Genomic DNA, 53,605 nt, shown 5'->3' with positions numbered 1-53,605 from the left:
GTTCCGCCGCCAGGTCAACCTGATCACCCCGGACGACCGGCACGTGATGGTCGCGTTCGAGCCCGGCATCCGCGTCATCGAACCCGACGAGTACGCGGAGCAGAAGATCGAGCGGGTCATGCTGATGACCGGCCGCTACTCCGGGAAGGAGCATCCCTTCGGCGCGCTCGACCCGGTCACCGCGTCCGAGATGCTCGCCGACCTGATCCGCCTCACCGCCTGACCCGTCTCGCAGCCCGGGCTCGTCGGCCGCACGCCGCCGCCGTCCACCGATCGGTGGACGGCATGTTCCACCGGTCGAGGCTCATGCGCGCAGGGGTGCCGCGGCCAGCATCGTCGGTATGACTGATCTTCTCGTACGCATGGCCCGGTGGAGCGCCGGGCACCCCTGGCGCGGCATCGCCGCCTGGCTGCTGTTCGTGGTGCTGTGCCTCGGCATCGGCGTCGCGGCCGGCGGGCACGCGGCCACGACCGAGGACTTCCGGATCGGCGAGGCCGGACGGGGGGAGGCGATCGCCGCCGAGGGCGGGCTCCAGCAGAGGCCCGTCGAGCGCGTGCTGGTCACCGGCAGGGGCGCGGCGGCCGACGCGGCGGCCCAGGACGCCGCCGCGCGCATGCGGCGGCTGCCCGAGGTCGCGTCGGTGTCCGCGCCCGTGCGGTCGAAGGACGGCTCGGCCGTGCGCGTCGACGTGACGTTGAAGGGCCCCGAACTCCAGGGCAAGAAGCACGTCGAGCCGTTGCTGGCCCAGACCGCGGCCGTGCGGGCCGCGCACCCGGACGTGCGGGTGGAGGAGACGGGCGGCCCGTCCATCAGCAAGGGCGTCGAGAAGCTGCGCGACGACGACCTCGCCCGCACCGAGGTGATCGCGTTGCCGATCACGCTGATCACGCTGCTGGTGGTGTTCGGGTCGTTCGCGGTGGCGGTCGTGCCGGTGGTGCTCGCGCTGACCTCGATCGCGGCGGCGATCGGCCTGTCGATGCTCGCCTCGCACGTCTTCCCGGACGCCGGGGTCGGCGCCAGCGTCATCCTGCTGATCGGCATGGCGGTCGGCGTCGACTACACCCTCTTCTACCTCAAGCGGGAGCGGGAGGAGCGGGCCCGCGCGGAGGGCCGGCTGACCGCGCGGGCGGCCGTGGAGGTCGCCGCGGCGACGTCCGGGCGCTCGGTGGTGGTGTCCGGGCTGGCGGTCGCCGCGTCCAGCGCGACCCTCTACCTGGCCGACGACGTGATCTTCTCCTCGATCGCGACGGCGGCGATCGTGGTCACGCTGATCGCCGTCGTCAGCTCGCTGACCGTCCTCCCGGCGGTGCTGGCGAAGCTCGGCGGGTGGGCGGAGCGGCGGGCCGTCCGGCGCGGCCGGACGCCGAAGCCGCCGCGGACCGGCGGCGGCCGGATCACCCGGGCGATGCTGCGCCCCACCGGAAGGCACCCGGCCGCGACGCTGGCCGTGGCCCTGACCGCCATGCTGGCGCTGACGGCGCCGCTGCTGAGCATCGACCTCACCGACATGGGCCGCGACAGCCACCCGCGCGAGATCCCGGCGATGCGGACCTACGACCGGCTGAACGCGGCGTTCCCCGAGCTGAAGGCCATGCACCAGGTCGTCGTCAAGGCCGACGCCGCACGCGCCGACGAGGTGACCGCCGCCCTGCGCGCCCTGGCGGAAAGGGCCGAGGGCGATCCCCTGCTCGCCGGGACGTCCGAGCTGCGCACCTCGCCGGACGGGCGGATCCACCTGCTCGAACTCGCGGTGCCGCACCACGTGAGCACCGACGAGGCGCGGCGCTCCCTGGAGCGGATGCGCGGCGAGTACGTCCCGGAGACCGTCGGACGGCTCGGCGTGGAGACCGCCGTGACCGGGGACGTGGCCCGCTACGCCGACTATCCCGAGCACCAGGAGAGCAAACTGCCGTTCGTCATCGGGGCGCTGCTGCTGGTCACGTTCGCGATGACGGTGTGGGCGTTCCGCTCGGTGGTCCTCGGCCTGATCGGCGTGGTGCTGAACCTGCTGTCGGCCGGCGCCTCCCTCGGCCTGCTCACCCTGGTGTTCCAGGGGACGTGGGCGGAAGGCCTGCTGGGCTTCACCTCCACCGGCTCGGTCGGCTCCCGCGTCCCGCTCTTCCTGCTGGTGATCCTGTTCGGCCTGTCGATGGACTACCAGGTGTTCGTGATCAGCCGGATCCGGGAGGCGGCGCTGCGCGGCGTCCCGACCCGGCAGGCGGTGCTGGACGGCGTCGGCGGCTCGGCGAGCGTGGTGACCAGCGCGGCGTTCGTCATGGTGACGGTGTTCGCCGGCTTCGCCACCGTCCACATCATGGAGCTGAAGCAGATGGGCTTCGCCCTGGCGGTGGCGGTGCTGCTCGACGCCGCCGTCATCCGCGTCACGGTCCTGCCCGCGGTGATGCTGCTGCTCGGCGACCGGTGCTGGTGGCCGTCGCGCCGCCCGCGGCGGGCCCCGGACCGCGCGGCCACGCCGGTGCCGCAGAACATAGGCTGATCGTCATGGTGCAGCCCGGCGAACGTCCCCAGGTGCGGGCGCTCCGCAGGTGGTACGCGGCCGCCTGGATCGTGTTCGGACTGGTTCCCCCCGCCCTGGCGGTGGCGGACCAGCCGGACTCCACCAGGGCCCCGACGCTGGCGCTGCTGTCGGTGCTCGGGCTGTGCTACCCGATCACGGAGACGTTCCCCGGGAATCCGGTGGTCCGCCGGAACACGTTCCTGGGCGTGCTGATCGCGGGGATCGGCGGCGTCTCCTTCCTGATGGGCGGCGCCGCGTCCCTGCTCATCGCGTCCCTCCCGCACTTCTGGATCTTCGCGGGAAGCCCGCGGCGCGCGGTGCTGCTCAGCGGCGCCGCCGCCGCGGCGGCGGTCGCCGGGGACGCCGTCCGGCACGCCCCGGACGTGGAGCCGCCCACCGGCAACTCGGTCGCCGCGCTCATCGGGTACGCGGCGGGCGTCCTGCTCGGGCTGTGGATGCACCGGGTGGTCGGGCAGCAGGACGAGCGCGCCCGGCTCCTCGAAGCCGACCTGGCCGACGCCGAGCGCCGCCTCGCCGAGGCGCAGCGGCGGCAGGGCGCCACCGCCGAGCGCGAACGGATCGCCCGCGAGATCCACGACACGCTGGCGCAGGGGTTCGCGTCCATCGTCGTCCTGGCGGAGGCGGCCCGCACCGGCCTGCGCTCCGACCCGGACCTGACCGGCCGGCAACTCCTGTCGATCGAGCAGACGGCGCGGGAGAACCTCGCCGAGGCGCGCGTCCTCGTCAGTTCGGGAGCGCAGTTCGGGCCGGAGGCGCACGGATCAGATACGCGGGACGTCGCCTCCGCGTCGATCGCCCGGACGCTGCGCCGCGCCCTCGACCGGTTCGCCGAGGACACCGGGCTCACCGTCCACGCCGAGCTGCCCGACGTCGAGTGCGACCAGACGACCCGGATCGCGCTGCTGCGCTGTACGCAGGAGTCGCTCGCCAACGTCCGCAAGCACGCCGGCGCGTCCACGGTCGGCGTCGTGCTCGAACGGCACCCGCACGGCGTCGAGCTGGAGGTCACCGACGACGGCCGCGGCTTCACGGTCGCCGGGTCGCACGGCTTCGGACTCGACGGCATGCGCCGCCGCCTCGCCGAACTCGGCGGCGAGCTCACCGTGACCAGCTCCCCCGGCGAGGGCACCCGGATCCTCGCCATGATCCCCGCGAGGGCGTGAGATGACCGCGAATCCCGCACCGGCCCCCCGGAGACTCCGGATCATCCTGGTGGACGACCACACGGTCATGCGCGCGGGCCTCGTCGCGCTGCTGGCCGCCGAGCCCGGCATCGAGATCGTCGGCGAGGCCGGTGACGGCCGCGCGGGGATCGCCCTGGCCGAACGGCTCCGGCCCGACGTCGCGCTGCTCGACCTGCGGATGCCCGTGCTGGACGGCGTCGCCGCCACCGCCGAGATCGGCCGGTTCGGGACCCGCGTCCTCGTCCTCACCACCTACGACACCGACACCGAGATCGAGCGCGCGATCGAGGCCGGCGCCGTCGGCTACCTGCTCAAGGACACCACCCGCGACCAGCTGGTCGAGGCGATCGGCGCGGCGGCGCGCGGCGAGACCGTCCTCGCGCCCCGGGTGGCGGAGAAGCTCGTCGCCCGGATGCGCCGCCCCGAGCCGGCCGCGCTGACCGCCCGGGAGGTCGAGGTGCTCCGGGCGGTCGCCGACGGCCTGTCCAACGCCGAGATCGGGCGGCGGCTCGTCATCGCGGAGGCCACCGTCAAGACGCACCTGCTCCGCGTCTTCGCCAAGCTGGACGTCGGCGACCGCACGCACGCCGTCGTCGTCGCCATGGACCGCGGCCTCCTCCCCCGCTAGTCGGCGCTGGCGACCGGGAGGGAGCGGAGCCGGAAGGTGGCGAGGAACGTCGCGACGAGCGTCACCGCGACCAGCAGCCCGATCGCCACGGGCAGGTCGACGGTGGACCTGACCGGGGACGCCTCGGTGAGCGCGTCCGTCACCGACAGGCACCACTGCTGGATGGACGCCGACTTGGCGCCCGGCGCGAAGTTGCCGAGCAGCGACTCCCACACCAGCGCGTACAGCAGGCCGATCGTGACGGCGTTGCGGCTGGCGACGGCCAGCGCGACGAACACCGAGCTGTAGACGACGCCGCCGACCAGCACCCCGATCGCGAACGCCGGGGTCAGCTGCGCGGTCGTCCCCGTGAGGATGACCCCCGCCAGCAGCGTCGGCACCGTGGCGAACACCGTCACCAGGACGATCGCCACGACCAGCTTCGTCAGCACGATCACCTCGCGCGGGATCGGCTTGGTCAGCACGTACATGATCTGGCCGTCGTCGATCTCCGGGCCGATCACGCCGGTGCCGGCGATCAGCGCGAGCAGCGGCAGCAGCGTCGCCAGGCCGAACTTCTGCAGCACGCCCGCGGAGACGTCCAGGTCGTCGTTGCCGGTCACGCTCAGGGCCACCGCCAGCACCAGCAGGAGCAGCGGCAGCCCCAGCAGGAGCAGCGCGCGCTTGCGTCCGAGCATCGCCCGGAACGTGATCATCGCGATCGTGCCATTCATCGGGCCACCAGGTAGGAGAAGACGCTTTCGAGGGACTCGTCGGCCGGGGAGACCTCCCAGAGGCGCACGTCGGCGTCCCGGGAGACCTGCGGGAGCAGCCAGGTGAAGCGCTGGAAGTCGACCGCCTCCACCTGCAGGCCCTTCTCGGTGAGCTGGACGCTGCGGGCCGAGCCGTCGGCGATGACGGCGGCGGCGAGCCGCCGGTCGTCGGACGAGCGGACGAGGAAGATGTGCGGCCGGTCGGTCATCAGCCGCCGGATCTTGCGGAAGTCGCCGGACGCCGCGTGCCGGCCCGCCACGATCACCTCGATGTGGCTGGCGAGCCGCTCCACCTCCTCCAGGATGTGCGAGGAGAACAGGATCGTGCGGCCCTCGGCGGCCATCCGCTGGATGAGGTCCATCAGCTGGAGCCGCTGCCGCGGGTCCATGCCGTTGAACGGCTCGTCCAGCAGCAGCACGGGCGGGTCGTGCACCAGCGCCGACGCCATCTTGATGCGCTGCTTCATCCCCTTGGAATAGTTGCCGATCGGGCGCCCGGCCGCGTAGTCCATCTCCACCAGGCCGATGGCGCGGCGGGCGGCGGCGCGGGGGTCGGGCAGCTTGTGCAGTTTGGCCATCGCGAGGATGAACTGCTCGCCGGTGAGGAAGTCGTAGGCCGACTCCCGTTCCGGCACGAGGCCGAGGCTGCGGTAGGCGCCGGGGTTGCGCCAGATCGGCGTCCCGTCCAGCGTGACGGATCCGGACGACGGCGCGAGGAACCCGCCCATCATGTGGATGAGCGTCGACTTGCCGGCCCCGTTCGGCCCGAGGAGCCCGGTGACGCCGGGCCCGACCTTCATCGACACGCCGTTGACGGCCACGACGTTCCCGTACCACCGGGAGACGTTCTCCAGGATGAGCTCGCTCATGCTGTACTCCTTCGAGGGGGGACGACCCCCCACACCCCCCGGGTCGCTCCGCTCATTAGGAGAGGCCCGCCTTACGGAACCGGCGGTACAGGACCGCGATCGAGCCGACGATGATCAGGACGCACAGCGCGAGCGCGACCACGCCGCCGGCGATGCCGGACGGCACCCCGGCCGACGACGTCTGCGCGCCGAGCAGCCGGACCTGGACGATGTCCACCAGGTTGAACGGGGTGAACAGCCCCGCCCAGCCCTGGAGGGTGAAGTTCGTCTGCGCCTCGGCGATCCCCTGGACGGCGCCGACGAACGCCGCGCTGATCATGTAGACGGCGATGACCGCGGCGACCCCGAACCCGCGCCGCGGGGTGAACGCCGCGACGACCATCCCGATGGCCGCCAGGACGAGTGCGAACAGCACGCAGCCGACGAGGGCGCCGAGGTACTTCAGCACCTGCTCGCCGGGGTCCGGCATCTTGGAGATCAGTCCGCCGACGTACAGGACGGTGACGGGCACCGCCATCAGCGCGAACAGCGCGGTCGCCATCGCGGCGCCCTTCGCCAGCACGAAGTCGAGATGGCCGACCGGGCGCGAGAAGTACAGCGGGATGACGTGGAAGCGCACCTCCCGCGAGGCCAGCACCGGCGCCTGCGTGGCCAGGAAGATCGCCACGATGACCTGCATGATGTTGGCGTAGGAGGCGTAGCGGAACAGCGCGTCCTCCTGCTTGGTGAACGCGAACGCCGCGACCGACCCGGCGGCCGGCAGCAGCATGATCGCCGCCAGCAGGAACGGCATCACCTTCGCCCGCGCGGGGCGGCCGAGGCCGTACGCGGCGCGCAGGTTGTGCACGTACAGCGACCGCAGGACATAGGCGCGGCCGTTGCGGCGCCCGTCGTAGTGCCGGTAGCCGATGTCGTGGATCGTGCTGGTGCTCATCGCGGCGCTCCCTGCTGCACGTCTCCCGGCCGCACGCCCGGGGGCTGCGCGTCTCCGGGCGGGTCCTGCGGCGCGGGCGGCGTCTGGAAGACCTCTTCGATGTGGTGGCGGCGCTGCTCCATCCGGACCAGCCGCAGCCCGAGCTCGGCGACGCCGTCGCGGACCAGGTCGTAGGTCTGCTCGCCGGCGATGTCGACGACGAGGAACCGGCCCTCCGGGCGGACCGCCACGCCCTGGTCGTAGAGGTGCTGTCCGAGCGCGTCGCGCCCCTCGTCGACCTCGACGGTGAGGACGCCGCTCTCGGTCGTGTACGCCTCGACGGCCTGGGAGCGCAGCAGCTTCCCGCCGTCGATGATGACGACGTGGTCGCAGACGCGCTCCAGCTCGCCGAGCAGGTGCGAGGTGACGAGGACGCTGATCCCGAAGTCGGCGCCGATCCGGCGGATCAGTTCGAGCATCTCGTCGCGCCCGGCCGGGTCGAGGCCGTTGGTGGGCTCGTCCAGGAAGACGAGCTTCGGGTCGTGGACGAGGGCCTGCGCGAGCTTCACCCGCTGGCGCATCCCCGTCGAGTAGCCGCCGATGGGACGGTACCGCTCCTCGTACAGCCCGACGTGCCGGAGCGTGTCGGCGGCGCGTTCGCGGGCCGCGGTCGGCGGCAGCCCGCACATCCGGGCCATGTGCACGACGAACTCGGTCGCGGACACGTCCGGCGGCAGGCAGTCGTACTCGGGCATGAACCCGACGCTCTCCCGGATCCGCAGGCCCTCGCGGGCGATGTCGAGGCCGAGGACGGTCGCGGTCCCCGAGGTGGGCGGCAGCAGTCCGAGGAGGATCTTGATGAGCGTCGACTTGCCGGCGCCGTTGGCACCGACGAGGCCGACGACGCCGGGCTCTACGGCCACGGAGAGGTCGTCCAAGGCGGTCACCCGAGGGAACCTCATCGTCAGGCCCTGGGTGGCGATGATGGGCATACCGTCGAACCTAGTGGCTGGCTCGCCGCGGCACGTCACCCTAAAGGGCGATCAGGGGCAGCCTTTGGTCCGACGCGGCGCCGACCTAAGTTCCCCGCGCGGCGGTCCTCCGGCCGCGGTGGCGCAGCACGACGGCCCACAGGCTCCGCTGGACGAGCAGCGTCACCGTCCCCGCGATGATCATTCCGACGATGTTGACGCCCAGCTGGAGCAGCGAGCCGGTGATCTCGCTGCCGTGCTTGAGCGCCATCGCGACCGCGAGGTTCCCCGCCGCGGGCACGGTGGTGACCGAGATGAAGACCCCGACCAGCGCGGACGACTTGCCGGCGGTGAGCGACAGCACGCCCGCCGCGCCCGCGAGCAGCGCGACGATGAACGACCAGCGGTCCGGGCTGTAGATGAACGCGGTGAGCGGGCGCTTGTCGGGCAGCCTGTCCAGCTCGATCACGCCGGTCCACCGGGCGGCCAGCGCGCACACGTAGGTGACCGCGACCGCCACGGTGAACCCGACGGCCAGCGCCCGCACCGCGTGCACGATGCGTCCGGGCTGGAGCCGGACGAGCCCGAAGCAGATCGCCGCGATCGCGGCGAACTCCGGCCCGAGGACCATGGCGCCGACCACCAGCACCGGCGAGTCGATCAGCGCCGCGATCGCGGCGAGCTGCGTGGCCAGCACGAGGAAGGCCACGAAGGACCAGGTCAGCGCCGTTCCCTCGCTGACCTGCCGGTCGAGTTCCTCCCAGACGACCGCGTCGTCGCCGTGCCCCGGCGCGAGGTCCTTGGCCACTTCGGCGTGGTCGGACAGCGTCAGGTCGACCTTGTCGAGGGCGATCGACCCGTCCCGGTCGACGTCGAGGGCGCGCAGCGCGTCCAGCACCTCGTTGGCCGCCTCGCGGGCGATGTCGGCGGTCACGAGGTCGCCCTGCGGGGAGCGGGCGGCGCCTGCGATCACGACGACGTTGGTGGCCCCGGCGCAGGCCGCCAGCTCCTTGCAGACCGCGTCGGTGCGCTCGGCCGGCACGATCGCTCTCAGATGCAGCACGGGGCAATCGTGCCGTAAACGACGCGTCGATGTGGCAGAACGCCTGGTCGTGAGGTTTGATCGGTTATTTGCCTTCAAGGTGGCAAAAACCCGCAGAAACCCCCCAGGACGGTGAAGGCATGACACAGGCGCCGGTGCTGACGAAGGCCTCGTGGACGAGGGCCATGCTGGCGAAAGCCAGGCTGACGAAGGCCAGGCCGACGGAGGCCGAGCTGACGAAAGCCGAGCCGACGGAAGCGGCGCGCACGAGCGCCGAGCGCATGAGCGCCGGGCGCACGAGAACCGAGCGCACGAGAACCGGGCACACGAGGACCGGGCGCGCCAGGACCGGGCGCACGAGGACTGCGCGGGCCGCCGTGGCGGGCCTCGCGCTCGCCGTCCCGCTGGCGGCGGCGGGCTGCGAGGGCGACGTGGGGCTCTCGGAGACAGGGTCGCCCTCGTCCGGCACGACCAAGCCCGCGTCCGGCGACGCGGCCAAGGCCCGCAAGAACCTGTCCGGACTGCGGATCGCGTCCACCGGGGACAGCGGAGGCTACCGGCGCGACAAGTTCGGGACGCGCTGGAAGGACACCGACCACAACGGCTGCGACCAGCGCAACGACGTCCTCGCCCGCGACCTGGAGAAGGTCGAGAAGAAGGGCAGGTGCATCGTGCTCTCCGGACGGCTGGACGACCCCTACAGCGGCAAGCAGATCACCTTCGAGAAGAAGGACGCCGCCGAGGTGCAGATCGACCACGTCTACCCGCTCGCCCTCGCCTGGCGGATGGGCGCCTCCCGCTGGAGCGAGGACAAGCGCGAGCAGTTCGCCAACGACCACGACAACCTGCTCGCCGTCTGGGGCGTGCCCAACCGGCAGAAGAGCGACTCCGGCCCGGGCGAGTGGAAGCCGCAGAAGGGGTTCCAGTGCGTCTACGCCATCAAGTACATCGCGGTCGCGAAGGAGTACGAGCTGCCGGTGACGCGCTCCGACCACGACGCGCTCCAGGACTTCCTCGGCCGCTGCTGAGCCGGCCGTAAGCTCGTCCCATGAGCGAATCGCGCGACAGTGACGCCGCCAGGGACGTTGAGCAGGGGGCGGACGCCGAGGGTACGGCGCAGGAGCGGCCGCGGGTGCGGACGGAGCGGGGCGTGGGCGCGCGGGCGACCGGGGCCGAGGTGACCGGCGCGTCCGCGACCGGGCTCACGCTGCGGGCCGGGAACGGGTTCGGCTCCCTGGCGCTCGGGGCGATGGCCGTCGGCGCGGTCGCGGTCGGCGCGGTCGCGATCGGCAAGCTCGCCGTGAAGCGGGCCGTCATCGGCCATCTCCAGGCCGGGACCGTCGAGATCAAGCACCTGAAGGTCGGCCGGCTGGAGATCGACGAGCGCTAGCCGCTCCCGGCCGCGAGACCGGGAACGGCGCGGGCGGGCGGCAGGGTCAGCCGAGGGCCGTGCGCACCACGCCGGCGAGGTGCTCGGCCACCGACTGGGCCTGCGTCTCGGACGCCGCCTCCACCATCACGCGGACCATCGGCTCGGTGCCGCTCGGGCGGATCAGGACGCGGCCGGTGTCGCCGAGGTCGGCCTCGGCGGCGGCGACGGCCGCGGCCAGCTCGGGGGAGGTCTTCGCGCGGTTCTTGTCGACGCCCTTGACGTTGATGAGGACCTGCGGCAGCCGCGTCATGACCTTGGCCAGCTCGTCCAGCGGGCGCCCGCGGCGGACCATCGCGGCGAGCAGGTGCAGGCCGGTGAGGACGCCGTCCCCGGTCGTGGCGTGGTCCAGCATGATGACGTGGCCGGACTGCTCGCCGCCGAAGCCGAAGCCGCCCTCCTTCATCGCCTCCAGGACGTACCGGTCGCCGACCGCCGTCTCCACGACGGTGATCCCCGCCTCCTGCATGGCCAGCTTGAAGCCGAGGTTCGACATCACGGTCGCGACCACGGTGTCCTGGGCGAGGGCGCCGGCCTCCCGCAGGTCGAGGGCCAGGACCGCCATGATCTGGTCGCCGTCCACGACCTCGCCGGACGCCGTCACCGCAAGGCAGCGGTCGGCGTCGCCGTCGTTGGCGATGCCCGCGTCCGCGCCGTGCTCGCGGACGGCCTTCTGCAGCGCCTCCAGGTGCGTGGAGCCGCAGCCGGAGTTGATGTTCAACCCGTCGGGGGCCGTGCCGATCGTGATGACCTCGGCGCCCGCGCGGCGCAGCGCCTCCGGGGCGACGTCGCTGGACGCGCCGTTCGCGCAGTCGACGACGACGCGCAGGCCGTCCAGCGACACCGGGACCGTGGTCAGCAGGTGCGCGACGTACTGCTCGACCGCGCCGTGCGCCTCCCGGACGCGGCCGACGCCCGCCCCGGTCGGCAGGTCCCACGCCTCGCCGAGCCGGGCCTCGACGCGGTCCTCCAGCTCGTCGGGGAGCTTGTAGCCGCTGCGGTCGAAGAACTTGATCCCGTTGTCGGGGGCGGGGTTGTGCGACGCCGACAGCATCACGCCGAGGTCGGCGTCCAATGCATGGGTCAGATGCGCCACCGCGGGCGTCGGCAGGACGCCGAGCCGCAGCACGTCGACCCCGGCGCTCGCGAGGCCCGCCACGACGGCGGCCTCCAGGAACTCTCCCGAGGCGCGCGGGTCGCGGCCGACCACCGCCACCGGCCGGTGCCCCTTGAACGCGCCCTGCTCGCCCAGGACCCTCGCCGCCGCGACGGACAGGTCCATGGCGAGCGGGGCGGTCAGATCGCGGTTGGCGAGCCCGCGCACGCCGTCGGTCCCGAACAGACGAGCCACAGTTCAACTCCCGATCAGAGAGAAGGAGAGATCACCCGGAAAAGCGGACGAGCCGCCGCACCCGGTGCGCCGGCCATGCGGGCCGGACACGAAAAAGCCACGGGGTGCGACGGCTCGTGCCGTCGATCAACGCTTGCTGTACTGCGGAGCCTTGCGGGCCTTCTTGAGACCGGCCTTCTTGCGCTCCGGCACCCGCGCGTCGCGGGTGAGGAAGCCGGCCTTCTTCAGCGCCGGGCGGTGCTCGATGTTCGCGAACTGCAGCGCGCGGGAGATGCCGAGGCGCAGCGCACCGGCCTGGCCGGTGGTGCCGCCGCCGTTCACGCGCGCGAGCACGTCGAACTGGCCCTCCAGGCTCAGCAGCACGAACGGCTCGTTCACGATCTGCTGGTGGACCTTGTTCGGGAAGTACTGGTCCAGGGTGCGGCCGTTGATCTTCCACTGGCCGGTGCCGGGGACGATGCGGACCCGCGCGATGGCCTGCTTGCGGCGGCCGGTGCCGGCCGCGGGGCCGGTCGCGACCGGCTGGCCGAGGAAGCCCTCGCCGGCGGCCTCGGGGGTCTCGGTGCTGTACTCGGACGGCGCGTCCTCGTACGAGTCGAGTTCGGCGGCCTGCTCGGCGCCGGTGGTCTCGTCCACGGTTCTCCTTGGGGTGTTCTAGCCAGGGCGGCTGGCCCGTACGACGGGTGCCCCGGCGGCCTCTGCTTGGCTGCGCACGATCGGCTCGTGCGCGGGAGTCACTTCTTGATCTGGCTGATCTGGGTGATCTCGAACGGGACCGGCTTCTGCGCCTGGTGCGGGTGCTCCGGCCCGGCGTAGACCTTCACCTTGCCGAACATCTTCCGGCCGAGGGAGTTCTTGGGCAGCATGCCCTTGATCGCCTTCTCGACGGCCCGCTCGGGGTGCTTGGCCAGCAGGTCGGCGTAGCTCACCGAACGCAGACCGCCCGGGTAGCCCGAGTGCCGGTAGGCGCGCTTCTGGTCCAGCTTGTTGCCGGACAGCGCCACCTTGTCGGCGTTCACGATGACGACGAAGTCACCGGTGTCGAGGTGCGGGGCGTAGATCGGCTTGTGCTTACCCCGAAGCAGCTGTGCGACCTGACTGGCGAGACGGCCCAGCACGACATCGGTCGCGTCGATGACGTACCACTGACGCTGGACGTCAGCGGGCTTAGGGGTGTACGTGCGCACGGTCGTAAGCCTTCGTTTCTCGTCGACTCTCAGCGGTTTCGATCCTCCACCCGTCCGGAGGACGGGTGCCACCTGGCAGCGGAATCCTGCTCGCGCCGATCAGAGGATCATCCGACCTGGCGCTCCGGGATGCCGGGGCCCGCACGCGGCCACAGGGACGCACATGATGGGGACGCACCGACACGTCGTCGCGTCGCCTCCCACCTGCAATGAGCAGGCGTCGACGCACACAACAAATACGCAGGATACTCGGCCGCGCGCACACGGGTCAAAACGAGCCGCCATGGCGCCACCGGCCGCGCGCCCAGTACACCACCAGTATGCCGTATGACCGGTATGTACGTATCAATGGCGGCCATGGACAACGGGCCGGCATGCGCGGCCTCCACAACAAGCCAGCGCGACCCCGTCAGTCCACAACCGGCTACGCAACTGCCACGCACGCCAGGCTTGCCCGGACCGCTATACACGGCGAGTCCTGCGGGCCGACAGACATGACGGACCTGCAGACGATACGCGCGACACGCCGCGAAACCGGCATACACGACAGTCCCGCAGGACCGGCGTGCGGCCGAGCGAGAGCATGCACATCACCAGCAAGGGCACGCACCGCCGAGGCAGCCGGAACTGGCGCCGGTGGCAGCGACGACGGCGGCACTGGGCGCGTTCGCCGGTGAACGCGAAGACAACCGAAGGCCTCGCACAGCCGGCACACGCGACGGGCCCACGGCGCGACAGGCGGCCCGAGTACCCAGCATGCGCAGCCGCCTTGCGCACCCTCAGACGCGCCGCCCCTGCATAGCCGGCATGCGTGGCGGAACTGCGTAGCCGACATGCGCGACAGGCCTGTGGGGCCGGCAGGCGTGACGGCCCCTGCGCGGCCGGATCGCACAGCCGGTGGCGCGACTGGCCTGCGGGCTGGCAAGCGTGGCGGACCTGCGTGGCCGGCAGGTGGGGCTGTGCAGCCGGTGTGTTGCGGGCTTGTGGGGGCGGCTTGCGCTACGGGTATTCGCGGGCGGGTATGTCGGGCCCGGCATGCGCTGCCCGGTATGGACCGTGGCGTGCGCGGCGGCAGTGCCGAATGGGAAACGTTCAGCACTCTACTGATCACCCTTTGTAGCGGTTTCGGTCTTTCTGGAATCATTTCCGTAACAGAGGGTCGATCTCGGGATATGGTGCCGGGCGACCGGTCCACGCCGGCTCACGCCGGCCCGCACCCGGGAGCCCCCGCTGACTACTCCCCGCAGAGATTCCGCCGGACGCCGCCGGTCCGGCCGTGCCGGGCAGCCCGGCCCCGCACCGCGTGACGCCTCCGCGCCGCGTGACGCCTCCGGCTCGCGTGACGTCCCGCCGCGTCCCGGGGTCCCCCCTTATCGTGACGAGCTCGTCGCCAGTGGCCCGCGGCGCCGCTCGGGGCCTCCGCCCGGGGAGCGGCGGCCGAGTGACGGTGACGCGTTCTGGAACGGCCGTTCGCCGCGCGGAAGGCGTCCCAAGAAAAAGGGCGCGCGGGGAATCGTCGTGGCGGCCACCGCGTCCGCCCTCGCCATCGGCGTCGGCGTCGCGATCGACCGGCTCGTCCTGCCTCAGCTGCGGTCTGAGAACACGTCCGCGTCCGCGCCCGAGCGCAACCCGTCCGTCGAGGTACCGACCGGTCCGCAGAGCGACCCGCTCGCCGCTACCGGCAACGGCTCCGGGTCCGGGACGGGTTCGGGCCGCGGTGGCCGGGCCGGCGCGTCGCCGGCGCCGACCGCCGAGGAGCAGACGCCGCCGCTGAAGGTGATCCACCCGCCGAAGAGCGCGTCGGCCTCGCCGTCCAAGTCCAAGAAGCCCGCCGACTCGGACGCCCCGTCGACCCCGGGCGGCGGCACGAACCCGGGCGGCGGTTCCGGCGGGTCCGGTGGTTCCGGCGGCTCGTCCGGGGCCGAGACGAGCGTGGTGTCGCTCACCAACGCCGAACGCGCCAAGCACGGCTGCAAGGCGCTGCGCATCGACTCGCGGCTCGTCACGGCTGCCCGCAAGCACTCGGCGGACATGGCGGCCAACAACTACTTCGACCACACGTCCCGCAACGGCGACAGCCCGTGGAAGCGGATGGAGGACGCCGGGTACAGCAGCCCCGGGGCGGAGAACATCGCCAAGGGCTACCCGACCGCCTCGGCCGTCGTGAAGGGCTGGATGGACAGCCCCGGCCATCGGGCCAACATCCTGAACTGCGGGCTGCGCGCCATCGGCGTGGGCATGGCCTCCGGACCCGGCGGGCCGCTGTGGACGCAGGACTTCGGCTGGAAGTGACCGCCCCGGCTCGGCAGGGATGTGACCTTCGGCAAATCACCGGCGTCCGGTTCGCCCCCATGTCATGGTGGGTGTCGCGAAGGTCCAGAGCCCTGAACGAGGAACGGTAAGGTCCAACCCATGGGTTATCCGGGCGATCAAGGCAAACCCGGCGACTGGCCCCCTCGGCAGTCGCCGCACGCGCCGTACGGACCCGGAGCCGAAGCGCCGCCGTACGGCCACGACAACGACGAAGCCCCTTTCGCGCCACGCGACAGCGGGCCCGGCACGACGCCGGGCGGCGGTGACGTGTTCGGCGGCTCCTCATCCGGCGGCGACGCGTTCGGCAGTGAAGCTTTCGGCGGGTCCACGTCGGGCAACGACGCGTTCGGCGGCGCCCCCTACGGCGGTGGCGGCTTCGGCGGCGGCGCGTCCGGCGGCGAGGCGCCCGGCGAGCAGACCGCCGCCTGGTCCGACCAGCCGCCCGCGTGGGGCGACGAGCCGGTCGCCGGCGGCGCCTACGGCGAGAACGCGCCGGGCGACGGCGGCTTCGGCTCCTACGAGGGCATGCCGCCCGGGCCGTCCGGCCCGTCCGGGCGCCCCGAGCGCCGCCGCAACCTGCCGCTGATCATCGGCGGCGCGGCGGTCGCCGGCATCCTCCTCATCGGCGGCGGCGTCGGGCTGTCGTCGATGCTGAAGGGCGACGACAAGCCGAAGGCGACGCCGACGCAGGCCGCGTCCAAGCAGCCGCAGCCGACGCCGAGCCCGACGCAGCCCGTCCTGGCCCCGGTGAAGCTGCAGAGCCGCACCACCGACCCCGCGCCGCTGACCCTCAAGGAGGTCTTCGGCAAGGCGACGTTCAAGGCGGGCGGCCGCAAGTACGTGCGGACGGCCGTCAACGGCAAGAAGACCTGCACCGTCGTCGGCGGCACGACCCTGGCGAAGGCCCTCAAGAAGGGGCGCTGCACGCAGGCGCTCCGGGCCACCTACGCGCTCAGCAACGGCTCCCTCATCGGCACGGTCGGCGTCTTCAACCTGCAGACCGAGGCCGCGGCCAAGAAGGCCGTCAAGGCCGCCGCCGCCAAGGACGCGTTCCTGGTGGCGCTCCCCGGCAAGGGAATCACCAAGAACAACGGCAAGGGCGAGGCGCTCGGCACCTCGCAGGCGCGCGGCCACTACGTCATCATGACCTGGGTGCAGCGGCCGGACGGCAAGAAGATCCCCACCAAGTACCATGCCGCCGTCCAGGTCTTCGGCACGCAGATGGTCAAGGGCAGCAACCTGGCGCTGGCCTTGCACTACCGGGAGACCGAAGGCAAACCCCTCCAGAAGTGACCCCCATGAATACCCTCACTGCTTATGTCTGGACCTAGAGACGCACGGGAGCACGGCGAGCAGGGCGGCGAGACCGCCCCCCTCAAGCTCCCCGCCTTCGGACTGGAGGCCCCCTGGTGGGCCGCCGAGTCCGCGGACACCGCACCGCCGGCCGAGCAGGCGCCGGCGGCGCCGCAGCCGCTCTCGGCCCCGGTGGTCGAGGACGAGGCGGACGTCTTCGCTCCCGAGGTCTCCCCCGCCCCCGCCCCCGCCCCCACCGCTCCCGAGGCCGCCTCGGCGCCGCCCGGGACGCTCGTCGCCGGGACGGGGGTACCGCGCGTCGACTCCCGCGGCGCCGTCCCCGCCGAGCCGATCGTCAAGCCGCCGATCTCCCCCGACGACACCGACCCCGAGGGCTTCCAGCCCGTCCCGCCCGCGTTCGGCGCGTCCCAGGGCGAAGCTCCCAAGGACGCCGCCGCTCCCAAGGACGCCGCTCCCAAGGACGAGGCGTCGCAGGAAGACGCCCGGCCGGAGGAGGCCCCACGGGCCGAAGCCGCGGCGGTCGGCACACCAGAGACAGAGGCCGCCGTGGACAACACCACCGTGACCGACAACGCCGTGACCGACAGCGCGGTTGCCGACACTGCGACGGACATCCCCGCGCAGCGGTCGGCGTTCGAAAAGGCCAAGGAGGCGGAGGACGCCGCGTCGCCGGCGCCCGTGCTCGTCCCGGACGCCATCCTGCCGCCGGGCGTCGTCCCGCCCACCGGAAGCGGCCCGTTCCCGCACGCCGAACCCGTCGGGGACGGCGCGGCGGGCGCCGGCCGGCCCCAGGTGAGCGGGCCGGTCTACCACACCGAGGCCGGGACTCCGGCCGACGTCCCGCCCCCCGGGAATCCTCCGCACGGCACGCCCGCCACCGGCCGGAGCGGCAGCACCAAGGGCCGCCCGGTGCTGATCGGCGGCGTCGCGGCGGTCATCCTCGCCGCGGTCGGCGGCCTGTTCCTCATCGGCGGGTCGGGATCGGACGGCAAGGACGACAAGGGCGGCAAGCCCGCCGAGGCCCCGGCGGCGGTGCGGACCACCCCCGCGCCCTCGCCCCCGGCCGCATCGCCGAGCAAGCCGCCCGCCGGCCCCGTCGACATCACCAACGAGAAGACCGACACCGCCGACCTGGCGTTCCACGACGTCTTCCCGAACGAGCAGATCAAGTTCGGCGACCGGACCTACCTCCGGGACCGCTGGTCCCTCAACCGGGACGTCACCTACGCCGCCCGCGGCTCCATGCTCGCCGCCCTCCGCAAGGAGCAGTGCCGCAAGATCGTCCGCGCCACCTACATCGACCCGGAGACCAAGCTCGCCGTCACCTCCGGCATCGCGGTGATGCCGACGAAGGCCGCCGCGATCGCCGTGAGCAAGGCGGGCGACCCGGCCCGGTACGAGTGGTTCCGCGGCATGGCGGGCAAGCGGTCCCCGGACATCGACCAGGCCGGCGGGTACGCGGCGGCGACGGTCCGCGGCCGGTACGTCGCCTACGCCTACGTCCAGTGGGCGAACGGCAAGAAGGCCAAGCCCGGCGACCCGGTGATCAAGAAGGCGGCGCAACTCTTCCTGGACCACGACCTGCGCCCGATCATGGCCCGATCCCGAGGCTGACCCCGGCCGGGCGGCCCTGCCGCCCTGCCTAATCGGCCGCCCTACCCGGTCAGCCGCCTGCCGGTCGCCGTCCAGCCCGGTCGCTGTCCTGCCTGATCGGGGCAGCCCTGCCCGGTCGGTCGCTCTGCCCGACCGGCAGTGCCAGGTCAGCCGCCCTGGTTGGTCAGCCGTCCTGGCGGGGGGCGGCGGCGCCGGTGGTGGCGGGTTGGTCGGCGGACGCGGCGGCGGTCGCGTTCAGCGTTCGGACGCGGCGGGTCTCCTGCGCGCGCCGGGCCAGGCTCTCGTCGCCGGGGTAGCGGATCTCCTCCAGGGACAGGCCGTGCGCGGGCGCCACATTCACGCCGGAGTCGCGGACGCGGGCCGCGAGCACCTGCGCCGGCCAGTCGACCTCGCGCCGCCCGTCCCCGACCATCAGCAGCGCGCCGACGAGCGCCCGGACCATCGAGTGGCAGAACGCGTCGGCCTCCACGGTGGCGAGCGCGAGGTGCGGGTCGCGGTCGTCGCGCGTCCACTCGTAGCGCAGCAGCTCGCGGATCGTCGTCGCGCCCTCCCGCCTGCGGCAGTACGCGGCGAAGTCGTTCTCGCCCACCAGCCTGCGGGCCGCCTCGTTCATCCGGTCGAGGTTCAGCGGGCGGGGATGCCACAGCACGTCGTGGCGGCGCAGCGGCTCCACCCCGAAGGGGTTGTCGCACACCCGGTACACGTAGCGGCGGGACAGCGCCGAGAACCGCGCGTCGAACCCCTCCGGCGCGATCGACACGCGCCACACACGCACGTCCGGGGGCAGCAGCCCGGCGAGACGGCGCGGCATCGTCCCGTTGATCGCCGAGTAGGCGGCGACGGGGACGACGAGGTGGGCGACCTGCCCGCGGGCGTGGACGCCGGCGTCGGTGCGGCCGGCGACGGTGAGCATGGGCGGCGGGTCCAGACGCAGCATCCGCGCCAGCGCGTCCTCGATGACGCCCTGGACGGTCCGCTGGTTCGGCTGCCTCGCCCAGCCCGCGAAGTCCGACCCGTCGTAGGAGATGTCGAGCCGGAGTCGTACAAGTGCGGTCATGTCAGCCGAGTCGTCCTTCTGCAACGTCCGTTCATCCCTCCCGAGGCGCCGCGTTCATCGGGCACTCCCCTGACACGCTCCCCGGTGAATCGTCGCCCCCCTGACATGACCATGCGATCAAGTCTGGCAAAGTTCGGGCCCGCCGTCCCGATGGAAACGGCGGGCCCTCGCGAATGTCGAGCAAACGCTCCCCAAGGTCGGGCGGCGGATTTACTCCTTGTCGCCCTCGTCCTTGGTGTCGGCGGCCTCGTCGGCCGCCTCGTCCTTGGCGGTGGCGGCCGTGGTGTCGTCCGCCTCCGTCTTGGACTCGGTCTCCTCGGCCTTCGGCGCCGCCGCGGGAGCGGCCCCGCCGGTGGACGCCGCCAGCTGCTCCTGCACCAGCTCGATCACGGCCATCGGGGCGTTGTCGCCCTTGCGCGGCCCGATCTTGGTGATGCGGGTGTAGCCGCCGGGACGGTTCTCGAAGCGCGGCGCGATCTCGGTGAAGAGCTCGTGCAGGACGCTCTTGTCGCGGATCGTCCTGGCGACCAGGCGACGGTTGTGCAGGTCGCCCTTCTTCGCCTTGGTGATCAGCTTCTCCGCCAGCGGACGCACCCGCCGGGCCTTGGCCTCGGTGGTGGTGATGCGGCCGTGCTCGAACAGCGCCGTGGCCAGGTTCGCCAGGATCAGGCGCTGGTGCGCGGCACCGCCGCCGAGGCGGGCGCCCTTGGTGGGCTGGGGCATGTCGTTTCCTTCCTGCACCGGCCGTATCAGGTACCGGTGTCAGCTGGTTCCGGGCCGGCCGGGGAGCGTGGCCCCCCGGCCGCCGGAATCGGGTTCTAGTACTGCTCGGTCTCGGCGTAGCTCTGGTCGTCGTCGCCGTAGTTGTCGGCCGCCGCGCTCGGGTCGAACCCGGGCGGGGAGTCCTTCAGCGACAGGCCCATGTCGTTGAGCTTCTGCTTGACCTCTTCGATCGACTTGGCGCCGAAGTTGCGGATGTCGAGCAGGTCCTGCTCGCTGCGGGCGACGAGCTCGCCCACCGAGTGGATGCCCTCGCGCTTCAGGCAGTTGTAGGAGCGGACGGTGAGGTTCAGCTCCTCGATCGGCAGGGCCAGGTCCGCGGCGAGCGCGGCGTCCGTCGGGGACGGGCCCATGTCGATGCCCTCGGCCTCGACGTTGAGCTCCCGGGCCAGCCCGAACAGCTCGACGAGGGTCTTGCCGGCGGAGGCGACCGCGTCGCGCGGCAGCATCGCCTGCTTGGTCTCCACGTCCAGGATGAGGCGGTCGAAGTCGGTGCGCTGCTCGACTCGGGTGGCCTCGACCTTGTAGGTGACCTTGAGCACGGGCGAGTAGATGGAGTCGATCGGGATCCGGCCGATCTCCTGGCCCGGCTGCTTGTTCTGCGCGGCGGAGACGTAGCCGCGGCCGCGCTCGACCGTCAGCTCCATCTCCAGCTTGGCCTTGTTGTTCAGCGTGGCGATGTGGAGGTCGGGGTTGTGGACCTCGACGCCCGCCGGCGGCGCGATGTCGGCCGCGGTCACCTCGCCCGGGCCCTGCTTGCGCAGGTACATGACGACCGGCTCGTCGTGCTCGGAGGAGACGACGAGCTCCTTGAGGTTCAGGATGATGTCGGTGACGTCCTCCTTCACCCCGGGCACGGTGGAGAACTCGTGCAGGACGCCTTCGATCCGGATGCTGGTGACGGCCGCACCGGGAATCGAGGAGAGCAGGGTACGACGCAGCGAGTTGCCGATCGTGTAGCCGAAGCCCGGCTCCAGCGGCTCGATGGTGAACCGCGACCGGTACTCGTCGACCTGCTCTTCGGTGAGAGTCGGACGCTGAGCGATGAGCATGGTGGTGCCTTCTTTCCGCGGTGCCCGCTATTTGACTACCGCGTTCTGGATTCTTCCCCGATCCGCCGGGATCCCACAGGGACTGGCCCCACGGGACCCCGGCGGCGCTGAGCCCCTACTTGGAGTAGAGCTCGACGATCAGCTGCTCCTGGACGGGAGCGTCGATCTGCTGGCGGACGGGCAGCGAGTGCACGAGGATCCGCATCTTCTCGCCGTCGACCCCGAGCCACGCCGGGACCTGGCGCTCGCCGACCTCGGCCTTGGCGACCTGGAACGGCGTCATCTCCATCGACTTCGGCTTGACGTCGATGATGTCGGCCTCGCTGACGAGGGCCGACGGGATGTTGACCTTCTTGCCGTTGACCCGGATGTGGCCGTGCCGGATGAGCTGGCGGGCCATGTCGCGGGACTTGGCGAAGCCGGCCCGGTAGACGACGTTGTCGAGCCGGCGCTCCAGCAGCGTGAGCAGGTTGTCACCCGTCTTGCCCTGCTGGCGGTTCGCCTCGACGTAGTAGTTGTGGAACTGCCGCTCCAGCACGCCGTAGATGCGCCGCGCCTTCTGCTTCTCACGAAGCTGCAGCAGGTACTCGGTCTCCTTGGGCCGACCGCGACCGTGCTCACCCGGCGGGTAGGGACGGATCTCGATCGGGCACTTCGGGCCCTCGCACTTGCTGCCCTTGAGGAACAGCTTCATCTTCTCGCGGCGGCAGAGCTTGCAGTCCGCACCGGTGTAACGAGCCATTGTTCTAGATCTCCCCTGCTCAGACCCGGCGGCGCTTCGGCGGGCGGCAGCCGTTGTGCGGAACGGGCGTGACGTCCTGGATCGAGCCCACCTCCAGGCCGGTCGCCTGCAGCGACCGGATGGCGGTCTCGCGGCCCGAGCCCGGGCCCTTCACGAAGACGTCGACCTTGCGCATGCCGTGCTCCATCGCGCGCCGGGCGGCGGCCTCGGCGGCCTGCTGCGCGGCGAACGGGGTGGACTTGCGCGAGCCCTTGAACCCGACGTGGCCCGAGGAGGCCCAGGAGATCACGTTGCCGTTGGGGTCGGTGATCGAAACGATCGTGTTGTTGAACGTGCTCTTGATGTGGGCGTGCCCGTGAGCGACGTTCTTCTTTTCCTTGCGGCGCACCTTCTTGGCGCCGACACGGCTCTTAGGAGGCATGTGCTCTCTCTACTCTTGAGGTCATCGATCCGGAGGACCGACTCCGGACTACTTCTTGCCGGCCTTCTTCTTGCCGGCCACGGTCTTCTTCTTGCCCTTGCGGGTGCGCGCGTTGGTCTGCGTGCGCTGACCGTGCACCGGAAGCCCGCGGCGGTGCCGGATGCCCTGGTAGCACCCGATCTCGATCTTGCGGCGGATGTCCGCCTGGACCTCGCGGCGAAGATCACCCTCGATCTTGTAGTTCGCCTCGATCCAGTCGCGGAGCTTGACCAGCTCGTCGTCGCCGAGCTGGTGCACCCGCAGGTCGCCGCTGATGCCGGTACCCGAGAGGGTCTCCAGCGCCCGCGTCCGGCCGATGCCGAAGATGTAGGTGAGAGCGACCTCGAGGCGCTTTTCGCGCGGGAGGTCGACGCCGAGGAGGCGTGCCATCGTGGGCAGTTCCCTTCATTCGTCCGGAGGTATGGACACACCGCGTCCGCACACACCCTGCCCGGGTGGCGGCCCCGGCCTCCGGAGGTCCGGGGGTGCTCCTCCACACGACGGTGCCGTACGGCCGGATCCCGGTCTTCCGGGGCCCGGCGCGTACGGCCGTGTGAAGGCTGCGATGCGCTTGCTGGTTGTTGAGCGTCAGCCCTGACGCTGCTTGTGGCGCGGGTCGGAGCAGATGACCATGACCCGGCCGTGCCGGCGGATGACGCGGCACTTGTTGCAGATCTTCTTGACGCTCGGCTTGACCTTCACTGGGTCTCCTAGAGATAAGGGTCACCCCCGCGCCGCCACGCACGGGGAAGGCAACCCCAGTGGGATTTACTTGTAGCGGTAGACGATCCGACCGCGCGTGAGGTCGTAGGGGCTCAGCTCCACAACGACGCGGTCGTCCGGCAGGATCCGGATGTAGTGCATCCGCATCTTGCCGCTGATGTGGGCGAGCACCTTGTGCCCGTTGTCGAGCTCCACCCTGAACATGGCGTTGGGCAGCGACTCGATGACGGTGCCCTCGATCTCGATGGCCCCTTCTTTCTTGGGCATGTCCTCCGCGCTTCGCTGATCGGCTCATTGGACGCGGCCCGGCTCTCCAGGGGAGAATCGGCCGCAACCCGCACCGCGGCGCGGAAGCGCCAAAGGGGAGATGGGCGGCCGTCGACGGACCGACAAGGGAGTCTACGTCAACCGGCCGTCCAATGCGAAATCGACGCATGATACGTGTCCGGAGACTGCTCCCAAGTCAAGCATACATCGCGTCCGCGTTGTACCTTTCCAGGAGAGAGACGTACGAGGAGGGTCAGCATGCCGAGCTACGACTTCGCGCTGATCCTCAGCCGTCCCCTCTACGAGGACGAGCTCGACCCGCTGTTCGACCGCACCCACGGCGCGGTCACGGTCTCCATCATCAGCGAGCCGCACCACGCAGACCGTCCTCCAGCCCCCACCCGCCACCATCCAACCGACGAGCTCCGCTCGGCCGACCGTCTGGGGAACGCCTCCTGCAACTGGACGGGCCCCACCCTCGCCGCCGCGATCATGGAGGTGGTCGGGCACGTCGAGGAGAGCGCGCCCGGCGTTCACGTCCTGCGGGTGGAGGCCGACCCGCTGCTGACCATCCGCGACATCGCCGAGCGGGTCGGTCGCTCCCTCGACTCCGTCCGGCACGCGATCACCGGGGCGCGCGGCGCCACCGGCTTCCCGTCCTCGGAGATGTCCACCGCGGGCCACCGGCTGTGGCGGTGGTCCAAGGTCGCCGCCTGGTACGGGCTCGACGACCCGCAGCTCATCGAGGCCAAGCCGACCGTGCAGGCCATCAACGGCTGGCTGGCCCTCCGCGACGTCGTCCCGGACGTCGCACCCGCTCCCGAAGAGGTCACATCGGCTCTTTCCCTGGTCATCCCGCACGTCGCCTGACGCGGGGGTGTGGGGGGTCGCCCCCCACAGGCAACTCGCTTGACGCGAGGGTGTGAGGGGCGTCTCCCCCGCCAGGAAGCCGCCTGAGGCGTAACGGTTCCTCAGGGGGCACCTGGTCCGCCAGGGAGGCGAGTCGACAGTACGGGCGCCAGGACGCGAAGATCGTCCCGGCGCCCCGCTCGCCCCGGGCCGCCCGGAGCGTGCGGTTCCGTGATGTGCTTGGGCAACGGGGAGGGGATTGATGGCGATCATCGCGCAGCTCAGCGACATTCACCTGGCGGCCGGACGCGACGGCGGGGTGGACGACGACTCCGGGCCGGTCCGCGCGCTGCGGGCCGCCGTGTCGAGCCTGCTGTCGCTGCCCGCGCGGCCCGACGCCGTCGTCCTCACCGGCGACCTCGCCGACGGCGGCCGGCCCGCCGAGTACGCCCGGCTGCACGCGCTGCTGTCGCCGCTGCCGATGGCCGTGTACCCGATGTGCGGCAACCACGACGACCGCGACGAACTGCGGCGGGCCTTCGCCGACCATCCGGCGGTCGCGGCCACCGGGACCGGCCCGCGGGCGCCCCTCCAGTACGCCGTCGACGTGGCCGGGGTGCGGCTCGTGTGCTGCGACACCACCGTCGACGGCCATTCCCACGGGCACATGAGCGAGGAGCGGCTCGCCTGGCTGGACGAGGCACTGAGCGCCGCGCCCGACACGCCGACCGTGGTCGCCACCCACCACCCGCCGTACCCCATCGGGATGCGGTTCATCGACGACCTGCGGTTCGTCGACCCCGCCGGGTTCGCCGCCGTGATCGCGCGCTATCCGCAGGTCGTGCGGGTGATCTCCGGGCACGTCCACCGGGCGTCGGTCGGATCGCTGGCGGGACGGGTCAGCACCACCTGCCCGAGCACCTACCGGCAGCTGTTCCTCGACCTCACCAAACAGGGCCGCGCGGCCGTCACCGGCGAGCCCGCCGGGTTCGCCCTCCACCTCATAGGCGAGGACGGCACCGCCACCACCCATTTCGCCCCGACCGGCAACTACCGCCCCCTGATGGACGTGGAGTGACCCGGCCGCCCACGCACTGAGCGTCGGCGGTGGACTGGGCGAGGGGCGGGGTCTAGCAGCCGCCCTGGCGACCGCCGAAGATCGTCCGCATCAGCAGGACGGCGCCCCAGGGGCCCACCACCCAGATCCACCACGGGTAGACCGCGCCCGTGGTCACCAGGATGATCAGCCAGACGGTGAGGTTGATCGCGCTGACCGCGGCCCAGGCGCCCCACATCGCCCGCATGCGCCGCGTTTCGAGGTCGCCGGAGGGCGGCCGCGCCGGCGACGCGGTGCCCTTGCTCCGCGCCGGGACCGGGAGCTGGTAGAGGTCCTCCTCCGGCAGGTCGGAGGTGACCTCCTGGAGCTGCCCGAGCGTCTTCGCCGCGTAGACCGCGTCCAGCCGCTCCTGCAGTTCGTCCATCGTGATCCGGCCCTCGGCGCAGTGCTCGCGCAGGCTCGCGGCCACCCGGTCGCGGTCGGCGTCCGACGCCCGGATCTCAGGGTTCGGCGCCATCGTTCCTCCGCTCCTCAGGACCTGCCCCGTCGGAGGGGCCTGCCCTCTCCATCCATACCGCGTCCTACGGCCATACTGCGCCTTCCGACCAGACCGCGTCTCTCGATCAGGCCGCGCCTTCCGACCAGACCGCGCCCCTGCTCAAGCCGCGCTCAGACCGTGCCCTTGCTCAGGCCGCGGCTGTCGACCGGACCGCGGCCTCGGGCCCTGTTGGGCCCTTTATCCATTCTGCGGCGCGGATCCGAGCTTCGCGAACCACTCGCGGCCCTCGTCGAGCGCGGTCAGGACGCGGGGACCGTCCGGCGTGACCGCGAACGTGTGCTCGAAGTGCGCCGAGGTGCGGCCGTCGGTCGTCACGACCGTCCAGCCGTCGTCGAGCTCGGCGGTCTCCTTGGTGCCGAGGTTCACCATCGGCTCCACCGCGAAGCACATCCCGGGCTCCAGGACGGGCCCGTGGCCGGGCGCCCCGTGGTTGGGGATGAGCGGGTCCATGTGCATCTCGGTGCCGATGCCGTGCCCGCCGTAGCCCTCGACGATGCCGTAGGCGCCCTGAGAGCGGATATGAGCCTCGATCGCGTGGGAGATGTCCGTCAGGTGGGCCCCCGCGCGTCCGGCCGCGAGACCGCGCCACAGGGACTCCTCGGTGACCTCCAGCAGCCGCCGCTGCTCGTCGGTGATCTCCCCGAGCGGGACCGTGACGGCCGCGTCGCCGTGCCAGCCCTCCACGATCGCGCCGCAGTCGATGGACAGCACGTCGCCCTCGCGAAGGATCTTGTCGGCCCGCGGGATGCCGTGCACGATCTCCTCGTTGACCGACGCGCAGATCGTCCCGGTGAAGCCGTGGTAGCCCTTGAACGAAGGGACGCCGCCGTTGTCGCGAATGTGCTGCTCGGCGAGCGCGTCCAGGTCCAGCGTGCTCATGCCGGGCTTGGCGGCCTCGCGCAGCAGTTCCAGCGTGCGGCCGACGAGCAGCCCCGCCGCGCGCATCAGCTCGATCTGCTCCGAGGTCTTCATCTGGATCGTGAGCCTGCGCCGTTTGAACATCTCTCCCCTTGCACCCGTCCCCGCACCGGGCCGGTCGCCCCGGTATCGGGCCAGTCGCTTCCCCTACCGGGCCGGTCGCTCCGGTATCGGGCCGGTCGTTTCGGTCCCGGGACGGCCGCTCGGTTCCGAAACGGCCGCGCGGACGCGGGATCCCCCGCGTCCGCGCCGGTGTCTGTCCGCCGGGCCCGCCGCACTCGTCGACGGGCCCGTCACTTCTCCTGTGGCCCTGCTTCCCGGTGACCCTGCCGTTCGGGTGGCACCGCCTTCCGGCGGCCCTGCCTTCCGGTGGCACTGCCTTCCGGTGGCCCGACCTGCCGGTGGCTCTACTTCTCCAGCGGACGCAGCGCGGTGAGGGCGCGTTTGGTGACCTCTTCGACCGGGCCCGTGGCGTCGATGCCGACGAGGATGTTCTCGTCGGCGTAGAACTGCACCAGCGGGGCCGTGTCGTGCCGGTACACCTCCAGGCGGTGCATGACGACCTCTTCCTTGTCGTCGTCCCGCTGGAACAGGTGCCCGCCGCAGTCGTCGCAGATGTCGTCCTGCTTGTCGTCGAAGTCGACGTGCCAGATCCGGCCGCACTTGTCGCAGGTGCGCCGGCCCGACAGCCGCCGGACGACCTCGTCCTCGTCGACGACGAGTTCGAGGACGATGTCGAGGCGGGTGTCCCACTCGGCGAGGATCTTCTTCAGCGTCTCGGCCTGCGGGACGTTGCGCGGAAACCCGTCCAGCAGGAAGCCGTCGCGGGCGTCGTCCTCGCCGAGCCGGTCGCGCACCATCGCGATGGTGACCTCGTCGGGGACGAGGTCACCGCGGTCCATGTACTGCTTGGCCTGCCGGCCGAGCGGCGTCCCGCCGCTGACGTTCGCGCGGAAGATGTCACCTGTCGAGATCTTCGGGACGGACAGGTGAGATGCGATGAACTGGGCCTGCGTCCCCTTGCCCGCACCCGGGGGGCCCACCAGGACGATACGCACTACCGGAGGAAGCCCTCGTAGTTGCGCTGCTGGAGCTGACTCTCGATCTGCTTCACGGTATCCAGTCCGACGCCGACGACGATGAGGATGCTCGTGCCGCCGAACGGGAAGTCCGAACTCGCCTTCATGAGTGCGAAGGCGACCATCGGGATGAGGGACACGAGCCCCAGGTAGAGCGCACCGGGTGTGGTGATCCGGGTCAGCACGAAGTCGAGGTACTCGGCGGTCGGCCGACCAGGACGGATACCTGGGATGAATCCACCATACTTCTTCATGTTGTCGGCGACTTCAGTGGGGTTGAAGGTGATCGCGACGTAGAAGTACGTGAAGAAGATGATGAAGACGAAGAAGATCCCCATGTGCCAGGCGTTGTCCTGCTGGAGATACGGCTGGACCTTTTGCAGCCACTTGGTGTTCGGCCACAACTGGGTGGCCAGAACCGGCAGGTAGAGCAGTGACGAGGCGAAGATGATCGGGATGATGCCGGCCTGGTTGACCTTCAGCGGAATGTAGGTCGACGTGCCGCCGTACATGCGGCGGCCCACCATGCGCTTGGCGTACTGGACCGGGATGCGCCGCTGCGCCTGCTCGACGAACACCACGCCGGCCATGATCGCCAGGCCCACCAGGACCACGATCGCGAAGACGAAGCCGCCCTTGCTCTTGTAGATGCTCCAGAACTGGGCGGGGAAGACCGCCACCACCTGGGTGAAGATCAGGATGGACATGCCGTTGCCGACGCCGCGGTCGGTGACCAGCTCGCCCAGCCACATGATGACGGTCGTGCCCGCCACCATGATGATCACCATGGTGATGATCGGGAAGACGCCCGTGTCATACAGGATGTCGCCGCTTCCGGAGATGCCCTGGAACAGCTGACCGGTGCTCGCCATCGCGACGATGCCCGTCGCCTGCAGGATCGCCAATCCGACCGTCAGGTACCGCGTGTACTGGGTGATCTTCGTCGTGCCGGCCTGGCCCTCCTTCTTCAGGGCCTCCAGCCGGGGGATCACCACCGTCAGCAGCTGCAAGATGATGCTGGCCGTGATGTACGGCATGATGCCGAGCGCGAAGACCGAGAGCTTCAGCAGCGCGCCGCCGCTGAACAGGTCGACCAGGCCGTAGAGGGTGTTCTGATCCTTGGCCGCGTTGGCGGTCTCCCTCAGCACCTTCACGTTCACGTTGGGCGTGGGCAGGATCGATCCGATCCGGAACACCACGATCATGAACAACGTGAAAAGGATTTTCTTACGCAGGTCAGGCGTACGGAAAGCCCGAGCGAACGCGGTCAGCACCATTCCTCCTGCGCGACTGGCGGGTTCATGGCCGCCGAGGGGGCGGTTTCAGGTCCATGAGTTCGGGCGGAGAATACCCGGTGTGACGGCAGAGTGCGCAATCTCACGCAGGGCACCTTCGCTCGTGTGACTCTAACAGCAGATGACACCGGGGCCGCCCCGCCGGGCCCGGCGGCCTCAAGGCCCCGGACCTCACGCGGGCACGGCCCCGGCATCAGAGGTGTTTCCTTACAGCTCGTCGGCGGATCCGCCGGCGGCGGCGATCTTCTCCTTGGCGGCGCCGGAGAAGGCGTGCGCCTTCACCTGGACCGCGACGGAGATGTCGCCGGTACCGAGGATCTTGACCGGACGGCCGCGGCGCACCGCGCCCTTGGCCGCCAGGTCCTCGGCCGTGACCTCGCCGCCCTCGGGGTAGAGCGCGGCGAGCTTGTCCAGGTTCACGACCTGGAACTCGACCCGGTTCGGGTTCTTGAAGCCCTTGAGCTTCGGCACCCGGCGGATCAGGGGCATCTGGCCGCCCTCGAACCCGACGGGGACCGTGCTGCGGGCCTTGGTGCCCTTGGTGCCGCGGCCGGCGGTCTTGCCCTTGGACGCCTCGCCGCGGCCCTTGCGGGTCTTGGCCTTGTTGGCGCCGGGGGCCGGACGCAGGTCGTGCACCTTGAGCGGGGTGCCCTCGGTCTCCGCGGCGGAGTCCTTACCGAGATCAGCCGCCATGTCAGTCGACCTCCTCGACGGTGACCAGGTGCGCCACCGTCCGGATCATGCCGAGCACCTCGGGGCGGTCCTCGCGGACCACGCTCTGCCCGATCTTCTTCAGGCCCAGGGTGCGCAGCGTGTCACGCTGGTTCTGCTTCTCGCTGATCACGGACTTGGTCTGCGTGATCTTCAGGTTCGTCATGACGACGCGACCTCCGCCCTCGGCTCGCTGCCCGCGGCGCGCGCGCGCAGCATGGCCGCCGGGGCGACGTCCTCGATCGGCAGGCCGCGCTTGGCCGCGATCTCCTCCGGACGCTTCAGCGACTTCAGACCCGCGATCGTGGCGTGCACGATGTTGATCGCGTTGTCGCTGCCCAGCGACTTGCTCAGCACGTCGTGGATGCCGGCGCACTCCAGCACCGCGCGCACCGGACCACCGGCGATGACACCGGTACCGGGGCTGGCCGGGCGCAGCAGGACCTCGCCCGCCGCGTCGCGCGCCTGCACCAGGTGCGGGATGGTGCCCTGGATCCGCGGCACCTTGAAGAAGTGCTTCTTGGCCTCTTCGACGCCCTTGGCGATCGCCGCGGGCACCTCCTTGGCCTTGCCGTAGCCGACGCCGACGGTGCCGTTGCCGTCACCGACGATCACCAGGGCGGTGAAGCTGAAGCGACGCCCGCCCTTGACGACCTTGGCGACACGGTTGATCGCCACGACCTTCTCGATGTACGACTGGCCCTTGTCGGCGCCACCGCGGCGGTCGTCGCGGCGGTCGCGACGGTCGCCACCCTGACCGCCACCACGCCTCTGCGCTGCCATCAGTGGTTCCTCTCGTTCACCTTGTAAAGGGCCATCAGAGCTCGAGGCCCCCCTCACGCGCACCGTCCGCGACCGCGGCGATACGACCGTGGTACTTGTTGCCGCCGCGGTCGAACACGACCGCGTGGACGCCGGCCTGCTTGGCCCGCTCGGCGACGAGCTCGCCGACCTTGCGGGACTTGGCCGTCTTGTCGCCGGAGTCGGCGCGCAGGTCCGCCTCCATCGTCGACGCGCTGGCCAGCGTGTGGCCCTTGTCGTCGTCGATGACCTGGACGAACACGTGCCGGCTGGAGCGGGTCACGACCAGGCGCGGCCGCGCGGCGCTGCCCACGACCTTCTTGCGGACCCGCAGGTGCCGACGCTTGCGAGCAAGCTGGCGACCGCTCGTGGCCTTGCCGGCCAGGGTCTTGGTGCCTGCCATGACTACTTACCAGCCTTTCCGACCTTGCGGCGGATCTGCTCGCCCTCGTAGCGCACGCCCTTGCCCTTGTACGGGTCGGGCTTGCGCAGCTTGCGGATGCGGGCGGCGATCTCACCGACGAGCTGCTTGTCGATGCCCTCGACGACGAGCTGCGTCGGCCTCTCCACCGTGAAGGTGATGCCCTCCGGCGCCTCGAACGGGATCGGGTGGCTGTAGCCGAGCGAGAACTCCACGTTCTTGCCCTTGGCCACCACCCGGTAGCCGACGCCCTGGATGACCAGGGTCTTCTTGTAGCCCTCGGTGACCCCGACGACCATGTTGTTGATCAGCGTCCGGGTGAGCCCGTGCAGGCCGCGCACCTTGTTGACGTCATTGGGCCGGGAGACGACGAGCCTGCCGTCCTCCTGGCTGACCTCGATGGGCTCGGCGACAGTGTGCGAGAGCGTGCCCTTCGGCCCCTTGACGGTGACCTCGCGGCCCTCGAGCTTCACCTCGACACCGCTGGGGACGGAGATGGGGAGACGTCCGATACGAGACATTTGAAGTGCCCTCCCCTCACCAAACGTAGGCGAGGACTTCCCCGCCCACTCCGCGCTTGCCCGCCTGGCGGTCCGTCATGAGACCGGAGGACGTCGAGATGATCGCGACGCCCAGTCCGCCCAGGACCTTCGGCAGGTTGTCCTTCTTCGCGTACACGCGCAGACCCGGCTTCGAGACGCGCTTGATGCCGGCGATCGAACGCTCGCGGGTCGGGCCGAACTTCAGCTCGATCAGGAGCTTCTTGCCGACCTCGGCGTCCTCCACGCTCCAGCCCGAGATGTAGCCCTCCTGCTGGAGGATCTCGGCGATGTGCGCCTTGATCTTCGAGTACGGCATGGCCACGGAGTCGTGGTACGCCGAATTCGCGTTGCGCAGACGCGTCAGCATGTCTGCGATCGGGTCGGTCATCGTCATGGCCTACTGGCCCTCCCTCGCCACGGTTTCCTCGGGTTGATGCGGCCCGTGGACCTTTGGCGCGGTCGTGGGCGCCCTCTCAGGCGCCCGGTTGGTCATTACAGGCCGGCTTCCGCCGCCCCCGGAGCGGCGCTCCGGGGACGCGGTCACCAGCTGGACTTCGTGATGCCAGGCAGCTCGCCGCGGTGGGCCATCTCCCGGAAGCAGACGCGGCACAGGCCGAACTTCCGGTAGACGGAGCGCGGACGCCCGCAGCGCGAGCACCGAGTGTACGCGCGCACGCCGAACTTCGGCTTCCGCGCCGCCTTGGCGATCATCGACTTCTTCGCCATGCTCAGCTCTCCTTGAAGGGGAAGCCCAGGAGCTTGAGCAGCGCCCGGCCCTCGTCATCGGTCTTCGCGGACGTCACGACCGTGATGTCCATGCCCCGCGAGCGGTCGATCTTGTCGGGGTCGACCTCGTGGAACATGACCTGCTCGGTCAGCCCGAAGGTGTAGTTGCCGTTGCCGTCGAACTGCTTCGGCGACAGCCCGCGGAAGTCGCGGATACGGGGCAGCGCCGTGGCGAGCAGGCGGTCCAGGAACTCCCACATCCGGTCGCCGCGCAGCGTGGCGTGCGCGCCGATCGGCATGCCCTCGCGCAGCTTGAACTGCGCGATGGACTTGCGGGCCCGGTTCACGGCGGGCTTCTGCCCGGTGATCGCCGCCAGGTCGCGGACGGCACCCTCGATCAGCTTGGCGTCCTTGGCCGCGTCGCCGACCCCCATGTTGACCACGATCTTGGTCAGCGAGGGGATCTGCATGACGTTGTCGTAGCCGAACTGCTCGCGCATCTTGCCCGCGATCTCCTCGCGGTAGCGCAGCTTCAGCCTCGGCGCCGGGACGGGACGCTCGGTGGTCTCGGTCATCGGTCTCAGATCTCCTTACCGCTACGGCGCGAGATCCGAACCTTCGTGCCGTCGTCGTTCGTGCGGTAACCGACCCGGGCCGGCTTGCCGTCCTCGACGATCGCGACGTTGCTGACGTGCAGCGGCGCCTCGACCGTGACGCGACCGCTCTCCTTGCCGGCACGCTGCTGGTCGGCCTTGATGTTCTTGGTGATGAGGTTGACGCCCTCGACGACGACCCGCTCCTCGCGGGGGATGACGCGCAGGACCTTGCCCGTCGCGCCCTTGTCCTTGCCGGCGATGACGATGACCTCGTCGCCCTTGCGGATCTTCATCAGAGCACCTCCGGCGCGAGCGAGATGATGCGCATGAACTTCTTCTCGCGCAGTTCGCGGCCCACCGGGCCGAAGATACGGGTGCCGCGGGGGTCGCCGCCGTCCTTGATCAGGACGGCGGCGTTCTCGTCGAAGCGGATGTAGGAGCCGTCCGGGCGCCGGCGCTCCTTGCGGGTGCGCACGACGACCGCCTTGACGACGTCACCCTTCTTCACGCCGGCGCCGGGAAGGGCGTCCTTCACCGTCGCGACGATGATGTCGCCGACTCCCGCGTAGCGCCGACCCGAGCCGCCGAGAACCCGGATGCAAAGGATCTCCTTCGCACCCGTGTTGTCGGCGACCTTGAGTCGCGACTCCTGCTGGATCACGTCTAACTCCTGTTCGTCACACCGGTTCTCGGCGCCGGCTTCTCCGGGGCCGAGCCTGGTGGAACCAGACTGTGGTCAATGGCGGGACTGCGTCCCACGGGCCCTGGGGCCCTACTTGGCCTTCTCGAGGATCTCCACCACGCGCCACCGCTTGGTGGCGGACAGCGGGCGGGTCTCCATGAGACGGACGCGGTCGCCGACGCCGCACTCGTTGGCCTCGTCGTGCGCCTTGTAGTTCTTCGTGCGGCGGATCACCTTGTGGTACTTGGGGTGCTTCACGCGGTCCTCGACGGACACGACCACGGTCTTGTCCATCTTGTCGCTGACCACGAGACCCTCAAGGATCTTGCGGCTGCTCCGCTGCTCGGTCTGCTGCTCGGTCATTCGTTGCCCTCCGCGGCGTCCTCGACCGTGACGATGCCGAGCTCGCGCTCCCGCATCACGGTGTAGATGCGGGCGATCTCGCGCTTCACGGTGCGCAGCCGCCCGTGGCTCTCAAGCTGGCCGGTGGCGGCCTGGAAGCGGAGGTTGAACAGCTCCTCCTTGGCCTCCTTGAGCTTGGTGACCAGGACGTCCTCGGGCTCGGTCCGCAGCTCGTCGGCGGTAAGACCCTTGGCCATCAGGACTCACCCACCTCTCGCTTAACAATCTTGCACTTCATCGGGAGCTTGTGGATCGCGCGGGTGAGCGCCTCCCGGGCGATCTCCTCGTTGGGGTAGGAGATCTCGAACAGCACGCGGCCCGGCTTGACGTTGGCGACCCACCACTCCACGGAGCCCTTGCCGGAGCCCATGCGGGTCTCGGCGGGCTTCTTGGTCAGCGGGCGGTCCGGGAAGATGTTGATCCAGACCTTGCCGCCGCGCTTGATGTGGCGGGTCATGGCGATACGCGCGGCCTCGATCTGCCGGTTGGTCACGTACGCGCTCTCGACGGCCTGGATGCCGTACTCGCCGAACGTCACCCTCGTGCCGCCCTTGGCCATGCCGCGGCGCTTCGGGTGGTGCTGCTTGCGGTGCTTGACCTTGCGAGGGATCAGCATCGGTAATTCAGCTCCCCTCACCCTGCGGAGCAGCCTCGGCCGTCGGCGCCGGCTGCTCGGAACCCTGCTGCTGCTTCTGCTCGCCGCCGCGGCCGCCACCGGCGCCGGCGCCGCCACGGCCGCCACGGCCGCCGCGGCCGCCGCCACGGCGGTCGCCACCGCGGCGCTCACGGCCACCGCCGCCGCCACCGGTGGCGCGCTGCTGCGCGGCCTTCTGCTCGCGCTCGGCGCGCGTCGCCGCGGCCTCGCCCTTGTAGATCCACACCTTGACGCCGATGCGGCCGAACGTCGTACGGGCCTCGTAGAACCCGTAGTCGATGTCGGCGCGCAGCGTGTGCAGCGGGACCTGGCCCTCGCGGTAGAACTCCGACCGCGACATCTCGGCGCCGCCGAGACGGCCGCCGCACTGGACCTTGATGCCCTTGGCGCCGGACTTCATCGCGGACTGGATCGCCTTGCGCATGGCGCGGCGGAACGCGACGCGGCTGGACAGCTGCTCGGCCACGCCCTGCGCGACGAGCTGCGCGTCGATCTCGGGGTTCTTGACCTCGAGGATGTTCAGCCGGACCTGCTTGCCGGTCAGCTTCTCCAGGTCGCCGCGCAGGCGCTCGGCCTCCGCGCCGCGGCGGCCGATGACGATGCCCGGCCGGGCGGTGTGGATGTTGACCTCTACGCGGTCACGGGTCCGCTCGATCTCCACCTTGGAGATGCCCGCCCGGTCCATGCCCTTCTGCAGCATGCGCCGGATCTGGACGTCTTCCTTGACGTAGTCCTTGTAGAGCTTGTCGGCGAACCACACGGACTTGTGGTCGGTGGTGATGCCGAGCCGGAACCCGTGCGGGTTGATCTTCTGACCCACTACCGGGCCCTCCTCGTCTTCTTACCGCCGCCGGACGCCCCGCTCGAGGCTTCCTCGCGCGACTCCACGACCACGGTGATGTGGCTCGTGCGCTTGTTGATGCGGTAAGCCCGGCCCTGGGCGCGGGGGCGGAAACGCTTCAGCGTCGGCCCCTCGTCCACCCACGCACGGCTGACGACGAGCGTGCCCGAGTCGAGCTTGAAGTTGTGCTCGGCGTTGGCGATGGCACTCGCCAGCACCTTGCCCACCGGCTCACTCGCTGCCTGGGGGGCGAACCGCAGCACCGCCTGAGCCTCCGCGGCAGGCAGGCCGCGGATGAGGTCCACCACGCGGCGGGCCTTCCTGGGCGTGACGCGGATGAACCGCGCCTGGGCCCTGGCTTCCATCGCTGTTCCCTCTCTCCTACGTGCTAACTGCTCTGCCTGCTCAGCCTCGGCGGCTGCGGCGGTCTTCCTTGACGTGGCTGCGGAACGTGCGCGTCGGCGCGAACTCGCCGAGCTTGTGTCCCACCATCGCGTCGGTGACGAACACCGGGACGTGCTTGCGGCCGTCGTGCACGGCGATCGTGTGACCGATCATGTCCGGCACGATCATGGAGCGCCGCGACCACGTCTTGATGACGTTCTTGGTGCCCTTCTCGTTCTGCGCGTCCACCTTCTTCATGAGGTGGTCGTCCACGAACGGGCCCTTCTTCAGGCTACGTGGCATGACGAGCGACTCCTACCGCTTCTTCTTGCTGCGACGACGGACGATCAGCCGGTCGCTCGACTTGTTCGCCTGGCGAGTGCGGCCTTCCTTCTTACCGGCCGGGTTCACCGGGTGCCGGCCACCGGAGGTCTTGCCCTCACCACCACCGTGCGGGTGGTCGATCGGGTTCATGGCCACGCCGCGGACGGTCGGGCGCTTGCCCTTCCACCGCATGCGGCCGGCCTTGCCCCAGTTGATGTTCGACTGCTCGGCGTTGCCGACCTCGCCGACCGTCGCGCGGCAGCGCACGTCCACCATCCGCATCTCGCCGGAGGGCATGCGCAGCGTGGCGTACTTGCCCTCCTTGGCCAGCAGCTGGACGCCGGCGCCCGCGCTGCGGGCGATCTTGGCGCCGCCGCCGGGGCGGAGCTCGATGGCGTGCACGACCGTACCGGTCGGGATGTTGCGCAGCGGCAGGCAGTTGCCCGGCTTGATGTCCGCGCCCGGCCCGTTCTCCACCCGGTCGCCCTGGCGCAGACCGCGCGGGGCGAGGATGTAGCGCTTCTCGCCGTCCACGTAGTGCAGCAGCGCGATCCGCGCGGTGCGGTTCGGGTCGTACTCGATGTGCGCGACCTTGGCCGGGACGCCGTCCTTGTCGTGCCGGCGGAAGTCGATCACGCGGTACGCGCGCTTGTGCCCGCCGCCCTGGTGCCGGGTCGTGATGCGGCCGTGGTTGTTGCGGCCGCCCTTCTTGGGGAGCGGACGCAGCAGCGACTTCTCGGGCTCGCGGCGCGTGACCTCGACGAAGTCGGCCACGCTGGACCCGCGACGACCCGGAGTCGTCGGCTTGTAATTACGGATGCCCATCTTTTTCGTTCATCCCTTGTCAGTCTTCGGGACGACCCGGCCTGCTTAGGCCGGGCCGCCGAAGATGTCGATCCGCTCGCCCTCGGCGAGGCTGACGATGGCGCGCTTGGTGTCCTTGCGCTTGCCGTAGCCGAACCGCGTGCGCTTGCGCTTGCCCTGCCGGTTGAGCGTGTTCACGCTCGTCACCTTGACGCCGAACACCGACTCGACGGCCTGCTTGATCTGCGTCTTGTTGGCGTCCGGGCGGACGACGAACGTGTACTTGTTCTCGTCCAGCAGCCCGTAGCTCTTCTCCGAGACGACCGGCGCGATGATGATGTCGCGGGGGTCAGCGATCTTGTTCATGTGCGACCCTCCTTACTTCTTCTTCGCGCGCGAGATGAACTCGTCGTACGCCGTCTTCGTGAAGACGACGTCGTCGTTCACCAGCACGTCATAGGTGTTGAGCTGGTCGGAGACGATCACGTGCACGCTCGGCTCGTTGCGCAGGCTCTTCCAGGTCACGTCGTCCTCGCGGTCCAGGACCAGCAGGACGCGCTTGGCCTCGGTGCCCGCTCCGTGCGCTTCGGAAAGCACCGTGCGCAGCGCCTTCAGCGCCGTCTTCGTCTTCGGGGTGTCGCCCTCGATGAGGTTGTCGACCACGTGCACCCGGCCGAACCGGGCGCGGTCGGACAGGGCGCCGCGCAGCGCGGCGGCCTTCATCTTCTTGGGCGTCCGCTGCGAGTAGTCCCGCGGCTGCGGGCCGTGCACGACGCCGCCGCCGGCGAACTGGGGCGCGCGGGTCGAGCCCTGACGGGCGCGGCCGGTGCCCTTCTGCCGGTACGGCTTCTTGCCGCCGCCGGAGACGTCGCCCCGGGTCTTGGTGGCGTGCGTGCCCTGGCGCGCCGCGGCCAGCTGCGCCACCACGACCTGGTGGATCAGCGGCACGCTGGTCTTCGCGTCGAAGACCTCGCCGGGCAGGTCGATGTCGAGCTTGGAGGTCACTTGCCCGTCCCCTTCACTGCGTCGCGGACCAGCACCACGCCGCCGTTGGGACCGGGAACCGCGCCCTTGATGAGCAGCAGGTTCTTCTCCGCGTCGATGGCGTGGACGGTCAGGTTCTGCACGGTGGTACGGGCGTTGCCGTGCCGTCCCGCCATGCGGAGGCCCTTGAAGACGCGACCAGGGGTCGCGCAGCCGCCGATCGAACCCGGCGAGCGGTGCTTGCGCTGGGTGCCGTGCGAGGCGCCGAGGCCCTTGAAGCCGTGGCGCTTCATGACACCGGCGGTGCCCTTGCCCTTGCTCGTGCCGGTAACGTCGATCTTCTGGCCGGCCTCGAAGACGCTGGCGGTGATCTCCTGGCCGAGTTCGTACCCGGTGGTGTCGTCGGCCCGCAGTTCGACGAGGTAGCGGCGCGGCGTGACGCCGGCCTTCTCGAAGTGACCCGTGCTCGGCTTGTTCACCTTGCGCGGGTCGATCTGCCCGAACCCGATCTGGACGGCGCTGTAGCCGTCCTTCTCCTGGCTCTTGAGCTGGGTGACGACACACGGCCCGGCCTGGACGACGGTCACCGGAACGATCCGGCCCTCATCGTCGAAGACCTGGGTCATGCCGAGCTTCTCGCCCAGGACGCCCTTCCTCTGCGTACTCATCTCTCGGTGCGTCCCTTAGAGCTTGATCTCGATGTCAACGCCGGCCGGAAGGTCGAGTCGCATCAGCGAGTCGACCGTCTTGGGCGTCGGGTCGATGATGTCGATCAACCGCTTGTGCGTGCGCATCTCGAAGTGCTCGCGGCTGTCCTTGTACTTGTGCGGCGAGCGGATGACGCAGTACACGTTCTTCTCGGTCGGCAGCGGCACCGGGCCCGCGACCTTGGCGCCCGTCCGCGTCACCGTCTCAACGATCTTCTTCGCGGAGGTGTCGATGACCTCGTGGTCGTAGGCCTTGAGCCGGATGCGGATCTTCTGTCCCGCCATGGTGGCCTCGGTGTCCTTTGCTGTAGTGCCGCTGTTTACTTCACTGTTCGTGACGCGGCGGCCCGGTTGAGGTTGCCCGCTGACCGGGCCGCCGCGTGACGAGGGGTGTTACTTGATGACCTTGGTGACGCGACCGGCGCCGACCGTCCGGCCACCCTCACGGATGGCGAACTTCAGGCCCTCCTCCATGGCGACGGGCTGGATCAGCTCGACGCGCATCTCGGTGTTGTCGCCCGGCATGACCATCTCGGTGCCCTCGGGGAGGTTCACCACGCCGGTGACGTCCGTGGTCCGGAAGTAGAACTGCGGACGGTAGTTGTTGAAGAACGGCGTGTGCCGGCCGCCCTCGTCCTTGGACAGGATGTAGACCTGCGCCTCGAACTCGGTGTGCGGGGTGTTCGTGCCCGGCTTGATGACGCACTGGCCGCGCTCGACCTCCTCGCGCTTGATGCCGCGCAGGAGCAGGCCGACGTTGTCGCCCGCCTGGCCCTGGTCGAGGAGCTTGCGGAACATCTCGACGCCGGTGACGGTGGTCGAGGTGGACTCCGGCTTGATGCCGATGATGTCGACGGTCTCGTTGACGTTCACGACACCGCGCTCGATGCGGCCGGTCACGACGGTGCCGCGGCCGGTGATCGAGAAGACGTCCTCGATCGGCATCAGGAACGGCTTCTCGGTGTCACGCACCGGCTCCGGCACGTTCTCGTCGACGGCGGCCATCAGCTCGACGATCGACTCGGACCACTTCTCGTCGCCCTGCAGCGCCTGGAAGGCGGACACGCGCACGACCGGGACGTCGTCGCCCGGGAACTCGTACTCCGACAGCAGCTCGCGGACCTCGAGCTCGACGAGCTCCAGGATCTCCTCGTCGTCCACCATGTCGCACTTGTTCAGCGCCACGACGATGTAGGGGACGCCGACCTGGCGGGCCAGGAGCACGTGCTCCTTGGTCTGCGGCATCGGGCCGTCGGTGGCGGCGACCACCAGGATGGCGCCGTCCATCTGCGCCGCACCGGTGATCATGTTCTTGATGTAGTCCGCGTGACCCGGGCAGTCGACGTGCGCGTAGTGCCGCGCCTCGGTCTGGTACTCGACGTGCGCGATCGAGATGGTGATACCGCGCTCGCGCTCCTCCGGCGCCTTGTCGATGTCCTCGAACGGCGTGAAGGGGTTGAGGTCCGGGTACTTGTCGTGGAGCACCTTGGTGATCGCCGCGGTAAGCGTGGTCTTACCGTGGTCGATGTGTCCAATGGTGCCGATGTTCACGTGCGGCTTCGTCCGCTCGAACTTGGCCTTCGCCACTGGTTGCTCCTTGTTGCGATCCTCGGCCGCCTAGACGACCGCTTCGATGTACGTCCTTGGTGATCTGTGGGCAGGCCCGGTACTACTCGCCCCGCGCCTTGGCGATGATCTCCTGCGCGACGTTCCCGGGAACCTCGGCGTAGGAGTCGAACTGCATGGTGAAGACAGCCCGGCCCTGGGTCTTGCTGCGCAGATCACCCACGTAGCCGAACATCTCGGACAGAGGCACGAGCGCCTTGATGACGCGCATGCCGTGCCGCTCGTCCATGGACTGGACCTGGCCGCGGCGGCTGTTGAGGTCGCCGATCACGTCGCCCATGTTCTCTTCGGGCGTGGTGACCTCGACGGACATCATCGGCTCCAGCAGCGTGGGGGACGCCTTGCGGGCGGCCTCCTTGAACGCCATGGAACCGGCGACCTTGAACGCCATCTCCGAGGAGTCGACCTCGTGGTAGGCGCCGTCCTGCAGGGTGACCTTGACGCCCACCATCGGGTAGCCGGCGAGGACACCGAACTCTGCGGCCTCCTGGCAGCCCGCGTCGACCGACGGGATGTACTCCCGCGGGATGCGGCCACCGGTGACCTTGTTCTCGAACTCGTACCCGTCGGACCCGCCGCCCAGCGGCTCCAGGTCGATGATCACGCGGCCGAACTGGCCCGAGCCACCCGTCTGCTTCTTGTGGGTGTACTCGACCTTCTCGACCTTGCGGGTGATCGTCTCGCGGTAGGCCACCTGCGGCTTGCCGACGTTGGCGTCGACCTTGAACTCCCGCTTCATCCGGTCGACGAGGATCTCCAGGTGGAGCTCGCCCATGCCGGAGATGACGGTCTGGCCGGTGTCCTCTTCGGTGCGGACCTGGAAGGACGGGTCCTCCTCGGCCAGCCGCTGGATCGCGGTGCCCAGCTTCTGCTGGTCGGCCTTGGTCTTCGGCTCGATCGCGACGTGGATGACCGGCGCCGGGAAGTTCATCGACTCCAGCACGATCGGGTTCTTGTCGTCGGACAGCGTCTCACCGGTGGTGGTCTGCTTGAGACCCATCACCGCGACGATGTCGCCGGCGCCCGCGCGCTCGATCTCGGTGCGCTTGTTGGCGTGCATCCGGTAGATCTTGCCGATGCGCTCCTTGCGCTCCTTGACGGAGTTCATCACGTTCGCGCCCGACTCCATCACCCCGGAGTAGACGCGCACGAAGGTGAGCTTGCCCAGGTGCGGGTCGCTCGCGATCTTGAACGCCAGCGCGGAGAACGGCTCGTCCTCGCTCGGCTTGCGGGTGAGGACCTTCTCCTCGTCGCGGACCGCGTGGCCCTCGATGGCCTCCACGTCCAGCGGCGAGGGCAGGTAGCGGACGATCGCGTCCAGCAGCGGCTGCACGCCCTTGTTCTTGAAGGCCGTGCCGCAGGTCACCGGGGTGAGCTTCGCGGCGATCGTCGCGCGGCGGATGCCGTCGTGCAGCTGCTCCACGGTGGGCTCCTCGCCCTCCAGGTACAGCTCCATGATCTCGTCGTCGTTCTCCGCGAGGGTCTCGACGAGCTTGTCGTGCCACTCGCGGGCCGTCTCGGCGTGCGACTCGGGGATGTCGACGACGTCGTACATCTCGCCGAGCTTGGCCTCCTCGTTCCACACGAGGGCCTTCATACGGACGAGGTCGACGACGCCCTTGAAGTCGGCCTCGGCGCCGATCGGGAGCTGCAGCACCAGCGGCGTCGCGCTGAGCCGGTTCTCGATCATGTCGACGCAGCGGTGGAACTCCGCGCCGACCCGGTCGAGCTTGTTGACGAAGCACATGCGCGGCACGCCGTACCGGTCGGCCTGGCGCCACACGGTCTCGGACTGGGGCTCCACACCGGCGACGCCGTCGAAGACCGCGACCGCACCGTCGAGCACCCGCAGGTTGCGCTCCACCTCGATGGTGAAGTCGACGTGGCCGGGGGTGTCGATGATGTTGATCGTGTGCTTGACGTCGTCGACGGGCCATTCGCAGGTGGTGGCGGCGGAGGTGATGGTGATCCCCCGCTCCTGCTCCTGCTCCATCCAGTCCATGGTGGCGGCGCCGTCGTGCACCTCGCCGATCTTGTAGCTCATCCCCGTGTAGTACAGGATGCGCTCGGTCGTCGTGGTCTTGCCCGCGTCGATATGGGCCATGATCCCGATGTTGCGGACCTTGGCCAGGTCTACACCGGTTTTGGTAGCCACTGTCGTCCTCGCGTCGTCTCTCGTCGTTGCAGATCCGCCGGGATTACCAGCGGTAGTGGGCGAAGGCCTTGTTGGACTCCGCCATCTTGTGCGTGTCCTCGCGCTTCTTGACAGACGCGCCGAGACCGTTGCTCGCGTCGAGCAGCTCGTTCATCAGCCGCTCGGTCATGGTCTTCTCACGGCGCTGCCGTGCGTAGAGCACCAGCCAGCGCAGGGCGAGGGTCGTGCTGCGGGCCGGCCGCACCTCGACGGGGACCTGGTAGGTCGCGCCACCGACGCGGCGGCTGCGGACCTCCAGCGTGGGCTTGACGTTGTCGAGCGCGCGCTTCAGCGTGACGACCGGGTCGTTGCCCGTCTTCTCGCGGGCGCCCTCGAGGGCGTCGTACACGATGCTCTGCGCGATGGAGCGCTTGCCGTCCAGGAGAACCTTGTTGATGAGCGCGGTGACCAGCGGCGAGTTGTACACCGGGTCAGCGATCAGCTGGCGCTTGCCAGCGGGGCCCTTGCGCGGCATCAGCTCTTCTCCTTCTTCGCGCCGTAGTGGCTGCGCCCTTGCTTGCGGTTCCGGACGCCCTGGGTGTCGAGGGAACCGCGGATGATCTTGTACCGAACGCCGGGGAGGTCCTTCACACGGCCGCCGCGCACGAGCACGATCGAGTGCTCCTGCAGGTTGTGGCCGACGCCGGGGATGTAGGCCGTGACCTCGATCCCGCTGGTCAGCCGGACACGGGCGACCTTCCGGAGCGCGGAGTTCGGCTTCTTTGGCGTCGTCGTGTAGACGCGCGTGCAGACGCCCCGGCGCTGGGGGCTGCCCTTGAGCGCGGGCGTCTTGTTCTTGGTCACCTTGTCCTGGCGGCCCTTGCGGACCAGCTGCTGGATCGTGGGCACCGCGTCTCCGTCTTCCTCGTACCGAGCCGGTAAGTCCTATTGCTGCAATCACCACCTCAGGTGAGGCTGTGACCTGCCGGTTTCCCGACCTCTCCGACCCACGCGGTCGGGCGTGTCGCCGCCCCACGGAAATACAACCGCGCGAAACCGACACAGACCGCCCGGCCCTTAACTGGGCCGAATCAAGCCGGGGAGTAGATGCGGCGCTGGGGCTGGCCTCCCGGCCTCGCCGACGCGCACGCATAGCGGCCCGCACACAGCGGGCACAAGTGAAGAGGTTACCGACCACTCAGCCAAAGTGCAAAGCGGGGAAGGGAGGCGTGCTCATCGCAGCGCTCTCTTCCTTCGGGCCTGGGGGCCCTGCTGTGCCTACTGCAGTGCTCTCCTTCTTCGGGCCTGGGGGCCCTCCATCGTCGAGCACTGCTGCGATCGCTGGCATCGCTCCGGCTCGCCTTGCGGCTCGCTGCGCGATCAGGTTCTCGCTTCGCTCGAACCTGGCTTCGCACGCGATCGCGAGAGCCGGGGTGGTCGACGGCCGGGGGCGCCTCTGCTGCATTGTTACCCACATCCCCGCACTTGGGGAAGTCGTGGAGCAGCTTTTGTGCGTTCCCCGGCCGTCTCGCGTTCTGGGCGTGTCGCGTCCTACAGGACGAAAGCGACCACCAGCACCACGACGATCACCACGGCGGCGACGGCGCCGCCGACCAGCAGGAGGGTGTTCTTGTTGCCCTTGCCCTCTTCGGCCCCGTAGGTAGACGGCTGACCGTATTGGCCCTGCTGTCCGTACTGCGGGTGCTGGCCTGGCTGGCCTGGCTGGCCTGGCTGGCCTGGCTGGCCTGGCTGGCCTGGCTGGCCGTATGCCTGCGGCTGGCCGAACTGCTGGCCCTGCTGCTGCTCGCCGCCGGGCTGGCCGAACTGCTGGCCGTAGCCCTGCTGGGCCTGCTGGCCGAACTCCTGCTGCTGGCCGTAAGCCTGCTGGCCGAACTGCTGCTGCTCGCCCTGCTGGCCGCCGAACTGCTGCTGGCCGTAGCCCTGCTGCTCGCCCTGGCCGGCGGGCTGGCCGAAGCCCTGCTGCTCGCCGTAGCCCGGCTGCTGCTCGGGCTGGCCGTAGCCGGGCTGCTGGCCGGGCTGCTGGCCGAACTGCTGGCCTTGCTGCTGACCCTGCTGCTGGCCCCACTGCTGCTGGCCGATGTCGAGGCGGGTGTGCTCGGCCATCCCGGACGACTCGGCGGCGTGCCGGCCCTGGGAGGCGGCGGACGGGTCGAACGCCTCGGTCGGGCGCGCGTCCTCCACGTTGCTCTCGCCGGGCGGGCGGTACAGGTCGTCCACTGAGGGACCGGTCTGCTGCGACCCCGCGCCGTAACCGGAGTCGGGCGGCGGCACCATCATGGTCCGCTCGTGGTCGGCCTGCCCCTGCTGGCCGCCCGGCTGGCCACCCTGCTGACCAGCGCCGGGCTGGCCCGACTCGGGCGTCCAGGGCTCCGGCGTGGACGGCGGGGTCGGGGCCTGCCACGGCTCGGCCGGGGCGTCGTGCTTGCGCTCGGGTCCGGTCGCGACCGGGATGTCGGTGCCGGGCGACCAGTGCAGCGTCGCCTGGTCGTCCACCACGGGGCGCTGCTGCTGCTCGGGCTCGGGCGTGCCGGCGGCCGGACCGGGGACGATCATCGTCCGGTCCGCCGCGGACTCCTGCTGCTCGGCCTGCGGCGCCTGCTCGCCGGGCGCGCCGGCCTCGGGCGACGCGAACCCGCCGTACTGGGGCTGACCGTACTCGGGCTGGCCGTACTGGGGCTGCTCCTGCGGCGCACCGTGCATCGGCTGCTGCGGGTACCCGGTCTGCTGCTGCGGGGGCTGCTGTCCGTACTGGGGCTGCTCAGGCTGCTGGCCGTACGAGGGCTGTTCCGGCTGCTGGCCATACTGCGGCTGGCCGTACTGGGGCTGCTCGTACTGAGGCTGCTCCTGCGGGGGCGGGAATCCGCCAGGGCCAGGGGGCGCGCCGTAGGGCATCTGCCCGGCGGGCTGGCCGTACTGGGGCTGCTGGTCCTGCGGAGCGCCGAAGGGGGGCGGGGGCTGCTCGCCGAACTGCTGCATCGGCTGCTCGACCATCGTGGGGGGCGGCGGGGGCGGCGCCTGCCGTTCCTCGTCGCGGGGCTGCGCCGGCTGAGCCGGGGGACGGCCACCCAACTGCGGAGCACCGAACACCACGGTGCGGTCTCCCAGCGGCCGGGCGGGGGGCTCCTGGCCCTCCGGCGGCCTGGGCTGCCCCTCCTCCTCCGGCATCGGCCGCTGCGGTCCCTGCGTGCCGTCGTTCTCGGTCATCGTCGGGCTCCTTCAGCGCCGTCGTCCCGGGGCTCCTCAGCTCCCGGAAGTCCGGAGGCGCGCGGCGCATAACGCGGCCTCCGAACCTTGTCACCCATGTCCCCACGTGGCGGTCTTGCCATGCGTGGGCGTTCTCGCCCCCAGCCTGCCCCGATCGCCGGTGGTATCGCAAATCACCACCCCTGATAGACGCGGGACGCCCCCGGCGCGTTCCGCCCCGGAGGCGTCCTCCGCCGGGATCGTCAGGAATGCCCGATAACCCCGTGGGGGCGGTACGGGGCTTGCATCCGCTCTGTCTCCTTCTCCTCCAGCCGGAGGTCCGCCGCGGCGATCGCGTCGTCCACGTGAGTGAGTTTTGTCGCTCCCACGATCGGCGCGGTCACCCCCGGCTTGGCGAGCAGCCAAGCGAGCGCCGCCTGCGCCGGCGGGACACCCCGTCCCGCCGCGACCTCGCGGACGGCGTCGACGACGTCGAAGTCCGATTCCGTGTACAGGCTGTCGCCGAAGGAGTCGTTCTGGGACCGGACGGTCTTGCGCTCGCCGCCCCTCTCCCGGTTGCCCGCGAGCATCCCCCGCGCGAGCGGGCTCCACGGGATGACGCCGACCCCCTGGTCCACGCAGAGCGGGATCATCTCCCGCTCCTCTTCTCTATAGATGAGGTTGTAGTGGTTCTGCATGGAGACGAACTTCGTCCAGCCGTGCTTGTCGGCGACGTGTTGGGCCTTGGCGAACTGCCAGGCGTACATGCTGGACGCTCCGATATACCGGGCCTTGCCCGCCTTCACGACGTCGTGCAGGGCCTCCATGGTCTCCTCGATGGGCGTCCCGTAGTCCCAGCGGTGGATCTGGTACAGGTCGACGTAGTCAGTGCCGAGCCGGGCGAGGGAAGCATCGATGCTCGCCATGATGTGCTTGCGCGAAAGGCCCTTGTCGTTCGGGCCGTCTCCCATGGGGAGGCACACCTTGGTCGCCAGCACGTAGTCGTCCCTGCGGGGGAACAGCTTCGGCAGGAGCCGTCCGGTGATCTCCTCACTCACGCCCATCGAGTACACGTCGGCGGTGTCGAAGAACGTCACGCCGCCCTCCACCGCCCGCCGGACGATCGGCTCCGCAGCGTCCTCGTCCAAGGCCCACGGCCGAACCGCCGGGTCGCCGTAGCTCATCATGCCGAGGCAGATCCGCGAGACCTTCATACCGGTCTTTCCGAGACGTACCTGTTCCATGGGGTTTCTCCTTTCAACGGTCTCCACGGTGCACCGCCACCCCGGCGATCACCAACCCCACTCCGGCGATCTCCGCCGGGGCGGGTGCCTGCCGCAGCACCACCAGTCCGGTCACGGCGGCGGTCGCCGGAAGCAGCGACACCATCAGCGCGTAGGTGGCGCGACTGAGCCGCGCCATCGCGAGCTGGTCGCAGACGTACGGGATGACGGACGAGGAGATCCCGACACCGACCCCCGCGGCCAACGCGACCGGATCGGCCACCGCAGGCACGGCCTGCACGCCGCCAATGGGAAGGACGAGCACACCCGCGACGACCATCGCCAAAGCCAACCCGTCGATCCCCCCACCCCCCGACTGGGCGGCCTTGTGGGCGACGACGATGTACAGCGCGAACAGTGCGGCATTGGCGAACGCGAAGACGAACCCGAGCGGCTCCCCTTCTATCCGCACCTCCGTCAGGACGTACACACCGCCGACCGCCGCCAGGAGTGCGGCGATGTTGCGTCTTGTCCTTATACCTAGGGCCGCCAGGACGACGACGGGCAAGAACTCGATCGCCGCCACGGTCGCCAGGGGCAACCGTGCGATCGCCATATAGAAGGACGAGTTCATCGCCGCAAGGACGGCGCCCCACACCAGCATCGTCCGCCAGGTGTGGCGCGTGAGCGTCCGCCAGGGTCTGCGCCAGACGGCGAAGACGAGGGCGGCGCTCCAGATCCTGATCCCGGCAACGCCCAGAGGGCCGATGCGGGAGAACAGCAGCACGGCGAACGAGGGCCCCAGGTAGTGGAAGACCGCACTTCCGACAAAGTACGACCAGGGCGGAAAGCGCATGGTCGTATCGTCGGCCGGTCCGTAAGTTGGAGGAATGGCGAACCGAAGGGGCCGACCGGGCCGCGCCTACGAACCCAAACCGCTCGACCCGATCGACCTACGGATCCTCACGGAGCTGCAGCGGGACGGCCGGGCGTCCCTCGCCGAACTGGGCCGCCGCGTCGCCCTGTCGGCCCCGGCCGTCGCCGAGCGCGTCCAGCGCCTGGAGGACACCGGCGTCATCACCGGCTACCACGCCACCGTCGACCCCGTCGCGCTCGGGTTCCCGATCGCCGTCCTCGTCCGGGTGAGTCCGAGCCCGCGCGAGCTGAGCCGCATCCCCAAGATCGCAGACGAGATCCCGCAGATCGTCGAATGCCATCGCATCACGGGTGACGACTGCTTCTACTTCATCGCGCACCTGCGCGCCGTCGAGGAGCTCGAACCGATCCTCGACCGCTTCACCCCGTACGCGAAGACGACGACGTCGATCCTCCAGTCGTCCCCGGTCCCCCGCCGTCCCCTCCCTCTCGCCTGACAGGGACCTCGGCCGGCAGAGGCCCTGTCTGACAGGGCTCGGTTGGCCGGGGCGCGCCTAAAAGATCGTCGGGAGAAGCAACCGGCGCGCGGGCTTCGGGATAGAGGGGATGTCAGCACTCCCCCAGACACGGAGACGCCCTCTATGAAGAGACGCCCATGGCCGTGTTGAGCCACGCCCGCGACGAGCTCGACGACGCGGCGCTCGTCGCCGCCTCGCTGGACGAACCCGAGGCGTTCGGCGAGCTGTTCCGCCGGCACGCGCCGCGGCTCCACGCCTACGCCAGGCGGCGGCTCGGGACCGCCATGGCCGACGACGTGGTCTCGGAGGCGTTCGCGACCGCGTTCCGGCGCCGCGACAGGTTCGACGGCCGCGCCGAGTTCGGCGCCTGGTTGTGGGGCATCGCCAGCAACCTGATCGCCAAGCACCACCGCCACGAGACCCGCATGTACCGGGCGTTCGCCCGGACCGGCGCCGACCCCGCCGAGGACGGTGTCGCCGACAGGGCGAGTGAGCGCGCCTCCGCGGCGGCGTGCGGACCCGGCCTGGCACGGGCGCTGGCCTCGCTGGGCGCGCAGGACCGCAACGCCGTCCTGCTGCTGGCGTGGGGCGAGATGTCCTACGCCGAGATCGCGGTGGCGCTCGGCCTGCCCCTCGGCACCGTCAAGGCCAAGATCCACCGAAGCCGCGCCAAGCTGCGCAAGGCCCTCCCCACACACGCCCTCTCCGAGGAGTAGAGCATGGACGAAATCGATGCCCTGCGGCAGATGCGGACCGGTCTCGCGGTGGAGGAGCCCCCGGAGCGGCTCGCCCAGCGCATTGACTGGCAGGACGGCGGCGGAGCTCGTCCGCGGCCCCGCCCCCGCAATCGGCGCCGTATGCGGATCCAGTTGGTGAGCGTGGCCGCCACGGCCGCCGTCGCCGCCGGGACCGTGGCCGTCGTGGTCTCCACGGGGGACGGCGACCCGACCGGCAAGCCCCGCGTGGAGAACACCGTCCCCCTGAACGGCAACGTGCTCCTGGTGGCCGCGACCAACGCCGCGAAGGCGCCGGCGGGGAAGTACTGGCACACCAAGACCGTCATGGGCGAGATCTACGCGGTCGGCGAGAGCGCCGAGAACCACTACAAGGTCGATTCGAGGCAGGGGAACGAGATGTGGACAGACCGGACCGGTCTGCGCCGCGGCACCCACTTCGACCTCCAGGGCCTCCCCGTCACCCCGCAGGACAAGCAGAAGTGGCAGGCGGCAGGGTCACCGTCCTGGGTCCACGTGCCGAATCCCGAGGGGGGAGGCGGACAGGTCAACCTGGACATGTCCCCGAAGACGGGCAGGGGAGCCCCGTGGCCGGCGTCCGTCGAACGGTTCTACGGCATGACACCGGGACAGATCGCCGCGCTGCCCACGGAACCGGAGGCACTGAAGAAGGTCTTGCTGGGCCTCAAGGGACACTGGCACGCGGTCTCGACGGACGGTGAGAAGGAGGAGCCGATCCGCGCCTTGCGGGGGCAGGAGCGTATTCGGGCTCTCAGCGATGTCGCCGGGGAACTGCTGTCCACCGAACCGGCGCCGCCCAGGGTGCGGGCAGCGGTCTTCCGGATGCTGTCCGACATGCCAGGCATCAAGCCCGAGGGCCGGACGACCGATCCGCTCGGCCGCGTCGGAACGGTGGTGTCGCTCCCGCTGAAGACCACCACGCCCCTCGGCATGTTCACCGCCCCCAAGCAACTCGGAACCTACCGGCGCCAGTTCGTCGTCGACCCCGCCACCGGGTCTCTGCTGGCCATCCGCGACCTCGTGGCCACGCCACCGCACGGCAGCCGGCCGCTGCCCCCGGGAGACAACGGCAAGCCGCGCGCGCTGAGGGCGCAGGACATGCCCGACCGCTTCCACAGGCCCGGAGAGATGGCCGCCTACCGGGCGTTCGAGATCACCGAGTGGACCGACACGGAGCCGCCGCGCTGAGCGTCCCCGCATGATGAGGGCATGACGAGGGGCCCGTCCCATAGGGGACGGGCCCCTCATAGCGCCGGATCCCCCCAGCGCACTGGACCCCCTCCAGCGCACCGGCCCCCAGCGCATTGGGTCACTCGGCTCACCGGTCCCATCGGCGTGCCGCGTGCCCTGGGGCTATGCGAACGCGTGGCACTCCACCGTGGCGCGGCGTTCGGTCATGCCCTGCTGGACCGCCGAGTCCACGCACGCGCGCTGCTTCTCGTTCAGCTTCGGCTGCCCGCACTGCTCGACGCTGGAGTAGGTGCGGCAGTCCTGGCGCGTGTTCTGGTCCCCGGAATGGGACGCCTGGGCGGCGGCCGCGCTGCCCAGTCCCCCGATTCCGACCACAGCGGCGATCAGTGCACCGGTCATGACCCTCTTCATCTGCTTCTCTCCCCGTCGCGTCCTTCAAGCAACGAGAGCGTTCCTCCCCGGCCCCCTTCACCCCAAAACCCGACAAAAGAGTAAAAAACGACGACCATCTTCCAGGAATCTGCCCAGGTCAGCGGACGAACTCGGCGCGCACCCCCAGCAGCCGCACAGGACGCCGCCCGGTGAACCGGGTCAGCGCGGCGAGGGCGCCCTCCTCGATACGGGACGGCTCGTTCGTCGGCGTCTCCAGCGTCCGGCCGTGGGTCTGGGTGATGAACGGCGCATACCTGACCTTGACGACGACGCGGGCGACGTCCCTGCCGTCCGCGGCCACATCGTCGGCGACCCGCCGCGCCAGCCGGACGACCTCCCGGCGAACGGTCTCCCAGTCGTCCAGATCCTGCTGGTACGTGGTCTCCCGTCCGCACGAACGCGGGACATACGGTGCGTCGCTCACCGGCGAGCCGTCCCGTCCCTGCGCGAGCCGCACCAGCCACGGCCCGGTCGCGGGGCCGATCTCCCCGGCCAGGACGTCAGGATCCGCCGCCGCGAGGTCGGCCACCGTGGCGATGCCGAACCCCTTCAACCGCTTCGCGGTCTTGGCCCCGATGCCCCACAGCGCGTCGACCGGCCGGTCGCCGAGCACCTCGAACCAGGTCGCCCCGGTGAGCCGGAAGACCCCGGCCGGTTTGCCGAACCCCGTCGCCAGCTTCGCCTGGAGCTTGTTCTCCCCTATGCCCACCGTGCATTCGAGCCCCGTCGCCGCCCGCACCCGGTCCCGGATCTCCCGGGCCGTCGCCTCTGGGTCGTCGCCGTCGACCGCCAGGAACGCCTCGTCCCACCCGAGGACCTCGACCACGAGGCCGAGGCCGCGCAACGCCGCCATGACCCGCTCCGAGACGGACTCGTAGAGCTCCCGGTCGACGGGCAGGAACACGGCGTCCGGGCAGCGCCGCGCCGCCGTGCGCAGCGGCAGGCCGGATTGGACGCCGTACTCGCGCGCCTCATACGAGGCCGTGCTGACCACGCCCCGCTTCGTGGGATCGCCGTCGCCGCCGACGACCACCGGCCGCCCGCGAAGCTCCGGACGGCGAAGCACCTCGACGGCCGCGATGAACTGGTCCAGATCAACGTGCAGGACCCACCGACCCACACCCCCATTGTCCCCTCACCAGCACGAATACATCCCTGCGGATACATCCCTGCGGACCGGACGCGAACCCGCCTCTGCCGTGCTCCTGGCGCGCCGCCTTCGCCGTTCAGACCGACGGGCCTCGTCTCCGGCTGCTGCTAACTTGCCGCCATGACATGGCAAGAGTTCGGGCCTGAGCGAGTGGGTCTACTGAAGGCGTTCGAGTCCGGCTCTCCGCTGCCGTTCCGCCTGAAGATGCGCGGTTACCACCGCCTCCAGGTCGAGGCGTTCTTCCGCAAGCTCGCCGAACTGGCCGGCACCGAAAGCCCGCCCGAGATCGAGCCGCCGGCCTTCGTGGTCGTGATGCGCGGTTACGATCGCGCCCAGGTCGACGCCTTCCTCGCCCCGCTCTTCCAGTCGCCGAGGAACTGATGCGAGCCCTGAGCGTCCGGCCCGAAGTGGGGCGGCAGGCACCGTCCGAGCCTCTGCCGAGGGAGCGATGAGCGCCCCGTTCCGCACGCGCGCCGAGCGACGCCGCGACGCCGAACACCGGCTCGTCCACGACGTCGACGTCTGGGTGGCCAGCGCGTCGCCGGACGGTGCGCCCTACCTGGTCCCGCTGTCCTTCGATTGGGACGGCGAGGCGCTACTGCTCTCCACGCCGGCGGACAGCCCGACCGGCAGGAACCTGGCCGCCACCCGAACCACCCGGCTTGGACTGGGCCTGACCCGAGACGTGGTCATGATCGAGGGCATGGTCGAGGTGCTCGACATGGACGCGCTGCCCCAGGAGCAGGGCGACCGCTTCGCCGAACGCACCGGCTTCGACCCACGCGCCCTGGCCACGCCGTACCGCTGGTTCCGCGTCACCCCGCGGCGCGTCCAGGCATGGCGCGAGGAGAACGAACTGTCCGGCCGCGACCTGATGCGCGACGGCCACTGGCTCCCCTGGCCAGATGCGGCGGGCACCCTGCGGCCTGCGTCGGAGCGTGGCTGCTCGTCCTAGTGGCGATCGCCTTCTGGAAACAGCCACTCCAGTGCGGCCAGGGACTTGTCGAGGTACGCGCTGAAGCCGGTCTCAAGCCCGTAGGCCATGTCCTCCAGCACGCCACATCTGGCGTAGAAGCCTGAGCGCAGTTTGATCTCCCCGACGTCGACGCCGGGCCGATACGCGTCCAGGGCCCGGTCAAGAGCGGCGGGCCCGAGATCGCGGTAGAGCAGACCGAAGTCACGGGCCGGGTCGGTGATCGCGGCGTCGCTCCAGTCGATGACCCCGGTCACGACCCACTCGTCCGGGTCGACGAGGACGTGCTCGATTCCCAGGTCGTTGTGGGAGAACACCAGCTCACGCGGGCCGTCCGGGGGCGAGGTGCCGAGGAACGACTCCACCACGGGACGGTGCACCGGCGGCACCGTCTCGATGATCGTGGCGTAGATCTGCGCGGTCTCCTCCAGCCACACGGTCATCGGCTCGTCATCGGTATCCACCAGGTCCACCATCTGGCCCACCGGAACGGCATGGAGCGCGCCGAGGAACCCCCCGAGCTCGGCGGCGATCAAGTCGATGTGGAGCGCCCGTTGCCGCGGATCCGCGTCGATCAACGGAAGGCCAGGCAGCTTGAAATAGGCCAGGCACCCCTGCTCGGCCACCGTGAAGGTGGGCTTGGGCACAGGCAACGGCGACACATCCGCAACGGCGGCAAGAAGGCGGCCCTCATCACGGACGCGCCCAGCCCGTTCCGCGGGATCGGACTCCTTGCCGAACCGGACGATCAACTCGTCATTGACCTGGAAGGCGACGTTGTCCTCGCCCTCCCCCAACAACACCACGGAGTCAACGCGATAGCCCGGCATATGCACAGCCACCACATCCCGGACATCCGCAGCCAGGTCACCCCTCCGACTCACCACGCGCCGACCCCCGCCCGGCCCTGGACCTTCATCACCCACCGACGCTATCGCGCGAGCCCAGCCACCAGCACCGCAAACACCCGCCGCCCACGAGTAGCTCGGCCTGTCCCT

At 70.3% G+C, this 53,605-nt stretch carries 67 protein-coding genes (1 of these 67 cut by a window edge); 16 read left to right on the top strand and 51 right to left on the bottom strand.

What is annotated here, in order from left to right:
* The 4 genes from K4S16_RS11710 to K4S16_RS11695 all read left to right on the top strand — a co-directional run.
* On the top strand, positions 1-223 hold the final stretch of the coding sequence (locus K4S16_RS11710; protein WP_160160882.1) for a DUF4132 domain-containing protein. 2,042 nt of this gene lie to the left of the window's left edge; only the last 223 of its 2,265 coding nucleotides appear in the window; its start codon lies beyond the left edge, outside the window; its stop codon occupies positions 221-223.
* 118 nt (positions 224-341) lie between these two features.
* A complete protein-coding gene (locus K4S16_RS11705; RefSeq protein ID WP_149258948.1) occupies positions 342-2,498 on the top strand; it encodes an MMPL family transporter in 2,157 nt (718 codons plus the stop codon).
* 5 nt (positions 2,499-2,503) lie between these two features.
* A complete protein-coding gene (locus tag K4S16_RS11700) occupies positions 2,504-3,703 on the top strand; it encodes a sensor histidine kinase (RefSeq protein WP_149258947.1) in 1,200 nt (399 codons plus the stop codon).
* A gap of 1 nt (position 3,704) precedes the next feature.
* Complete coding sequence (locus K4S16_RS11695; protein ID WP_149258946.1) at positions 3,705-4,352, top strand: response regulator transcription factor; 648 nt, start codon at positions 3,705-3,707, stop codon at positions 4,350-4,352.
* On the opposite strand, the gene K4S16_RS11690 is transcribed toward K4S16_RS11695, so the two are convergent.
* The 5 genes from K4S16_RS11690 to K4S16_RS11670 form a co-directional block, all read right to left on the bottom strand.
* Complete coding sequence (locus K4S16_RS11690; RefSeq protein ID WP_149258945.1) at positions 4,349-5,065, bottom strand: ABC transporter permease; 717 nt, start codon at positions 5,063-5,065, stop codon at positions 4,349-4,351. The genes K4S16_RS11695 and K4S16_RS11690 overlap by 4 nt on opposite strands.
* Positions 5,062-5,973 carry an ABC transporter ATP-binding protein gene (locus K4S16_RS11685; protein WP_149258944.1) on the bottom strand — a complete coding sequence of 304 codons (912 nt, stop codon included), beginning with the start codon at positions 5,971-5,973 and terminating at the stop codon, positions 5,062-5,064. Before K4S16_RS11685 ends, K4S16_RS11690 begins: the two co-directional genes overlap by 4 nt.
* Before the next feature lie 55 nt (positions 5,974-6,028).
* On the bottom strand, positions 6,029-6,907 hold the full coding sequence (locus K4S16_RS11680) for an ABC transporter permease (protein ID WP_149258943.1): 879 nt from the start codon (positions 6,905-6,907) through the stop codon (positions 6,029-6,031).
* Entirely contained in the window at positions 6,904-7,878 is a 975-nt protein-coding gene (locus K4S16_RS11675) for an ABC transporter ATP-binding protein (protein WP_149258942.1), read from the bottom strand. Before K4S16_RS11675 ends, K4S16_RS11680 begins: the two co-directional genes overlap by 4 nt.
* A gap of 85 nt (positions 7,879-7,963) precedes the next feature.
* A complete protein-coding gene (locus K4S16_RS11670) occupies positions 7,964-8,920 on the bottom strand; it encodes a DUF389 domain-containing protein (RefSeq protein WP_149258941.1) in 957 nt (318 codons plus the stop codon).
* Positions 8,921-9,039: 119 nt separating this feature from the next.
* Here K4S16_RS11670 and K4S16_RS11665 point away from each other — a divergent pair, with 119 nt between their 5' ends.
* Both K4S16_RS11665 and K4S16_RS11660 read left to right on the top strand, forming a co-directional pair.
* Positions 9,040-9,927 (top strand): HNH endonuclease family protein, encoded by an 888-nt coding sequence (locus K4S16_RS11665; RefSeq protein ID WP_235036730.1) that lies wholly within the window; start codon positions 9,040-9,042, stop codon positions 9,925-9,927.
* A gap of 20 nt (positions 9,928-9,947) precedes the next feature.
* Positions 9,948-10,289 (top strand): hypothetical protein, encoded by a 342-nt coding sequence (locus K4S16_RS11660; protein WP_149258940.1) that lies wholly within the window; start codon positions 9,948-9,950, stop codon positions 10,287-10,289.
* 46 nt (positions 10,290-10,335) lie between these two features.
* On the opposite strand, the gene glmM is transcribed toward K4S16_RS11660, so the two are convergent.
* The 3 genes from glmM to rplM form a co-directional block, all read right to left on the bottom strand.
* Positions 10,336-11,679: a phosphoglucosamine mutase gene (glmM, locus tag K4S16_RS11655; RefSeq protein ID WP_149258939.1), complete on the bottom strand. Its 1,344-nt coding sequence runs from the start codon at positions 11,677-11,679 to the stop codon at positions 10,336-10,338.
* A gap of 126 nt (positions 11,680-11,805) precedes the next feature.
* Entirely contained in the window at positions 11,806-12,315 is a 510-nt protein-coding gene (rpsI, locus tag K4S16_RS11650) for a 30S ribosomal protein S9 (protein WP_149258938.1), read from the bottom strand.
* Between the two features lie 98 nt (positions 12,316-12,413).
* Positions 12,414-12,866 (bottom strand): 50S ribosomal protein L13, encoded by a 453-nt coding sequence (rplM, locus tag K4S16_RS11645; protein ID WP_149258937.1) that lies wholly within the window; start codon positions 12,864-12,866, stop codon positions 12,414-12,416.
* A gap of 1,518 nt (positions 12,867-14,384) precedes the next feature.
* Between rplM and K4S16_RS11640 the strand changes: the two genes are divergently transcribed.
* The 3 genes from K4S16_RS11640 (at position 14,385) to K4S16_RS11630 (ending at position 18,107) form a co-directional block, all read left to right on the top strand.
* Complete coding sequence (locus K4S16_RS11640; protein ID WP_160160881.1) at positions 14,385-15,158, top strand: CAP domain-containing protein; 774 nt, start codon at positions 14,385-14,387, stop codon at positions 15,156-15,158.
* A 120-nt stretch (positions 15,159-15,278) separates the two neighbouring features.
* Entirely contained in the window at positions 15,279-16,472 is a 1,194-nt protein-coding gene (locus K4S16_RS11635; protein ID WP_149258935.1) for a hypothetical protein, read from the top strand.
* 24 nt (positions 16,473-16,496) lie between these two features.
* Entirely contained in the window at positions 16,497-18,107 is a 1,611-nt protein-coding gene (locus K4S16_RS11630; RefSeq protein ID WP_149258934.1) for a hypothetical protein, read from the top strand.
* A 163-nt stretch (positions 18,108-18,270) separates the two neighbouring features.
* Here K4S16_RS11630 and truA read toward each other — a convergent pair whose 3' ends face one another.
* From truA to infA, 8 genes are all read right to left on the bottom strand, one after another.
* Positions 18,271-19,164 carry a tRNA pseudouridine(38-40) synthase TruA gene (gene truA / locus K4S16_RS11625; protein WP_149258933.1) on the bottom strand — a complete coding sequence of 298 codons (894 nt, stop codon included), beginning with the start codon at positions 19,162-19,164 and terminating at the stop codon, positions 18,271-18,273.
* A 210-nt stretch (positions 19,165-19,374) separates the two neighbouring features.
* The gene (rplQ, locus tag K4S16_RS11620; protein ID WP_149258932.1) at positions 19,375-19,887 is read right to left on the bottom strand and encodes a 50S ribosomal protein L17; all 513 of its coding nucleotides are present in this window, start codon (positions 19,885-19,887) and stop codon (positions 19,375-19,377) included.
* 95 nt (positions 19,888-19,982) lie between these two features.
* On the bottom strand, positions 19,983-20,996 hold the full coding sequence (locus K4S16_RS11615) for a DNA-directed RNA polymerase subunit alpha (RefSeq protein WP_131741171.1): 1,014 nt from the start codon (positions 20,994-20,996) through the stop codon (positions 19,983-19,985).
* Between the two features lie 115 nt (positions 20,997-21,111).
* Complete coding sequence (rpsD, locus tag K4S16_RS11610) at positions 21,112-21,738, bottom strand: 30S ribosomal protein S4 (protein ID WP_149258931.1); 627 nt, start codon at positions 21,736-21,738, stop codon at positions 21,112-21,114.
* Between the two features lie 19 nt (positions 21,739-21,757).
* Positions 21,758-22,159, bottom strand: a complete 402-nt coding sequence (gene rpsK / locus K4S16_RS11605; protein WP_021596710.1) for a 30S ribosomal protein S11 — start codon at positions 22,157-22,159, stop codon at positions 21,758-21,760.
* A 48-nt stretch (positions 22,160-22,207) separates the two neighbouring features.
* Positions 22,208-22,588: a 30S ribosomal protein S13 gene (rpsM, locus tag K4S16_RS11600; protein ID WP_149258930.1), complete on the bottom strand. Its 381-nt coding sequence runs from the start codon at positions 22,586-22,588 to the stop codon at positions 22,208-22,210.
* 198 nt (positions 22,589-22,786) lie between these two features.
* Positions 22,787-22,900, bottom strand: a complete 114-nt coding sequence (rpmJ, locus tag K4S16_RS11595; protein WP_021596712.1) for a 50S ribosomal protein L36 — start codon at positions 22,898-22,900, stop codon at positions 22,787-22,789.
* A gap of 66 nt (positions 22,901-22,966) precedes the next feature.
* Positions 22,967-23,188, bottom strand: coding sequence for a translation initiation factor IF-1 (gene infA, locus K4S16_RS11590; protein ID WP_018657567.1), 222 nt, complete (start codon positions 23,186-23,188; stop codon positions 22,967-22,969).
* A gap of 258 nt (positions 23,189-23,446) precedes the next feature.
* Between infA and K4S16_RS11585 the strand changes: the two genes are divergently transcribed.
* Together K4S16_RS11585 and K4S16_RS11580 are read left to right on the top strand one after the other, a co-directional pair.
* Positions 23,447-24,058 (top strand): hypothetical protein, encoded by a 612-nt coding sequence (locus K4S16_RS11585; RefSeq protein ID WP_149258929.1) that lies wholly within the window; start codon positions 23,447-23,449, stop codon positions 24,056-24,058.
* 241 nt (positions 24,059-24,299) lie between these two features.
* Positions 24,300-25,115 carry a phosphodiesterase gene (locus K4S16_RS11580; RefSeq protein WP_149258928.1) on the top strand — a complete coding sequence of 272 codons (816 nt, stop codon included), beginning with the start codon at positions 24,300-24,302 and terminating at the stop codon, positions 25,113-25,115.
* A 52-nt stretch (positions 25,116-25,167) separates the two neighbouring features.
* Here K4S16_RS11580 and K4S16_RS11575 read toward each other — a convergent pair whose 3' ends face one another.
* From K4S16_RS11575 to K4S16_RS11420, 32 genes are all read right to left on the bottom strand, one after another.
* On the bottom strand, positions 25,168-25,611 hold the full coding sequence (locus K4S16_RS11575; RefSeq protein ID WP_149258927.1) for a DUF1707 domain-containing protein: 444 nt from the start codon (positions 25,609-25,611) through the stop codon (positions 25,168-25,170).
* 219 nt (positions 25,612-25,830) lie between these two features.
* Positions 25,831-26,655: a type I methionyl aminopeptidase gene (map, locus tag K4S16_RS11570; RefSeq protein ID WP_149258926.1), complete on the bottom strand. Its 825-nt coding sequence runs from the start codon at positions 26,653-26,655 to the stop codon at positions 25,831-25,833.
* A 323-nt stretch (positions 26,656-26,978) separates the two neighbouring features.
* Complete coding sequence (locus K4S16_RS11565) at positions 26,979-27,629, bottom strand: adenylate kinase (RefSeq protein ID WP_149258925.1); 651 nt, start codon at positions 27,627-27,629, stop codon at positions 26,979-26,981.
* The gene (gene secY, locus K4S16_RS11560; RefSeq protein ID WP_149259523.1) at positions 27,629-28,924 is read right to left on the bottom strand and encodes a preprotein translocase subunit SecY; all 1,296 of its coding nucleotides are present in this window, start codon (positions 28,922-28,924) and stop codon (positions 27,629-27,631) included. The genes K4S16_RS11565 and secY overlap by 1 nt, the downstream gene beginning before the upstream one ends.
* A gap of 228 nt (positions 28,925-29,152) precedes the next feature.
* Positions 29,153-29,638: a 50S ribosomal protein L15 gene (rplO, locus tag K4S16_RS11555; protein WP_149258924.1), complete on the bottom strand. Its 486-nt coding sequence runs from the start codon at positions 29,636-29,638 to the stop codon at positions 29,153-29,155.
* A 1-nt stretch (position 29,639) separates the two neighbouring features.
* Positions 29,640-29,822 carry a 50S ribosomal protein L30 gene (gene rpmD, locus K4S16_RS11550; protein ID WP_089324452.1) on the bottom strand — a complete coding sequence of 61 codons (183 nt, stop codon included), beginning with the start codon at positions 29,820-29,822 and terminating at the stop codon, positions 29,640-29,642.
* Positions 29,819-30,439, bottom strand: coding sequence for a 30S ribosomal protein S5 (rpsE, locus tag K4S16_RS11545; RefSeq protein ID WP_372505490.1), 621 nt, complete (start codon positions 30,437-30,439; stop codon positions 29,819-29,821). Before rpsE ends, rpmD begins: the two co-directional genes overlap by 4 nt.
* 34 nt (positions 30,440-30,473) lie before the next feature.
* Entirely contained in the window at positions 30,474-30,860 is a 387-nt protein-coding gene (gene rplR, locus K4S16_RS11540; RefSeq protein ID WP_089314936.1) for a 50S ribosomal protein L18, read from the bottom strand.
* A gap of 2 nt (positions 30,861-30,862) precedes the next feature.
* On the bottom strand, positions 30,863-31,399 hold the full coding sequence (gene rplF / locus K4S16_RS11535) for a 50S ribosomal protein L6 (protein ID WP_149258923.1): 537 nt from the start codon (positions 31,397-31,399) through the stop codon (positions 30,863-30,865).
* 16 nt (positions 31,400-31,415) lie between these two features.
* A complete protein-coding gene (gene rpsH / locus K4S16_RS11530; RefSeq protein WP_030176115.1) occupies positions 31,416-31,814 on the bottom strand; it encodes a 30S ribosomal protein S8 in 399 nt (132 codons plus the stop codon).
* A gap of 146 nt (positions 31,815-31,960) precedes the next feature.
* A complete protein-coding gene (locus tag K4S16_RS11525; protein ID WP_131963156.1) occupies positions 31,961-32,146 on the bottom strand; it encodes a type Z 30S ribosomal protein S14 in 186 nt (61 codons plus the stop codon).
* Positions 32,147-32,148: 2 nt separating this feature from the next.
* Positions 32,149-32,721: a 50S ribosomal protein L5 gene (gene rplE / locus K4S16_RS11520; protein ID WP_149258922.1), complete on the bottom strand. Its 573-nt coding sequence runs from the start codon at positions 32,719-32,721 to the stop codon at positions 32,149-32,151.
* Between the two features lie 5 nt (positions 32,722-32,726).
* Positions 32,727-33,035 (bottom strand): 50S ribosomal protein L24, encoded by a 309-nt coding sequence (gene rplX, locus K4S16_RS11515; RefSeq protein ID WP_141580642.1) that lies wholly within the window; start codon positions 33,033-33,035, stop codon positions 32,727-32,729.
* Positions 33,035-33,403 carry a 50S ribosomal protein L14 gene (gene rplN, locus K4S16_RS11510; RefSeq protein ID WP_021596728.1) on the bottom strand — a complete coding sequence of 123 codons (369 nt, stop codon included), beginning with the start codon at positions 33,401-33,403 and terminating at the stop codon, positions 33,035-33,037. The genes rplX and rplN overlap by 1 nt, the downstream gene beginning before the upstream one ends.
* Before the next feature lie 111 nt (positions 33,404-33,514).
* Complete coding sequence (gene rpsQ / locus K4S16_RS11505; RefSeq protein ID WP_089314941.1) at positions 33,515-33,787, bottom strand: 30S ribosomal protein S17; 273 nt, start codon at positions 33,785-33,787, stop codon at positions 33,515-33,517.
* Positions 33,784-34,023, bottom strand: a complete 240-nt coding sequence (gene rpmC / locus K4S16_RS11500; protein ID WP_149258921.1) for a 50S ribosomal protein L29 — start codon at positions 34,021-34,023, stop codon at positions 33,784-33,786. The genes rpsQ and rpmC overlap by 4 nt, the downstream gene beginning before the upstream one ends.
* Positions 34,023-34,442, bottom strand: coding sequence for a 50S ribosomal protein L16 (rplP, locus tag K4S16_RS11495; protein WP_149258920.1), 420 nt, complete (start codon positions 34,440-34,442; stop codon positions 34,023-34,025). Before rplP ends, rpmC begins: the two co-directional genes overlap by 1 nt.
* Before the next feature lie 7 nt (positions 34,443-34,449).
* Positions 34,450-35,301, bottom strand: a complete 852-nt coding sequence (gene rpsC, locus K4S16_RS11490) for a 30S ribosomal protein S3 (protein ID WP_149258919.1) — start codon at positions 35,299-35,301, stop codon at positions 34,450-34,452.
* Entirely contained in the window at positions 35,301-35,687 is a 387-nt protein-coding gene (gene rplV, locus K4S16_RS11485) for a 50S ribosomal protein L22 (RefSeq protein ID WP_141580633.1), read from the bottom strand. The genes rpsC and rplV overlap by 1 nt, the downstream gene beginning before the upstream one ends.
* 40 nt (positions 35,688-35,727) lie before the next feature.
* The gene (rpsS, locus tag K4S16_RS11480; protein ID WP_131876403.1) at positions 35,728-36,009 is read right to left on the bottom strand and encodes a 30S ribosomal protein S19; all 282 of its coding nucleotides are present in this window, start codon (positions 36,007-36,009) and stop codon (positions 35,728-35,730) included.
* Positions 36,010-36,021: 12 nt separating this feature from the next.
* Complete coding sequence (rplB, locus tag K4S16_RS11475; protein WP_149258918.1) at positions 36,022-36,855, bottom strand: 50S ribosomal protein L2; 834 nt, start codon at positions 36,853-36,855, stop codon at positions 36,022-36,024.
* A 45-nt stretch (positions 36,856-36,900) separates the two neighbouring features.
* Entirely contained in the window at positions 36,901-37,200 is a 300-nt protein-coding gene (rplW, locus tag K4S16_RS11470; protein ID WP_149258917.1) for a 50S ribosomal protein L23, read from the bottom strand.
* Between the two features lie 12 nt (positions 37,201-37,212).
* Complete coding sequence (rplD, locus tag K4S16_RS11465) at positions 37,213-37,839, bottom strand: 50S ribosomal protein L4 (RefSeq protein ID WP_149258916.1); 627 nt, start codon at positions 37,837-37,839, stop codon at positions 37,213-37,215.
* Positions 37,836-38,486 (bottom strand): 50S ribosomal protein L3, encoded by a 651-nt coding sequence (gene rplC, locus K4S16_RS11460; RefSeq protein ID WP_149258915.1) that lies wholly within the window; start codon positions 38,484-38,486, stop codon positions 37,836-37,838. The genes rplD and rplC overlap by 4 nt, the downstream gene beginning before the upstream one ends.
* 15 nt (positions 38,487-38,501) lie before the next feature.
* A complete protein-coding gene (gene rpsJ / locus K4S16_RS11455; RefSeq protein ID WP_018657599.1) occupies positions 38,502-38,810 on the bottom strand; it encodes a 30S ribosomal protein S10 in 309 nt (102 codons plus the stop codon).
* A 108-nt stretch (positions 38,811-38,918) separates the two neighbouring features.
* Entirely contained in the window at positions 38,919-40,112 is a 1,194-nt protein-coding gene (tuf, locus tag K4S16_RS11450; protein ID WP_149258914.1) for an elongation factor Tu, read from the bottom strand.
* Between the two features lie 82 nt (positions 40,113-40,194).
* Positions 40,195-42,306 carry an elongation factor G gene (fusA, locus tag K4S16_RS11445; RefSeq protein ID WP_149258913.1) on the bottom strand — a complete coding sequence of 704 codons (2,112 nt, stop codon included), beginning with the start codon at positions 42,304-42,306 and terminating at the stop codon, positions 40,195-40,197.
* A gap of 43 nt (positions 42,307-42,349) precedes the next feature.
* Positions 42,350-42,820: a 30S ribosomal protein S7 gene (rpsG, locus tag K4S16_RS11440; RefSeq protein ID WP_067806994.1), complete on the bottom strand. Its 471-nt coding sequence runs from the start codon at positions 42,818-42,820 to the stop codon at positions 42,350-42,352.
* Positions 42,820-43,194: a 30S ribosomal protein S12 gene (rpsL, locus tag K4S16_RS11435; protein ID WP_021597495.1), complete on the bottom strand. Its 375-nt coding sequence runs from the start codon at positions 43,192-43,194 to the stop codon at positions 42,820-42,822. Before rpsL ends, rpsG begins: the two co-directional genes overlap by 1 nt.
* Positions 43,195-43,836: 642 nt before the next feature.
* Positions 43,837-45,510 carry a hypothetical protein gene (locus K4S16_RS11430; RefSeq protein WP_149258912.1) on the bottom strand — a complete coding sequence of 558 codons (1,674 nt, stop codon included), beginning with the start codon at positions 45,508-45,510 and terminating at the stop codon, positions 43,837-43,839.
* Positions 45,511-45,752: 242 nt separating this feature from the next.
* On the bottom strand, positions 45,753-46,733 hold the full coding sequence (locus K4S16_RS11425) for an aldo/keto reductase (RefSeq protein WP_149258911.1): 981 nt from the start codon (positions 46,731-46,733) through the stop codon (positions 45,753-45,755).
* Between the two features lie 13 nt (positions 46,734-46,746).
* Entirely contained in the window at positions 46,747-47,568 is an 822-nt protein-coding gene (locus K4S16_RS11420; RefSeq protein ID WP_149258910.1) for a DMT family transporter, read from the bottom strand.
* A gap of 34 nt (positions 47,569-47,602) precedes the next feature.
* Between K4S16_RS11420 and K4S16_RS11415 the strand changes: the two genes are divergently transcribed.
* From K4S16_RS11415 to K4S16_RS11405, 3 genes are all read left to right on the top strand, one after another.
* Positions 47,603-48,085, top strand: coding sequence for an Lrp/AsnC family transcriptional regulator (locus K4S16_RS11415; protein WP_149258909.1), 483 nt, complete (start codon positions 47,603-47,605; stop codon positions 48,083-48,085).
* 158 nt (positions 48,086-48,243) lie between these two features.
* Complete coding sequence (locus K4S16_RS11410; RefSeq protein ID WP_149258908.1) at positions 48,244-48,822, top strand: RNA polymerase sigma factor; 579 nt, start codon at positions 48,244-48,246, stop codon at positions 48,820-48,822.
* A 3-nt stretch (positions 48,823-48,825) separates the two neighbouring features.
* Positions 48,826-50,049 carry a CU044_5270 family protein gene (locus K4S16_RS11405; RefSeq protein ID WP_149258907.1) on the top strand — a complete coding sequence of 408 codons (1,224 nt, stop codon included), beginning with the start codon at positions 48,826-48,828 and terminating at the stop codon, positions 50,047-50,049.
* A gap of 165 nt (positions 50,050-50,214) precedes the next feature.
* On the opposite strand, the gene K4S16_RS11400 is transcribed toward K4S16_RS11405, so the two are convergent.
* On the bottom strand, positions 50,215-50,451 hold the full coding sequence (locus K4S16_RS11400) for a hypothetical protein (RefSeq protein WP_149258906.1): 237 nt from the start codon (positions 50,449-50,451) through the stop codon (positions 50,215-50,217).
* A 130-nt stretch (positions 50,452-50,581) separates the two neighbouring features.
* A complete protein-coding gene (locus K4S16_RS11395; protein WP_149258905.1) occupies positions 50,582-51,604 on the bottom strand; it encodes a DNA polymerase IV in 1,023 nt (340 codons plus the stop codon).
* A 150-nt stretch (positions 51,605-51,754) separates the two neighbouring features.
* Here K4S16_RS11395 and K4S16_RS11390 point away from each other — a divergent pair, with 150 nt between their 5' ends.
* Positions 51,755-52,015 carry a DivIVA domain-containing protein gene (locus tag K4S16_RS11390; RefSeq protein ID WP_149258904.1) on the top strand — a complete coding sequence of 87 codons (261 nt, stop codon included), beginning with the start codon at positions 51,755-51,757 and terminating at the stop codon, positions 52,013-52,015.
* Between the two features lie 67 nt (positions 52,016-52,082).
* Complete coding sequence (locus K4S16_RS11385; protein ID WP_149258903.1) at positions 52,083-52,589, top strand: pyridoxamine 5'-phosphate oxidase family protein; 507 nt, start codon at positions 52,083-52,085, stop codon at positions 52,587-52,589.
* Here K4S16_RS11385 and K4S16_RS11380 read toward each other — a convergent pair.
* Positions 52,586-53,437, bottom strand: a complete 852-nt coding sequence (locus K4S16_RS11380) for a phosphotransferase (RefSeq protein ID WP_149258902.1) — start codon at positions 53,435-53,437, stop codon at positions 52,586-52,588. The genes K4S16_RS11385 and K4S16_RS11380 overlap by 4 nt on opposite strands.
* Between the last annotated feature and the right edge of the window lie 168 nt (positions 53,438-53,605).

The sequence above is a fragment of the Actinomadura sp. K4S16 genome, from assembly GCF_008327685.1.
Classification (GTDB): Bacteria; Actinomycetota; Actinomycetes; order Streptosporangiales; family Streptosporangiaceae; genus Spirillospora.
Note: the sequence above shows the minus strand (reverse complement) of the source record. Positions and strands in the feature narration are given on the sequence as shown.

Bases quoted from the DNA above. Each gene is read 5' to 3' on its own strand.
- rplC (WP_149258915.1), bottom strand. From the start codon at position 38,486: ATGAGTACGCAGAGGAAGGGCGTCCTGGGCGAGAAGCTCGGCATGACC.
- K4S16_RS11580 (WP_149258928.1), top strand. From the start codon at position 24,300: ATGGCGATCATCGCGCAGCTCAGCGACATTCACCTGGCGGCCGGACGC.
- rplB (WP_149258918.1), bottom strand. From the start codon at position 36,855: ATGGGCATCCGTAATTACAAGCCGACGACTCCGGGTCGTCGCGGGTCC.
- K4S16_RS11635 (WP_149258935.1), top strand. From the start codon at position 15,279: ATGGGTTATCCGGGCGATCAAGGCAAACCCGGCGACTGGCCCCCTCGG.
- K4S16_RS11695 (WP_149258946.1), top strand. From the start codon at position 3,705: ATGACCGCGAATCCCGCACCGGCCCCCCGGAGACTCCGGATCATCCTG.
- K4S16_RS11390 (WP_149258904.1), top strand. From the start codon at position 51,755: ATGACATGGCAAGAGTTCGGGCCTGAGCGAGTGGGTCTACTGAAGGCG.
- rplO (WP_149258924.1), bottom strand. From the start codon at position 29,638: ATGGCGGCTGATCTCGGTAAGGACTCCGCCGCGGAGACCGAGGGCACC.
- K4S16_RS11675 (WP_149258942.1), bottom strand. From the start codon at position 7,878: ATGCCCATCATCGCCACCCAGGGCCTGACGATGAGGTTCCCTCGGGTG.
- K4S16_RS11690 (WP_149258945.1), bottom strand. From the start codon at position 5,065: ATGAATGGCACGATCGCGATGATCACGTTCCGGGCGATGCTCGGACGC.
- rpsK (WP_021596710.1), bottom strand. From the start codon at position 22,159: ATGCCTCCTAAGAGCCGTGTCGGCGCCAAGAAGGTGCGCCGCAAGGAA.
- K4S16_RS11430 (WP_149258912.1), bottom strand. From the start codon at position 45,510: ATGACCGAGAACGACGGCACGCAGGGACCGCAGCGGCCGATGCCGGAG.
- K4S16_RS11420 (WP_149258910.1), bottom strand. From the start codon at position 47,568: ATGCGCTTTCCGCCCTGGTCGTACTTTGTCGGAAGTGCGGTCTTCCAC.
- K4S16_RS11400 (WP_149258906.1), bottom strand. From the start codon at position 50,451: ATGACCGGTGCACTGATCGCCGCTGTGGTCGGAATCGGGGGACTGGGC.
- rpmD (WP_089324452.1), bottom strand. From the start codon at position 29,822: ATGACGAACCTGAAGATCACGCAGACCAAGTCCGTGATCAGCGAGAAG.
- rpsH (WP_030176115.1), bottom strand. From the start codon at position 31,814: ATGACGATGACCGACCCGATCGCAGACATGCTGACGCGTCTGCGCAAC.
- rpsQ (WP_089314941.1), bottom strand. From the start codon at position 33,787: ATGACCGAGCAGCAGACCGAGCAGCGGAGCAGCCGCAAGATCCTTGAG.
- K4S16_RS11705 (WP_149258948.1), top strand. From the start codon at position 342: ATGACTGATCTTCTCGTACGCATGGCCCGGTGGAGCGCCGGGCACCCC.
- rpsE (WP_372505490.1), bottom strand. From the start codon at position 30,439: ATGGCAGCGCAGAGGCGTGGTGGCGGTCAGGGTGGCGACCGTCGCGAC.
- rplF (WP_149258923.1), bottom strand. From the start codon at position 31,399: ATGTCTCGTATCGGACGTCTCCCCATCTCCGTCCCCAGCGGTGTCGAG.
- rplP (WP_149258920.1), bottom strand. From the start codon at position 34,442: ATGCTGATCCCTCGCAAGGTCAAGCACCGCAAGCAGCACCACCCGAAG.
- rpsM (WP_149258930.1), bottom strand. From the start codon at position 22,588: ATGGCACGCCTCCTCGGCGTCGACCTCCCGCGCGAAAAGCGCCTCGAG.
- K4S16_RS11405 (WP_149258907.1), top strand. From the start codon at position 48,826: ATGGACGAAATCGATGCCCTGCGGCAGATGCGGACCGGTCTCGCGGTG.
- K4S16_RS11615 (WP_131741171.1), bottom strand. From the start codon at position 20,996: ATGCTCATCGCTCAGCGTCCGACTCTCACCGAAGAGCAGGTCGACGAG.
- rpsD (WP_149258931.1), bottom strand. From the start codon at position 21,738: ATGGCTCGTTACACCGGTGCGGACTGCAAGCTCTGCCGCCGCGAGAAG.
- K4S16_RS11415 (WP_149258909.1), top strand. From the start codon at position 47,603: ATGGCGAACCGAAGGGGCCGACCGGGCCGCGCCTACGAACCCAAACCG.
- map (WP_149258926.1), bottom strand. From the start codon at position 26,655: ATGTTCAAACGGCGCAGGCTCACGATCCAGATGAAGACCTCGGAGCAG.
- K4S16_RS11380 (WP_149258902.1), bottom strand. From the start codon at position 53,437: ATGCCGGGCTATCGCGTTGACTCCGTGGTGTTGTTGGGGGAGGGCGAG.
- truA (WP_149258933.1), bottom strand. From the start codon at position 19,164: ATGACCGCACTTGTACGACTCCGGCTCGACATCTCCTACGACGGGTCG.
- rplX (WP_141580642.1), bottom strand. From the start codon at position 33,035: ATGAAGATCCGCAAGGGCGACGAGGTCATCGTCATCGCCGGCAAGGAC.
- rplQ (WP_149258932.1), bottom strand. From the start codon at position 19,887: ATGCCCCAGCCCACCAAGGGCGCCCGCCTCGGCGGCGGTGCCGCGCAC.
- infA (WP_018657567.1), bottom strand. From the start codon at position 23,188: ATGCCCAAGAAAGAAGGGGCCATCGAGATCGAGGGCACCGTCATCGAG.
- rplE (WP_149258922.1), bottom strand. From the start codon at position 32,721: ATGACCGAGACCACCGAGCGTCCCGTCCCGGCGCCGAGGCTGAAGCTG.
- rpsJ (WP_018657599.1), bottom strand. From the start codon at position 38,810: ATGGCGGGACAGAAGATCCGCATCCGGCTCAAGGCCTACGACCACGAG.
- rplR (WP_089314936.1), bottom strand. From the start codon at position 30,860: ATGGCAGGCACCAAGACCCTGGCCGGCAAGGCCACGAGCGGTCGCCAG.
- K4S16_RS11385 (WP_149258903.1), top strand. From the start codon at position 52,083: ATGAGCGCCCCGTTCCGCACGCGCGCCGAGCGACGCCGCGACGCCGAA.
- rpmC (WP_149258921.1), bottom strand. From the start codon at position 34,023: ATGGCCAAGGGTCTTACCGCCGACGAGCTGCGGACCGAGCCCGAGGAC.
- K4S16_RS11525 (WP_131963156.1), bottom strand. From the start codon at position 32,146: ATGGCGAAGAAGTCGATGATCGCCAAGGCGGCGCGGAAGCCGAAGTTC.
- K4S16_RS11630 (WP_149258934.1), top strand. From the start codon at position 16,497: ATGTCTGGACCTAGAGACGCACGGGAGCACGGCGAGCAGGGCGGCGAG.
- K4S16_RS11585 (WP_149258929.1), top strand. From the start codon at position 23,447: ATGCCGAGCTACGACTTCGCGCTGATCCTCAGCCGTCCCCTCTACGAG.
- K4S16_RS11665 (WP_235036730.1), top strand. From the start codon at position 9,040: ATGACACAGGCGCCGGTGCTGACGAAGGCCTCGTGGACGAGGGCCATG.
- rpsS (WP_131876403.1), bottom strand. From the start codon at position 36,009: ATGCCACGTAGCCTGAAGAAGGGCCCGTTCGTGGACGACCACCTCATG.
- rpsG (WP_067806994.1), bottom strand. From the start codon at position 42,820: ATGCCGCGCAAGGGCCCCGCTGGCAAGCGCCAGCTGATCGCTGACCCG.
- K4S16_RS11660 (WP_149258940.1), top strand. From the start codon at position 9,948: ATGAGCGAATCGCGCGACAGTGACGCCGCCAGGGACGTTGAGCAGGGG.
- K4S16_RS11425 (WP_149258911.1), bottom strand. From the start codon at position 46,733: ATGGAACAGGTACGTCTCGGAAAGACCGGTATGAAGGTCTCGCGGATC.
- K4S16_RS11410 (WP_149258908.1), top strand. From the start codon at position 48,244: ATGGCCGTGTTGAGCCACGCCCGCGACGAGCTCGACGACGCGGCGCTC.
- K4S16_RS11575 (WP_149258927.1), bottom strand. From the start codon at position 25,611: ATGGCGCCGAACCCTGAGATCCGGGCGTCGGACGCCGACCGCGACCGG.
- K4S16_RS11685 (WP_149258944.1), bottom strand. From the start codon at position 5,973: ATGAGCGAGCTCATCCTGGAGAACGTCTCCCGGTGGTACGGGAACGTC.
- K4S16_RS11700 (WP_149258947.1), top strand. From the start codon at position 2,504: ATGGTGCAGCCCGGCGAACGTCCCCAGGTGCGGGCGCTCCGCAGGTGG.
- rplV (WP_141580633.1), bottom strand. From the start codon at position 35,687: ATGGAAGCCAGGGCCCAGGCGCGGTTCATCCGCGTCACGCCCAGGAAG.
- K4S16_RS11680 (WP_149258943.1), bottom strand. From the start codon at position 6,907: ATGAGCACCAGCACGATCCACGACATCGGCTACCGGCACTACGACGGG.
- rplW (WP_149258917.1), bottom strand. From the start codon at position 37,200: ATGAACAAGATCGCTGACCCCCGCGACATCATCATCGCGCCGGTCGTC.